The organism is Pseudomonas sp. PWP3-1b2 (assembly GCF_049896045.1).
Classification (GTDB): domain Bacteria; phylum Pseudomonadota; class Gammaproteobacteria; order Pseudomonadales; family Pseudomonadaceae; genus Aquipseudomonas; species Aquipseudomonas antarctica_B.
On sequence record NZ_JAFCTN010000022.1, the window covers coordinates 1 to 56117 of the forward strand.

Sequence of the window (56117 nt, forward strand, 5' to 3'; positions counted from 1 at the left end):
GTGTGCGGGTGTGGGTTCCTGCACCCACCCCCCCCCCCCCCACCCCCCCTCCCCGCCCCCCCCCCCCCGCTCCCACATTTGGACTGCGTTTATTCTGGTAGCGCGCGCAAAGAAAAGGCCCGGTTTTCGTGGAACCGGGCCTTTTCCATGTTGCTCGTTGAATCAGCTGCGTTCGAGGGCGAGGGCCACGCCTTGGCCGCCACCGATGCACAAGGTCGCCAAGCCTTTTTTGGCATCTCGCTTGATCATTTCATGCAGCAGGGTCACCAGCACGCGGCAGCCTGAAGCGCCGATCGGGTGGCCGATGGCAATGGCGCCGCCGTTGACGTTGACCTTCTCGGCGTCCCACTCAAGCTCTTTGCCCACTGCCAGGGCTTGCGCGGCGAAGGCTTCGTTGGCTTCGATCAGGTCCAGGTCGCCCAGGCTCCAACCGGCTTTGTCCAGGCAGCGACGGGTCGCCGAGACTGGGCCAATGCCCATGATCGCAGGGTCGACGCCCGCATTGGCATAGCTGGCGATGCGGGCGAGCACTGGCAGGCCAAGTGCCTTGGCCTTATCGGCGCTCATCAGCAGCACGGCAGCAGCGCCGTCATTGAGGCTGGAAGCATTGCCGGCGGTGACGCTGCCGTCTTTTTTGAACGCGGGTTTGAGCTTGGCCAATGATTCGGCGGTGGTGCCAGCGCGCGGCTGTTCGTCGACGCTGAAGGCCACCGGGTCGCCTTTGCGTTGGGGAATCAGGATCGGCGTGATCTCATCGGCAAAACGTCCGGCCTCGATAGCCGCCGCGGCTTTTTGCTGGGAGGCGGCGGCAAATGTGTCCTGGGCCTCGCGGCTGATGCCGTATTTGTCCACCAGGTTTTCGGCGGTGATGCCCATGTGATAGTCGTTGAACGCATCCCACAGGCCGTCGGTGATCATGCTGTCGATCATCTTGGCGTGGCCCATGCGCAAGCCGGTGCGCGCCGCAGGCAACACGTAGGGGGCCAGGCTCATGTTTTCCATGCCGCCGGCGATGATGACGTCGGCGTCACCGCAACGAATAGCTTGAGCGCCGAGGTGCAGCGCCTTGAGGCCCGAGCCGCAGACCTTGTTCAGGGTCATGGCGGGCACGGCGTGGGGCAGGCCGGCGAGAATCGACGCCTGGCGTGCCGGGTTTTGGCCACTGCCAGCGGTGAGCACCTGGCCGAGGATGACTTCATCGACTTGAGCCGGGTCCAGGCCGGTTTGCTCCAACAGGCGACGGATCACGGCCGCGCCCAGCTCCGGTGCCGGAATATTCGCCAGCGAACCCTGGAAGCTGCCCACGGCGGTGCGGGTGGCAGCAACAATCACGACGTCTTGCATGGAATCTGTCCTCACTGGAAGTGCATTTCTGGAACGTGGTCCGGGACGATCAGTTTACCGGCGGTCTTGCTCACAATCTCTTCAACGCTGACGCCAGGTGCGCGTTCCTTGAGGACAAAAGCGCCATTTTCAATTTCCAGGTACGCAAGGTCAGTCAATACGCGCTTGATGCAATGGGCGCCGGTCAGCGGCAGGCTGCATTGGCTGAGCAACTTGGACTCACCGTCCTTGGACGCGTGGGTCATGATCACGATGATGTTTTCCGCACCCGCCACCAGGTCCATGGCGCCGCCCATACCCTTCACCAGCTTGCCGGGAATCATCCATGAGGCGATGTTGCCTTGTACGTCCACTTCAAACGCGCCGAGTACCGTGAGGTCGACGTGGCCGCCGCGAATCATTGCGAAGGATTCGGCGGAAGAGAAGATCGAGGCGCCGATGCGGGCCGTTACGGTCTGCTTGCCGGCGTTGATCATGTCGGCATCAATGGTTTCTTCGGTAGGAAACGGGCCCATACCGAGCAGGCCGTTTTCCGACTGCAGCATCACTTCCATGCCTTCGGGGATGTAGTTGGCTACCAGGGTCGGAATGCCGATGCCAAGGTTGACGTAGAACCCGTCCTGCATTTCGCGGGCGACGCGTTGAGCCATTTGTTCGCGGGTAAGAGCCATGTTATGTGTCCTTATTATTCGAGCTGGAGGCGGGTTATTTGCGCACGGTGCGCTGTTCGATGCGCTTCTCGAACGTGCCGCAAATGACCCGGTCGACGTAGATCCCAGGGGTGTGGATATGCGCCGGGTCCAGCTCGCCCGGTTCAACGATTTCTTCGACTTCGACCACGGTGATCTTGCCGGCGGTGGCGGCCAGCGGGTTGAAGTTTTGGGCGGTGTGGCGATAGATGACGTTGCCAAAATGATCGGCTTTCCAGCCTTTGACGATGGCGAAGTCGCCGGTGATGGACTCTTCCATCAGGTAAGGGCGGCCATTGAATTCGCGGGTCTCCTTGCCCTCGGCAACTGGAGTGCCAACGCCGGTGGCGGTGAAGAAGGCCGGGATGCCGGCACCGCCTGCGCGCATTTTCTCTGCGAGCGTGCCTTGAGGGGTGAGCACCACTTCGATTTCGCCGCTGAGCAGTTGCTTCTCGAACAGGGCGTTTTCACCGACATAGGACGCGATCACTTTGCTGATTTGCTTTTCTTCCAGCAGCACGCCGAGGCCGAAACCGTCCACGCCGCAGTTGTTGGAAACCACGGTCAGGTCGCGGGTGCCTTTGCGCTTGATCTCGGCGATGAGGTTTTCCGGAATGCCACACAGGCCAAAACCACCGGAGAGTACGGTCATGCCGTCTTCCAGGCCTGCCAGCGCTTCTTCATAGGACGCCACGCGTTTATCGAAACCTGCCATATGCACCTCTTTTTTTTGTGTGTGGTCCAGCCAGTGACCTGAGTGTTGCGCTGACGGATTGATTTGTTAAGTTGTTTTTTAAGGTTGATTGATTTAAAAAACAGCATAGTCGATACGCCCTTCGGAGTTGCGCCATGACCGTCAAACAGATGCGGGCCTTTCTGGCCGTGGCCCAGAGCCTGAGTTTTGCCGCGGCTTGCGAGCGCTTGCACCTCTCTCAGTCGGCGTTGAGCTTGACCATTAAAGGCTTGGAGGAGGGGTTGGGCGGGCGCCTGTTCAGCCGCAACACGCGTAACGTCGCACTGACGCCCGAAGGGGAATCCCTGTTGCCACTCGCACGGCGATTGATCGCTGATTGGGATAACGCTGAAGACGAATTGCGTCAGCGATTTACCCTTCAACGCGGGCGGGTGACCGTGGCGGCGATGCCGTCGTTTGCGGGCAATTTGCTGCCGCCGATCCTCAAAATATTCCGCGCACGTTACCCGCAGGTGAACGTGACGGTGCATGACTTGATCAACGAGCAGGTTATGGAGATGGTCCGTGACCGCCAAGTGGAGCTGGGCGTTGCATTCGAGCCGTCCGATGGTTCCTCTCTGGCATTCACGCCTCTATATGTAGACCGGTTTATCGCCGTAGTGCCGGGTGATTCGCCTTTGGCACACCGCGCGCAAATCGACTGGAAGACCCTGTTGGAGCAACCGTTCATTACCTTGCAACGGCCGTCTACGGTGCGGGTGATGCTGGAGGAGCACTTGAGTGCCCTGCAGATGAAATTGCCGGTAGCGTTGGAAAGTCATCAATTGGCGACGGTGGGGAAGATGGTTGCCTGTGGCCTGGGTGTCAGCGCCGTACCCGCATTGTGCGCGCGGCAGATGGAGGAGGCGGGTGCCCATTGCATCACGCTGAGCGATCCGGTGATCGAGCGGCCGATTGGCGTGCTGACCAAACCGGGGCATGAACTGTCGGCAGCGGCGCAGGTGTTGTTTGATATTTTTCGCGATGAAGCGAGTAAGGGCCGGTTTCCGGCTTTGTTATAAGTTTAATCAGGATTGGATATTAAAAAGCCCGCTCGAATAAGCGAGCGGGCTTAAATGTTTAATGCTGTGTTATCAGCAGTATCTATCAATCACTTTTACGCGCGACTGGCCATTGAGGTGCTGCCACTCGTTATTAAGTGTGTGAAAGACCTGTTCGATAAAGTTGCGATCAGCCGCAGCCTTCTTGCCGACATAACCCTGGCCACGACGGTACACCTTCAGGCGCGCTGCCAGCTCACGGTTATTGCGGTCAAATTCGGCTTCCTCGGTATTGGGTGCCAGGCAGTCAAGTTGCACTTCGCCCGATTTGCCAATCCACAGGACATGGTCGTCGAGAGTGTCTTTCTGCGCTGCGAACATCTCAGCCAATTCATCGATAGTGGGTTGGTTGTTCAGATTCATGTGTAAGCCCCTTGACCAGTTGGCGATCTATCAGTTGATTCGTTAGTACTGCTAAGTTGTCTCCGGTTGTGAAAGCCGGGCGTCAGTAACGGTCTGCCGAGTACGGGCAGGGTCTTGAACCTGATGCATGTAGTCTTGTTGATGAGCGGCTACGTAATGATTTCATTAGCGAAGACAAGCAGCGATTGAGCCCCTTGTACCGAGCCTTGCGGGTCGGTCTGCTTCATCAATCTGCCTTGTGGGCAGTGCACATCCGGAAAAAACAGCTCGGCGGTCAGACGAGCTCTTTCAAAACGCTTGTTACCAACGCTCCCGATCCGGGAGACGTCTCGATAATGCAAGGTCAAAAAGATTACGTCAACGATTATGTAGTGATATTTTTTAAGCACTACATAAATCGTCGTGGGTGCGGGAGAATGCCGGAAAACGTGACTTGAGCGTCATTTTTTGGAGTGGACGGTCTGATTGTCGAGATCGCACATCCGACACAAAACACTTGTGGAAGCAGGCAAGCGAGCTTCCACAGTTTGATTTGCGTTGTTTGCGTTAATGCAATCTTTCGACGAGTAAGGGCAGCAATCGCTCGCACGATGCCTCGATCTTCACGCGCAACAGCTCATCCCCGCGCGTCTTGCCGAGGTTGATGGCGATCACCGGTTTGCCTTGCTCAACCATCGCTTTGCACAGGCGAAAAGCCGAATAGGCCATCAGTGAAGAGCCTACTACCAGCAATCCCTCGGCATGTTCTACCGCTGCCATTGCCTTGGCCGCCGTAGCTTGAGCGACGTTCTCGCCAAAGAACACCACATCCGGTTTCAGCCGTTGGCCGTTGCAATGCGGGCAGTGGGGGACCTGGAAGCGCTCTTCAAATGTCGGATCGAGCAGCGTATCGCCGTCGGGCGCCTGTACGGCATCGACACCCGCCAGGTAGGGGTTCTGATCCTCCATCACTCGCTGGATCAGGTCGCGCGTGCTGCGCTGCAGGCAATCCAGGCACAGCACCCGATGCAAGCTGCCATGCAACTCGATCACATCATGGCTGCCTGCCTGATCATGCAAAGTGTCGACGTTTTGCGTAATGAGTCCGGTGATGCGCCCACGTGCCTGCAGTGTCGCCAGCGCCAGATGGGCCGGGTTCGGTTGGGCAATACGCACCCTTGGCCAGCCCAGCATCGCCCGCGCCCAATAGCGGCGCCGTGCTTGCGGGGTGGCCAGAAACTCCTGGTACATCATCGGCGCCTTGCCCCGGCGCACGCCTTCGCTGTCGCGATAGTCGGGGATGCCCGACGATGTGCTGATCCCTGCACCGGTCAACACCAGGAAGCGCCGTTCGGCCATGGCCCGGTGCAGGGTGTCGAGGTGTTCCTCTTGATGTTCCAGCGTGTCGAGCATGGGTTCCCCTATTCGCCGCGAATGTATTGCTCCAGCTGTTTGATCAGGTTTGCCTGCTCGGCGATTGCTTCTTTCACCAGGTCGCCGATGGACAGCAGGCCCAGCAGTTGACCCTCTTCTACCACGGGCAAGTGACGCAGGTGACTGTCGGTCATGATGTTCATGCATTCATCGACACTTTTATGCGAATCGACGGTTATCACTGGAGAGCTCATCACTTCATCGACACGCGTGGTAACCGACGAAAGGCCTTTGAGTATCAGTTTTCTGGCGTAATCCCGTTCGCTGATGATCCCGACCACCGCGCCTTCCTTGACGACCGGCAAGGCCCCGACGTTTTTCTCCGACATCCGAACCAGCGCTTCAAACACGGTGTGGTCCCATTGGATGGTATGCACGTCCTGGTTTTTCTGGTCCTTGGATTTGAGCACTTGTGCAACGGTTTTCATGGCGGCCACTCCGGTGTTGTTGTTAGGAAGTCAGCGGGTCCCCTACAGAATCCTAGACGGCCTGCGCCGGAGCAAGGTCCAAAGCGGCGTTAAACCCGTCGAAAAACGTCATTCACCGGGTTTTTTCGATGTTTACCCCGCACTTGTCGGTTTTTTGCCACGCTTGGGGGCCGCTGCCGTCTTGCGTGGCGCGCTGTTGCGTTTCTTTTTCCACGGCGCGGCACCCCGACCTGCCGGGCTGGCGGGGCCGGTAATGGTCATGCGCATGCCGTTGCAGCGTGCCACTTGTTTGCTCATCCACGCCGCCTGTTTGGCGACAAATTCTTCCAGGCTCATTTCACCGCTTTGCACCATGTCCAGCGCCTGTTCCCAGATGGCGGTGGTGCCTGGGTCGGCGATGGCGCGAGGCACAGCATCGATCAAACTGAACGCTGCCGGGGTTGCCGACAATGCCTTGGCGTTTTTCACCAGATAACCACGGTCCAACAAACCCTGGATGATCCCGGCGCGGGTGGCTTCGGTGCCAATGCCGGTGGTGTCTTTGAGCTTTTGCTTGAGCAGAGGGTCTTCCACCAGCTTGGCCACATTTTTCATTGCCTTGATCAGGTCGCCTTCGGTGAAGGGCTTCGGCGGCTGGGTCCACAGGTCTTTGAGATTAACCCTGGCAACGGCGTAATCCTGGCCTTGCACCAACATCGGCAACGCTTGCGGCGCTGGCGCTTCACGCCCCTTGGCCGGTGCCAGTGCTTCGGGCAATGCGCGTTTCCAGCCCGCTTCGATCACCACTTTGCCTACCGCGCGCAGTGCTTGTCCTGCGCAATCGAAATCGGCCTGGGTGCGGTCGTACTCATGGTTGGGCAGGAACTGCGCCAGATAGCGCGCCCGAATCAGCGTATACACCGCGCGATGCTTGCCGGTGAGCTGGCTGACCTCCTTGCCGGCGCCAGTCGGAATGATGCCGTGGTGTGCGCTGACCTTGGCGTCGTTCCACGCTCGTGAGCGGCGCTGGGCATCGATATGGGGCATCAGCTCGTTCACCGCTGAGTCCGCTCGGCCCAGCGCGGCGAGGATTTTCGGCGCGTCGCTGTGTTGGCTCACGGGCAAGTAACCGCAGTCGCTGCGCGGGTAGGTGATGGCCTTGTGGGTTTCGTAGAGCGACTGGGCGATATCGAGCGTTTCCTGAGCGCCCAGGCCGAGCTTCTTCGAGCAGATCTCCTGCAAGGTGCCGAGGTCGAAGGGCAGGGGCGCCACTTCGCGCATGCGTTCAGTGCGCAGTTTTACCAGCCGAGCGGTGGCTGCGTTGCGCATCCCATCGGCTGCGTCGCGGGCGAGCTGCGGGTTGAGGCAGCGGCCCTGGTCATCACAGGCATCCTCGGCCGCGCGCCATTGGGCGGTGAAGGTCATGCGTTCGTGGCTCAGGTCTACATCAATCGCCCAGTAAGCCACAGGCACAAAGTCGGCGATGCTGCGATCGCGGTCTACCACCAATCGCAAGGTCGGGGTTTGCACCCGGCCCACCGGCAGTACGCCCTGGTACCCGGACTGTCGCCCGAGCAGGGTAAACAGGCGGCTCATGTTCATGCCGATCAGCCAATCCGCGCGGGAACGGCCGAGTGCGGAGTGGTACAGGTTGAAGGTTTCGGCACCGGGTTTGAGTGCGGCCAGGGCCTTGCGGATGGAGGCTTCATCCAGCGCCGAGAGCCACAGCCGCTGAATTGGCCCGCGATAACGGCAATGCTCGACCAACTCCCGGGCGATCATTTCGCCCTCGCGGTCGGCATCGGTGGCGATCACCAATTCCTGGGCTTCCCCCAGCAGGCGCTTGACCGCCTTGTATTGGCTGGCCGTTTTGGGCTTGACCTGCATCTTCCATTTTTCCGGGACGATCGGCAGGTCGGCCAGTACCCAGCGTTTGTATTTGGCGTCGTAGGCGTCTGGCGGGGCGGTTTCCAGCAGGTGGCCGATGCACCAGGTGACGGTGACCCCGTTTCCCACCCAGCAACCGTCGCCGCGTCGGCTGGCGCCGAGCACGGCCGCGATATCCTTGGCCTGGGAGGGTTTTTCACAGAGGTACAGCCGCATGCTCAGCCCATTCGTTACACAGTTGAATGCAGAGCAGGATGGGCAAAAGAAGGGATTTGATCAACCATTATCTGGATGGATATACAGCAATTTGTGTGAGCCCCCACCCAGGACAGGTGGGGGCAGCGCCGGTCAGTTGTTGTCGATATCCACCTGCCGGGTTTCTTTGAGGAAGAACAGCCCGACAATCAGGCTCACCCCGGTCACTACCACCGGGTACCACAAGCCATAGAAGATATCGCCGGTGTACACCACCAGGGCAAACGACACTGTCGGCAGGAACCCGCCAAACCAGCCGTTACCGATGTGGTAGGGCAGCGACATCGAGGTGTAGCGGATGCGCGTCGGGAACAACTCCACCATCAACGCCGCCAACGGGCCGTAGCACATCGCCGCGATGAGTATCAATGCCACGATCAGCACCACCACCATCACCTTGTTCACCTGAGCCACATCGGCCGAGGACGGGTAACCGGCCAGCGTCACGGCGCCGCGCAGCGCAGCTTCGTCGTAACCGTCGATCTGCACATCACCCACGCTCACCTGCACCGGGCTGCCCGCTGGGGCGGCAGCGCTGGTATACGGCAGGCCCTGCTTGACCAGGAAGGTCTTGACCTTGTCGCACGGGCTGTCAAATTTCGCCTTGCCCACCGGGTCGAACTGGAAGGTGCACGTGGCCGGGTCAGCCAGCACGGTAATGGGCGCCTGATGGGTGGCCTGGTCCATCGCCGGGTTGGTGTAGTGCGCCAGGCTTTTGAAGATCGGGAAGTACAACACAGTGGCCAGCAACAGGCCGAGCATCAGCACGGGTTTACGCCCGACCTTGTCCGACAGCCAGCCAAAAAATACGAAGAACGGGGCGCCAATGACCACGCTGATGATCAACAGCACGTTGGCCAGGGCCGGGTCCATTTTCAAAAATTGTGTGAGGAAGAACAGCACGTAAAACTGCGCCGCGTAGAAGGTTACCGCCTGGCCGCCGTTGATGCTGAACAGCGCGATCAGCACGATTTTGAGGTTTTCCCATTTGCCGAAGGAGTCGCGGATCGGCGCCTTGCTCGCCTTGCCTTCCTCTTTCATTTTCAGAAACGCCGGCGACTCGTGCAGGCTCATGCGGATCCAGGTGGAAATGCCCAGCAGCACGATGGAAAACAGGAACGGAATCCGCCAGCCCCACACTTCAAACTGGTCGCCGGTGAAGTAGCGGCAGGCCAACACCACCAACAGTGACAGCAGCAGGCCGAGGGTCGCGGTGGACTGAATCCAGCTGGTGTGAAAACCCCGCTTGCCCGCCGGTGCATGCTCGGCCACATAAGTGGCGGCGCCGCCGTACTCGCCGCCCAGCGCCAGGCCTTGCAGCATGCGCAGCACAATCAGGATGATCGGTGCGGCAATGCCGATGCTGGCGTAAGTGGGCAACAGGCCGACGCAGAAGGTTGCGACGCCCATCAGAATGATGGTCACCAGGAAGGTGTATTTGCGCCCGATCATGTCGCCCAGGCGGCCGAACACCAGCGCGCCGAATGGCCGCACCACAAAGCCGGCAGCAAAGGCCATCAAGGCGAAGATGAACGCCGTGGTGTCGTTGACCCCGGCAAAGAACTGTTTGCTGATCACCGCCGCCAGGGCGCCGTAGAGGAAAAAGTCATACCACTCGAACACCGTCCCGAGGGAGGAGGCGAAGATGACTTTCCTTGATTCGCTGCTGGTGCTCGCGTTAATCGCTGAGCCCAGGGGTTGAGCGTGTTCTGACATCGGGTATCCCTCACAGTGATTATTTATTGTTGTTCCACTGTCGGCGCCGGGTGTGGCGCCGCTATTCAGATTGCATGAACCACTTCTCTCTCGGGGGCAAGATTCCTTGTGTTCGGCGACAGGATCAAGTGCGCGGCTTTCTCGGCAATCATCAGTGTAGGTGAGCAGGTGTTACCGGACGTAATGCGCGGCATCACCGAGGCATCGGCTATGCGCAGGCCAGGTACGCCGCGCACACGCAGTTGCGCGTCGACCACGGCGTCCTTGTCGTCGCCCATGCGGCACGTGCCCACCGGATGGAAGATCGTGGTGCCGATGCGCGCAGCGGCTTCGTGCAGTTGCTCTTCGGTTTGCAGTGAATCACCGGGCAGGTATTCCACCGGTTTGAACGCGCTCAAGGCTGGCGCGGCAACAATGCGTCGCGTCAGGCGGATGGCGTCGGCGGCTACCCGCAGATCTTCCGGGTGGCTGAGGTAGTTTGGCCTTATCAGCGGCGCATCTGCGGGGTTGGCCGAGCGGATATCAACACGCCCACGGCTCTGTGGGCGCAGGTCGCAGACCGATGCGGTAAACGCCGGGAACGCGTGGAGCGGTTCGCCAAAGCGTTCCAGGGACAGCGGCTGCACGTGGTATTCAAGGTTGGCCGAGGTCTGTTCCGGGCTTGAACGGGCAAATGCGCCGAGCTGGCTGGGCGCCATCGATAACGGGCCACTGCGGTCATACAGGTAGCGCAGGCCCATGCCCATTTTACCGAGCATCGTCCCGGCAACCTGGTTCAGCGTGCGTGCGTTTTCCAGTTTGTAGATCAGCCGCAATTGCAGGTGATCCTGCAAGTTGCCGCCAACCCCAGGCAGTTCGTGCAGCACATTAATGCCCAAGGGTTTGAGCACGCTGGCCGGGCCGATTCCCGAGCGTTGCAGAATGCCTGGCGAACCCACGGAGCCTGCGCACAGCACGATTTCCTTGCGCGCCTTCCACGTCACTGGCTGGCCTTGCTGACGCCCGACCACCGCTGACGCACGGCCGTTGTCGAGCAGTACGCGGTCGACGTCGACTTCAGTCAGCACCGTGAGGTTGGGCCGCTGGCGGATCGGCTTGAGAAACGCTTTCGCCGCGTTCCAGCGCACGCCGGCCTTCTGATTGACCTGAAAGTAGCCGCAGCCTTCGTTATCGCCCTGGTTGAAGTCGCTGATCGGCGCGATACCACTTTGCGCCGCGGCGTCACGAAAGGCGTCCAGGATCGGCCAGTGCAGGCGCTGTTGTTCTACGCGCCATTCGCCGCCGTCGCTGTGAAACTCCGACTCACCGGCAAAATGGTTCTCGCTGTGTTTGAACAGCGGCAACACGTCTTTCCAGGCCCAACCTGCATTGCCTTCGGCCGCCCAGCCATCGTAATCCCGGGCCTGGCCGCGCATATAGATCATGCCGTTGATGGAGGAGCAACCGCCGAGCACCTTGCCGCGCGGGTAACTCAGCGCTCGGCCTTGCAGGCCTTCCTGGGCTTCGGTCTTGAAGCACCAGTCGGTGCGCGGGTTACCGATGCAGAACAGGTAACCGACGGGGATATGGATCCAGGGGTAGTTGTCGCGGCCACCGGCTTCGAGCAGCAGCACGCGATGGGCAGGGTTGGCGGACAGTCGATTGGCCAGCAGGCAGCCCGCGGGGCCGGCGCCTACTACCACGTAATCGTAATCAGCAGCTGCAATGGGCATCTGGGGTCTCGCTTGTTTTTCTTATTGGCCCCATCCTAGTTGTTAGTTTTCGTCTTAAAAATGTTAGTTTTTACCCAGCTGCTGTGCGTTTTTAAACAGCACCCTCCAGATATTGAAGTGTGTGAGGTTTTCTGTGGCGAGCGAGCTCAGGTGCCACCGTTATGGGGCAGGGCGTTGGAAAGAGTGATGTCTTAGGGAGGGAGGCGGCATGTTCGACTGGAATGACCTGCGGTATTTTCTGGAGTTGCAGCGCAGCGGCCGCTTGCTCACTGCCGCGCAGCGCCTGAAAACCACCCACGCCACCGTGGCGCGGCATATCGAGGCTATCGAGAAAAGCCTGGGTACCGCGCTGTTTGTGCAGCACGCCCAGGGCTATGAACTGACCCCAGCTGGCGAAGCCCTGCTTAAACACGCCGAAGCCATGGAAAACGTCGCCTTGCTGGCCGAGGACGAACTCACCCATTCTGCCGCGCCACTGGGCAAGATTCGCTTGGGTGTGGCCGAAGGTTTGGGGGTGATGTTCCTTGCCAGTCGCATGGGCGGGCTATTCGAGCGCTATCCGGGCCTGGAAGTAGAACTGCTGGCCGTGCCGCGCTTTGTGAGCATCCTCAACCGCGAAGCGGAAATCAGCATCCACCTGGAGCGCCCGAGCGTCGACCAACTCGTCACCCGCAAACTCACCGATTACCGCCTCGCGCTCTACGCCAGCCGCGCCTATTTGGACCGTAACCCGCCGATTGAAAAACGCGAAGACCTCGCTGCCCATGCCTGGATCGATTACGTGGATGACTTGCTGTTCAGCCAGGAGCTGAAATTCCTCAGCAGCTTTTGTCGTAACCCTCGGGTGGTGTTCCACAGCACCAGCGTGATTGCTCAGCACCAGGCCGCGCGTTCGGGGTTGGGCATCGCGGTGTTGCCGTGCTTTATGGCGGCGAGTGATGCGGACCTGGTGCCGTTGCTGCCGGGGGAGGGGATATCGCGCAGCTACTGGATCAGTTCGCGCAGGGAGTTGCACAAGTCGGTGCGGCTGCGGGTGTTGTGGGATTACGTGGTGGAGCTGTGCGCGCGCGAGCAAGGGTTGCTGCTCGGCGAGAAACCGAATTAAACGTGTAGACGCTGGTGTGCGTGCGATAACCATCGGTCTCTACAGGCCTTGGCTCAACACTCAAACCCCTTGTGAACAGGCCTGTTGTGGCGAGCGGGCTTGCCCCGCGTTGGGCTGCGTAGCAGCCCCAGTAGAGAAGAATGCGGTGTTTCTGGCACTCCATGGGGGCTGGTTTTGGGGCCGCTACGCAGCCCACCGCGGGGCAAGCCCGCTCGCCACAGGAGCGGGGGGGCGACAGGCTTTAGTTTGGGTGGATACTTCCAGCTGCAAGCCAGTGGTTGATCGGGGGCGATGGCTATCGTCAGTCCCGCAATTGGAATGCTGCACTGCCTAATCGCTCCCCGTTCACCATCACATGCACCCGATGCGTGCCGGGATAGTGCTTGCGCGTGGTCAGTTCGCGGATGTGTTGCTCGCGGCGAATGCTGTGGTGCTCACCTGCATCGAGGCTGTAGGTCTTGAGCTTGAAGACTTTGGCGGCGCTGTGCCCGGCGCTTTTGACGTAGTCGATGGCGTAGTCCACCACCAGTTTTTGCGCGGTGGCGGCGGTTGACTCGAGGGTGAAGGAGACGCTGATCCGCTCGCCCAGGTTGATCACCGCTGGCGTAACTTGCAGGTGATGAATCTTCACCTCGGCCCTGGCCCCGGCGCCCATGATCGTCAGCGCGCGGGTGTTGCCTTGCTTGATCAGGCTGCGCAGCGCATGCCGGGCGATCCAGGCGGTGTGCGGGTTATCCAGCGACCAGCCCTCGATCAGGCTCAGCACCCAGTCCGGGTCATCCTTGGTGATGTCATTGAGGTGGTTGGCCACCGACTTGCGCACGTACAGGCTGCTGTCGGCCTTGAGATTATCGAGGATCGTCGCGCACAGTTGCGGGTCGGCCTGCACTTGGGCGAGGCGAAATGACCACGGCAGCCGTGGCCGCGAGCCTTCGCTGGCGAGGCGGCGCACATGTTCGTTGGCATCCAGCGACCAGTCCTGCATCACTGCCAGGGTGCGTTTGAAGTCATGCAGCAGGAAATGGCGGATGGCGAATTCGGCGGAACCAAAGGTGGTGAAATGCTTGAGTGCAGCCATCGAGCGCTTGAAATCATCGCGGCCATAACTCGCCACGTAGTGCGGCAGGAACAGGCTGACAAATGCGCTGTTCAAACGCGGCGCGAGGGCGTAAAGCAGCGTGAGGGTGTTCGGGTAGTCCAGCGGCATTACCGCGTGCAGGCTCTCGCTGACCCGTGCCATGCGCTGCATCACCGACAACTCGGCCAGCCCGGCCTTGGCGTGTTTGAGAAAACCCTTGGCGTCGAATGCCGGGTACACCGCCGTCATTTCGGTGGCGATGTGTTGCAGGCGTTCGACGTTGAAGATTTCCTTGAGGGCCGGGGCGCTTTGGTCGGTCATCGGTGAGTCCAGGAGGCGTTAAAGAAACCAGCGATATTCCCGCGCATGGATCTCTTGCTGGAAGGCCAAGTGATCCTGCCGTTTGTTCTCGCAGTACACGTCGACAAATTCGCCGCCCAGCTTATCGCGTAATACCGGCTGGTGCCTCATGGCGCGCACGGCGTCGAGCATGTCCACGGGAAAGTCAGTGCCGCTGTTGCGGTCTTCATTCAACGGTGGGATCGGTTCGCGCTTGGCTTCAAGACCATGCTCCAGGCCGACGAGAATCGCCGCCAGCACCAGATACGGGTTGGCGTCGGCACTCGCCAGACGGTGTTCGATGCGCAGGTTGCGCGGGTCGGACTCAGGGATGCGCACGCAAGCATCACGGTCTTCAAAGCCCCAGCTGGCGCGGGTGGCGGCGTTGACGGTGCCGCCCAGACGGCGGAACGCATTGTGATTCGGCGAGAAAATCGGCATGCAGTGGGGCAGTAACTCCAGGCAACCGGCCACGGCGTGGCGCAAGGGTTGCTGCTGGTGCGCGGCGAGCAGGTTGTTGCCCGCGCCATCATACAGGCTGACATGCACGTGCATGCCGCTGCCGGGGTATTGCAGGTAGGGTTTGGCCATGAAGCTGGCGCGGTAACCATGCTTGAGCGCCACGCCGCGCGTGCTGCGGCAGAACAGGGCGGCCCAGTCAGCGGCGCGCAGGCCGTCGTCGAGGTGACCGAAATTGATCTCGAACTGGCCAGGGCCGATCTCGGCGGTGATCACCGTGATATCAATGCCCTGGTCTTTGGCGGTTTGCGCCATGTCGTCAAGCACGTCACCGAAGCGCGTCAGGCGCTCGATATGCAGGTTGGGCTGGTCGTCGGCATCCTCGCTCAGTGGGTCGCGGGCAAATTGCGGAAAGCCGTTGTCGAGTTTTTTGTCGAACAGGTAGAACTCCAGCTCGAACGCCACCACCGGGTGAATGCCCTTGTGCTGCAAGCGCTCCAGCACCTTGGCCAGCACTTCGCGCGGTTCGAATTCGATTGGCGCCTCGGTGCCGTCAGAGGTGATCAGCATCTGCCCCAAAGGTTGCGACTCCCAGCTCACCGGCTTCAACGTGCCCGGCACCAGACGGCGATTGGCATCCGGGTCGCCGTCGTTGAAGCAATAGTCGCCGATCTTGAACAGCCCGCCCTGAGCCCCCAACAGCACGGCGTTTTGCGGCAGCTTCAGAGGGCTGCCGGCGGCGACTTTTTCGAGCATTTCCACCGGGTAGCGCTTGCCGTAAAAATGCCCGGGAATGTCCAGGGCGATCAGGTCGACATATCGCACGTCGGGGTGGTTCTGGCGAAAGGTCCGTACTTCGGCCAGCAACGTGGAGGAATGGCTTTTCACGGGTGTTGCTCCTAGTTGTAAACCCACAGCACGCGGGCGGGCAGGTCGGTCAGGTTGGCGTAGCGGCAGTGGGCGAAACTGGCCAGGTGGAAGCTGTCGCCGGCGCAGAGCGTCACGGAGTCGGCTTCGCCTTCCACCCACAACGTCAATTCACCTTCGAGCACAAAACCGGCCTGTTCGGCGCGGTCGCTCATGGTTTGCTCGCCGCTGTTGGCGCCGGGTGCCAACAGGCTGTCAAGCATCGAGAAGGCGCCGTTCATGCTCGGCGAGACGAGAATGTCAGTGATGCCGTTGGCGTAATACACCGTGCGCCGTTCGTTGGGCCGCGTGACCCAACCCACCGCTTTGGGCTTGGGTAAGCTGTAGAAGTAGGTGGTGGGCACGTCGAGGGCGTGGCTGATGGCGGTGAGGTCGGCCACGGTGGGCCGTGACAGGCCGCGCTCGACCTGCGACACAAAGCCCACCGAACGTTCGATCTTCTGCGCGAGCTGGGCGAGGGTGAGCTTCTTGTGCTTGCGCAGGTCGTGGATCAGCACGGCCAGGGTCTGAAGTTCGTCTTGTTGATTCATGAAATTTATGTCGAATAATTTCATGAAAAATTACAGGATTTATTTCATGCGGGCAACAGCTCAGCGTCGACGGTTTCAAACGAGGGAGTTTCCAGCCCCTCCGGCATAGGGCAGTCGAGTGCGTCGGCCATCGCGCGCATTAGCTCGATTTCTTCGGGGGTGATGTGGCCGTCGGTTTCGATACAGACCGCGATGGCATCCATCAAGGTTTCTTTTTCTTCGCTTTTGAGTTGCCGCAAACGTGTAAGGCGCTTATCAAGGCTCTTGAGGGTGTCCTCTTCGTCGAGGTCGTCCATTGGCGCCGTGTAAAAGGGCAGCACATCGCAGGCGCGGTAGTAAGCCAGCTCCGCCTGCGAGTCGCTTCTGTGACCCATGGCGGCGAAAAGTCCGAGCAGAAGTGTGACGTCGCTCTCGCGTTGAGAGAGTGCGTATAGCCCCAGAAGCTGGCGCCTGCCAGGCACACGAGCATTGAGGATTTGCACCAGGGCCCAGCCCGTGAGAATGGTTTTGGCATCAACTGAGCAGAGGATCATTATGGTGTCGGTCAATACCTTGTACTGCGCCGGCGTCAGCTGTTTGAGCGCCGCAACGCAAAGGTCGATCAGAGGCAGGCGCAGGTAGCGATCCAGATTCGCCGTGGGGCCTTTCAATGCCTGCATGTGGTGGAGAATCTCCTGGTCAGGGCACCCCTGCAACTGACTCTCCTGATGTTCGCGTGACGGTGCGTCATCAGACAGCAGCAACCGGTAGATCAGCGCCCGGGCACTATCCGGGTGGCGTGCGGCCGCGATGACCACATCGCAGACGCTGTCGAGCGCGACCCTGGCCAGGTACAGGTCCCACGCGTTAGGTTCCTCACCGGTTTGGTGGGTTGCACTGACAGCCGCCCCAACGGCGCCCAGCACTTCCCACCGACGCAGGTTTTCATCGGCCTGTTCGTCATCGCCCATCAAGGATTCCAGCGGTGGAACATCGGGGTATTCGCCGTCCCAATCGGGGTCCAGGCGCCAAATACGTTTTTCGAGTGGCGGGTGAGGAGCGACCCAGCGCTTGCCGAGTTCTTCGAACGGGGCTGCAAAATACATCTGAAGGAAATCTTCCGACTCGCGGCACCCAATCACTGACCCGTATTCATACCCGCCAATTTTCTTCAGGGCGCTCGCTACGCTCAGCGGGTTACGGGTGAATTGCGCCGCCGCGGCGTCGGCCAGGTACTTGCGCTCGCGGATGACACGCGACATGGCCAGAAACACGAGGTAAGCCCAGCCGAGTCCGATGATGAGTGTATAGCCGCCCGCCAGGCCCAACAGGAGCGCCAGACAGGCTATGCCTGAGTAGACGCCTGTCATTTGTGCATCAACTCGCATGTCGTTGTTTTGAATCTGGCTGAACAGCTCAGCAATGACTGCGCGCATTTCTTCATAATTAAGGATGTAGAAGGCGCCAAGGGTCACGGCGATGACCGAATCCTGTGGCGTTCGCCCGGCAGCAAAGGCATTCACGCCATCAGTGTCCAGCAGATAAACCGCAGGTACCGGGTTGCCGGAGGCGATAGCCATTTCTTCGACGATATCCAGCACCCAGCGGTCATCCTCATCGGGTTGATCGCTGATCAGGACCGCGCCCAATTTCTCGGCTATTGCGCTGCCGCCGCCCTTGAGTTTGCGGATTTGATACCAATAACCTGCGGCAACGAAAGGCAGCATCACCCCACATACTGCCAGGGGGTCGTACCAATGAACTTCACCGAATATCAGTGACGAAACGTAGGTCCACAGTATCGCTGGGGTCAGCAGGATGCCGATCGTCAGCAGCATGCGATAAGTGGCGTTGCGTCGGGCGCGCGCCTGATGTTCAAAAAAGTTCATGTGGCCGTCCGTGGCTGGAATCAGGTGAATGAGACGGTAGGCGCCCGTTGGATCTGTTCGCTGTCGTCAAACTCCAGGAGGGCTGCGTCTGTGCCATGGCCGAAAGTTGGAGCCAACAGTAGGGTGGGGAATTTCTGTCGGAAGATGTTGTATTCCATCACCGAGTCGTTGAAGAACTGGCGTGCATAAGCGATGCGGTCTTCGGTGTGGGTCATCTCGTCACTCAGTTGCATCATCGTTTCCGATGCATACAGGTCCGGATACTCCTCAAGTGTCACGTTGAGGTTATCCATGGCGACGTTGAGCCGGCCTTCGTTTTTGCCCAATTGCGCCATCGAGGGCGCGCTGCCGGGCTCTGCCGCAGCGGCCTTGAGGCAGCTGGCAGCGATATTGCGCGCTTCGGTAACGGCGACCAGCGTGCCGCGCTCGTGGGTCATGTAAGCCTTGGCGGTTTCCACCAGGTTGGGGATCAGGTCGTGGCGCCGTTTAAGCTGCACTTCAATCTGGCTGAACGCGTTTTTGAAGCGGTTGCGCAAACTCACCAGCTGGTTATAGAGGCCAATGACATAGAGCGCCAGCACGACAAAAACGCCGAGGAAAATAAGCCAGAAAGCACTATCGAACACAGGATTTCCTTATCTGTTCGTAAAAGAACGCGATGATAACGGATCTGCGCCTGTTGAGGTTATTGGCGGCACAGCCTGTGCCTATTCGCGTTCGTAGCTGTCCACCTGCACGCCATCGGCATCAAACACATTGACGCGGTTTTCTTCGTTCGCATCCCAGATGCTGTACCTGGCGTCATTGCTGTTGGCCGGAATGTTATAGGTGGTGTACGAGCCGAGTTTTTTTACCACGGCGCTGTTGCGGTCAATCAGCACCAGGCCCTCGACGCCTTCCATCTGCGCCGAGGCGAGGTTTTTCTGGAAGGCGTTGAGGGTGGTGTATTTGAGCGGCACACGCAGCTTGCCTTCGGTGTCGACGGCGCCGTAGCGGTCGCCTTTTTTTACCACGGCCATGCCGTTGGAGAAGGGCTCGACTTCGTCGTAGGGCAGGTTGATGGGCAGGGTTTTGCCTTGGGGGTTGATCAGGCTGAATCTTTGGGTTTTACGGTCTTGTACCAGTTGCGGCTGGCCCTGGATGAACGCGCCAACGGCGGTTGAGCCTGGCGGGTTGAGCCTTTGCAGTTTCAGGGTGTAGACGTCTCTCTGCTGGTCTCTTCCCGAGGTGGTGTAGAGGTAGTCGCCGATTACTTCAATGCTGGAAAAACGCGGCGCCAGCAATTCCTTGCCGGCCAGGCTCCACACGCCGTAATCGGCTTCGCGCTCGTAGGTTTTCAGCCCCGGCCGGGCAACGAACAGGTCGCCCACCACCGCCACGTTGACGTATTTCATCGGCACCACGACCTGTTGCTTCTTCACGTCGTACACGCCGTAGGGGCCATTGGTTTCGCGTTCGACGATCATCAAGTCCGCATTGATCGGCTTTTCGATGATGTCGAACGGCAATTGTTTGAGCACATTCGCGCCAGGGGTAAAGGCGAAGTACTTGAAGTGCAGTTCACTCCAACCGTCTTTCTGGTCTGTGCTGCCGACCTGCATGTGGTACACGTCCGGCATCTGGGTGTACTCGATGCGCTCGAAGCGCGGCTGCACCACCCACTGACCCTTGTTGTCGATAAAGCCGCTTTTTTGCGTGGCGTTGTCGTAGGCGATGTAGCGAGCCTGGGCCGGTACGTTGTTGTGCATCTCAAGCGTCAGGGTCTGCGTTTGCGCGGGGTCGAGCAGGTAAATCACGATGCTCGCCGGGGTGTCTTCGAAGTGGTAAGTGGCGTGCACGTTGGTCAGGGCGCTGGCGGTGTTCGGCAGGCTTTTGGCGAAGTGTTCGAGGTGCTCCTGCAGCGCGGCACTGGTCTGGTAGCTGGAAAACTGCGCTTGCATGCGCAGCAGTTCGTCGTAGTAGCTGCGCAGGTTGGCTTTTTGCTCGGCGGTGGGCGAGGAATTGGAACTGCTGCCGCCGCTGTAGAGGGTTTTGCCGTCGGCGGTCAGGCCCTGGATCACGAAGGTTTTGTGGTTCGGCGTGGCCAACAGCAGGGAGGCGCGGCCGTCCGCCAGGGCGGTCAGTTGATAGGTATCGCCCTCTGCGCCGGAGGCTTTGGGGTGGGCCGGGTCCAGCACGATTTTCCTGAAGGCTGGGTAAGACTGATAAGTGAGGGCGACACTGACACGCTCCACCGGTTTATTGGTCTTGAGCTCGGCTTGGGTAGTGTCTTCGCTTTCAGCGTTTTCAACCCCCGCGGCGGCAAACGGTTGTTGCGTGCCATCGCGCCAATACACGGTCTGTACCGCATAGCGTTCTTCCTGGCGCTGGTCTGGCAGGGCGCCGCGCTTGAGCACTGCGCGGATCGGTTCCACGTCCAGCTTCAGCCCGGACTGGCGGTCAAAGAACACCTGATCAAACGCAGGTGTTTGCGTGTTGAGCGCTTCCAGCGCGGTGTTCAGTTCGGCGGCAGGGAAGGGCACGAATGGCTCGTCATAGCGCAGCTCTTTTTGTTCGGTGGCGGCCTTGTCGGTTTTTGACGCCGGGGAAATTTCCAGCCGCAGGCTTTCCATCATTGCAATCTGGTTGATGCTGTCACGGGCATCAAGCACCAGGTAGTTCAGGCGCTTTTTAGCTTCGGGCAATGTGAGTGTATGGAGGTCTGCAACATCGCCCTCATTCAACTGGTCTTCGCTGTACTCGGCCCCGCCCACCAGGTCTGTGACCATCTGCCGGTCGATCAGGTAATACGCTGCGCCGCCGATCACGGACGCAACCACGAGGCTGCTGGCGATAAGCTTGGTTCGGGTCAGGACCGTTTTCATTGTTGTCGGACTCGAGAATAGGCTGGCGCAAGGTTAGCAGGCTGAATGATTTCGCGCGCCTGCGGTCGGAACCTGGGTACGCGTCATTAATTAAGGAGCACCCATGAAATCCAGATCCCTCGCAGCTTGCCTGCTGGTTGCCGCCAGCCTCTCCACCGCCAGTTTTGTCGTGCAAGCCGGTGATACGCCTCAGGAAACCGTGAAGCCTTCAAACATCAACAGCCGCGACCTCAAGGAAGGTGACCGCGCCCCGGATATGCTGATGCGTAAGGAATCGGCTGTCAGTGACTGGAAAAAACACGGCCTCAAAGCGCCTGAAGACGACAGCCAATGGGCGCGGGTTGGCGACCGGTACGTGCTGCTCAAGACCACCAATGGCACCATTCTTGAGATCACGCCCGTCAAGAAGTGATGGGCTTTTTGCCCTGCACCAGCACCGTTGTCAGCAGCTTTGCTGACCACGGTGCTGGTGCAGGTGAGCCAGTGGCGGGTCACCGGCCAGGGTAGGTTCATGCTGGGGTTGGTTGGCGTTGCGCTGTCCACCCGCGTGCTGTGGTGGGTGCTGGAGATGGCCAGCCTACAACCTGTTTTACAGGCCAGGGGCGTTTTGCGTCAGGGCGGGATGTTCTGGCTTATGAGTTTGTCGCTAAAGGCAAATCATCCAGCGTGAGCTTGCCCACGTTGTTGCTCTGCAGCTCGTAGCGCAGCTCTTCGACCATTTTTTCTACATCTTGCGGGGTCTGCAGCCGGTTGGTGCTGATGCCGGTGACCACCAGGTCGACCCGGCCGGTCTCGGCGTCGAACACCTTAAGCGTGAGCGATGCATCCCGGCACAAGGTAAATTCGCAGGTCAGCGGCGACAGGCCTTCTTCGATGCAGTTGCGCAGTTGAGAGACGGTAAACATGCGGGTTCCTTCAGGGCATCAATTCGATGCCTTAAAGGTTAGTGATTGACCCGCGCCGCAATAAGGCGAATTCGCACTAGTCGCACTAGTGCATTTGCACTTTCAAGGCTTGTTTTTTACGCGCAACTCACCGGCAAACAGCCCGCGTTCACGGGCCCACACGATGGCGGCGCTGCGGCTGTGCACCCCCAGCTTGGAGTACACCGTGGCCACGTGGTTACGCACGGTGTTGGGCGCCAGTTTCAGGCGCGAAGCGATCTCCTTGTCGGCCAGGCCCTCGCAAATCAAGCCCAATACATCGCGTTCCCGGGCAGTGAGGTCGGTGAAGGACACGTTTGGCAGGTTAGCGCTGTTAACACTCTTGGCGTTGGCGAGCTTCTCGATCAGGGTTTGGCTGAACCACGAAGCGTCCTGCATGACCTCCTCAATGGCCGACACTAACTCCAGCTCCGAGCGTTTACGTTCGGTGATATTCATCATCACCATCAGGTAGCAGGGCACGCCCTCCAGGGTGACGGTGTCGGCAGACACCACGCAGTCGATCACTTCATTGCCTCTTTTGCGCACCTTGAGGTCCTGACCGTCGAGGTTGCCGGCTTTTTCCAGGCTGGCGAACATCTGCGCGCGCGCCTGGGCGCTGTCGATAAAGTCGATGTCTTCGATGGATTTGCCGATCAGCTCTTCGCTGGTATAGCCGGTGAGATTCATGAAGGCATCGTTGATGTCCACCACCTGGCGGTTGGCGGCACCGCACACCAGGGTCGGCACTGGCGTCAGGCGGAACGACTTGGCGAAGCGCTCCTCACTCTGACGCAGGGCGATCTCGGCCTTGCGCCGTGGCTCCAGATCCATGAACGAAAACAGCATGCAATCTTCGGCGTTCATGTCCAGCGGCTGGCCGGCAACGATCACCAGCTTGCTGCCGCCATCGGGCAGTTTCAGCTCGGCCTGCATCTGCGGAATGGTCCCGCCTTCGCCCAGGCGCTGGATGGCCAGGTCCTTGCGTTCGGCCTGTTCCAGTACGTCCAGTTCGTAGACGGATTTACCGATCACCTGATCGCGGTTATACCCGGTCATTTCAAGGAAGCCCTGGTTGACCTTGATGTAGCGCAGGTCGCTGAGGCGGCAGATGACGGCCGGCGCCGGGTTGGCGTTGAAGGTTTTTTCGAAGCGCTGCTCGGCGCTGGCCCATTCGGTAGCGTCGCTGAGGATCAGCACGAGTAATTCCGGCTCGCCGCGAGAATCCGTGATCACCAGGCTGCGCAGCCGGTGCACCCAGGTTCGGTCCTGGTCGCTTGCGGGCGTGACTTCCACAACCACATCGCTGAATTCTTCGCCCGCCGCTGCACGCGCAAGAGGGTAGCTGTCCAGCTGCACGGGGTGATTGTTGCGGTAACGCAGTGCAAAACGTTCGGCGTATTCCCGGGTATTCGCACCCAGTGCCATGACCGCCTCGACCCCATGCATGGTCAGCGCCGCTTCATTGGCCCACAAAATCGTCTGGTCGACCTCGGCCAGAATCACCCCGTCGGATAGCCCCGAGATGATCTGCTGCAACTGGCGGCGGTTGGTTTCTGTGGTGAGGACGGACTGGCTCATGATTTCTCCCGAATAAAAAGCGCATGAAAACATCGACATCCGCGCTTCAGGATAGTGCAGAGAATGTGATGAGCAGGGAGTGCGAATGCACCAGACGATCTGGTGCATTTGCGCCACGACTGAACAGATGTCGTTTCGCCACACTCACACCATCAAGGCACTTTGCCTTGCTCCTATAAACTTTTGAAGGACCTTTGTATGACCACTGTCTATGAAACTAATCGCTCGCTGTTTCGTGTGTCATGGAGCTCGGTATTGGCCGGTAGTGCAATTGCTCTGGTGACCTACCTGGTGCTGAGTGTGCTGGGCACTGCCATTGGTGCCAGCGCGGTCGACCCGATGAAGGCCGGCAACCCGCTCAGCGGTTTCGGCACAGGCGCCGGAATCTGGCTGTTTGTCTCCACGCTGGTATCGATTGCCCTGGGTGCGTTCGTGGCCGGGCGTACCGCGCCGGACCGTGGCGGCCTGCACGGCGTACTGACCTGGACGCTGACCACCTTGCTCACCACCTGGCTGCTGGCCGGGCTGGCCGCAAGCGTTGTGGGGACGGCTGGCAATGTGGTGGGCAAAGGCCTGTCGGCAGCCGGTAGCGGCATCGCAGCGGCAGCGCCAGGCATTGGCGACAGCGTCAAGCAGCAACTGAATGAGCAGGGCATCCAGCTGGATTGGAACAGCCTGCAGGGCGAACTCGATACCTTGCTCAAGCAAAGCGGCAAGCCTGAACTGGACCCGGCCAACGTCGAGCAGAAAACCGACCAGGCTGCAGCCGATGGCAAGCAAACGGCTACCGACGCAGCCACCAACCCTGCCCAGGCAAGCGACCAGTTGAAGCAGTGGTTTGAGCGCGTTAAAGCCTCCGGTGAACCGGCGCTGAATGCTGCCGATAAAGACGCGCTGGTCAACATCGTGGCTGCCCGCACTGGCAAGAGCAAAGAAGAAGCCACGCAGATCGTCGACAACTATGCCAAGGCTTACGAACAAGCCATGCAGAAGGTTGATGAGCTGAAACAGCAGGCCGAACAAAAAGCCCGTGAAGCCGCTGAAGTCGCTGCCAAACAGCTCTCCCGCGCGGCCTGGAGCACCTTGGCCATGTTGCTGCTGGGCGTAGCCTTGAGCTTCTTCGTCGGCCGCTTCGCGCTGACCAGCCGTCGCGTGCCTTTGGCGTAAACAGGATGGCAGCAGGGACGCTGCTTTTTACTGCCTTCAAGCCTGCTAGTGTCAGGGGTCGACCCTGCACTGGCAGTCTTGGCGATGTGGGCAGGGCGATCTTTCAGTGACACCGCAGTGAAGCCATCGCAGGCAAGCCAGCTCCCACAGTTGATCCGGTTTCTTCAGTTGAAGGGCGCCGCTTCTGACACTTCAAATTCCCTGATAAGCACTGGTTGTAGCGAACCCGATAACCTATCTGCCTGAATGAATGCGTAAAATAGCGGCCTTTTACGCGAATCACGCAAAGGTGCCCCTTGAGCGCAGGCAAAGCCGTCGGACTGTTAGTACTCACCTCCTTGCTGGCGGCGTGCGGCACCTCGCCGCCACGCACGCCGAATGACATCTGCGGCATCTTCCGTGAAAAGGACGACTGGTACGACGCCGCCAAGGTCACGCAAAAGCGTTGGGGCGTGCCGATTCAGGTGCCGTTCGCCATCATGTATCAGGAATCGGGCTTCCGTCAGAACGCCTTGACCCCGCGCAAGTACCTGCTGTGGATCATCCCTTGGGGCCGTGTGTCTACCGCCGCCGGCTACGCGCAGGCCAAGGATGAAGTGTGGAAGGACTACCAGAAAAGCACCGGCCGCACCGGCGCCAGCCGCCAGGACTTCGACGATGCCATCGATTTTGTTGGCTGGTACATGGACAAGACTTACACCATCAACGGCGTCTACAAATACGACGCTTACGGCCAATACCTGAACTACCACGAAGGCTGGGGCGGCTATCGCCAGCGCACCTATGCTGCCAAAGCCTGGCTGCCGCCGGTGGCGAGCAAGGTGCAGGCACGTTCGCAGATGTATGCGGCGCAATATGCCGGGTGCAAGGATGATTTGGGGCGAGGGTTCTGGAGCCGGTTCTGGCATTGGCTCTAGGGCATGTGGCCAGCAGGCTTATGTTGCTGAGCAGGCTTGTGTGGCGAGCGGGCTTGCCCCGCGTTGGGCTGCGCAGCAGCCCCAAAACCAGCCACAGAGGCCTGCCTGACACACCGCATTCCTCATTGATTGGGGCCGCTTCGCAGCCCAACGCGGGGCAAGCCCGCTCGCCACAGGGGTGGGTGGTGCGTGGGGAGCTATGCAGGTGGCTGCATGCACTCCAGCGACCGATCGACCATCACGCTGGCCATGTCCACCAGGTGCAATACCGAGATGACCAGGGTGCGCGGATCGCCTTCCAGTTGATGGCTTGCCGTCTGCGCCGCCACGGCGGCACAGCGCAGCACGCTGCTGGCGTGGGCCAGGGCGTCTTCGAAGCTTAAGTCTTGTGAAGTGGTGAAAAATGGAGGTTCTGAAGCGGGTGGTGCGGGGACAAGTTTGTCCATGATTTAACTCCTAACCAAAGTTGGAATGTCACCACCATCGCTACCAAACGACTTTTAGGGTGGTGACCGTACGCAGATTGGTAGACCGGTGATTAGGACCCGGTGCACCCGAAGGTGCCCTACGCACGGCCACCATAACGCAGGGCCGAAAAAAAGCGCCTTGCAGAAGGGGGCGCCTTGCGCCTAATCACTCGTGGTCTACCAAACCCCGAATCACTGAAGTGGCAGTGACCGACGCAGACTAGCCATGGAAAATGAGCGGCGCAAGCGGTTGGGATTCTCTCGGAAACGTCCTGCAAGTTAAAGGGAAATGTCGCCAGCCAGACTGTTCCTACACTTGCCAAACCCACCCGATTCTGGGAAAACCAGAGCCTTTGCGCATTCAACGAGAGCTGCCATGAGCACCGACGAACTCCAGGTTACCGATATCCGCGTGGGCGACGGCAAAGCCGTGGTCAAGGGCGCGCTGATCACCACGCAATACACCGGCACCCTGGAAGACGGCACGGTGTTCGATTCGTCCTGGGAACGTGGCAAACCCTTCCAGTGTGTGATCGGCACCGGGCGTGTGATCAAAGGGTGGGATCAAGGCCTCATGGGTATGCAGGTGGGCGGCGTGCGTACGCTGTATGTGCCAGCGCATTTGGCGTACGGCGAGCGTTCGATGGGCGCGCATATCAAACCCAACAGCCATTTGCGTTTTGAGATTGAGCTGCTGGAAGTACTCACTCGCGATGATTGAGATTTTTTGCGCAAGGAGGCTGCATGGACATGGTTCAAGCGATACGCGACAGCTGGGGCTGGGTCGGCATTGATCCCGTTGAAGTTGTCGGGTCTACAGCATTTGGCAATTTGATGATCAAGGATGCACAGGGGCGTTATTGGCGACTGTGCCCTGAGGGGCTTTCGTGCGAGGTGATTGCCCAAACGCGTGAAGCCTTGGATGAGCTGTCCAGGGACCAGACATTTTTGCAGGACTGGTACCTGCAACCGATGGTGGAGCAGGCTGAGGATGTGCTTGGGCCTTTGGAGCCTGGGCAGGTCTACCATTTGGTTATTTCACCCGTGCTGGGTGGCGAGTACGCCATCGGCAATGTGCGTCGGATTGATCATGTCGAGCAGGTCCGGTTCAGCGGCGACCTGGCGCTGGAGATAAAGGATTTGCCTGACGGCGCGCACGTGAAAATCAGGATTGTCGATTAGTCGTTCGAGCCCGTGTGGGAGCTGGCTTGCCTGCGATGGCGGTCAATCAGTGATAAAGATGTTGCCTGACACTCCGCCATCGCAGGCAAGCCAGCTCCCACAGTTAATCGCCAGTTTCTGAACCCACCCTGAAGAATCATCCCGGTAAATTTTCCTGCGGTTTACTCGCCTGTCATCGGCGCGTAAACTCCGCGCGTTTTCATCAATAGCGGAGACCCTCAGTGGGTACTTGTTCGAGTGACAGTTGTCGGCCGGTTCCAGTAATCGGCACCTACTTGGCAAGGTAACGCGCATTTTTCCGATGCCGTTGTCTCGCCTCAAAAAGCGAGAAGCGGCATCCCGGCAGCGGCCAGTCCTGGCACCTGCCCGAATCCCCTTTCTTCGACACTGATCAGGCACCTGGATTGATCCAGGCTGCTGCGAACGCGCCTGCCTTTTTGGCTGGGCGGGCCTGGCTGGCTGCGCGCTTAAAACCGGCGCGGTGCAGACGGTCGTACCTGCACGAAGGTTTCCTTGCTGGGTGCCAGGTTTACCGCCCTTGCGGTAAAGCGGGCTCGCGCAGTGTTCAACGGCGAAATGACTCCGCCGCTGCATCAGAGGAGATTTTTCATGCAAGCAATCGACAACATCAACCTCAACTCCCTCGTGGATACCGTAGTCAGCCTGACGGCGGCGTTTGTCCTGGGCGGCTTGATCGGTTTCGAGCGCCAGTACCGCCAGCGCACGGCGGGTTTGCGCACCAACGTGCTGGTGGCGGTGGGCGCGGCGATTTTTGTCGACATGGCCAACCGCCTCGGCGGCGCGGAGGGCGCGGTGCGGGTGGTCGCGTACGTGGTTTCGGGCATCGGTTTTTTGGGTGCCGGTGTGATCATGCGCGAAGAAGGCAATGTGCGGGGGCTCAACACCGCCGCCACCCTCTGGGCTTCGGCCGCAGTAGGCGCTTGCGCTGGTGCCGACCTGATCCTTGAGGCGTTGCTGGGCACGCTGTTTGTGCTGGCGGCCAATACCCTGCTGCGGCCGATCGTCAATAACATCAACCGCCAGCCGATGGATGTGGTGTCGGCCGAGGTGACCAACATTTTGTATGTCATCGCCCGGCGCAGCCAGCAACAGGCGGTCATGGTGTTGCTGGAAGCCGAACTGGCACGCTGCAACTACCCGGCCAGCGACGTCGACGTTCGGCCGTTTGGCAGCGAAGAGGTGGAAATCGAAGCCACGCTGGCGGCAACCTCGGTGGACGGCGACGAACTGGACGCGCTGGTGGCGCGTATCTCCACCTCCAGCCTGGTGGTGCAGGCATTCTGGAGCCCGAGCACCACTGATTAGGCTATGCGCTTAATGCGAGTTGAGACGCTGGATTGGTTATACATCGTGAGGAAAAGTCTTACATCAAGTCGGGATTATCCCTTCGGGCGAAACGTCGTTTCGTTGCTAATGTTGCGCGCTTCCAGCTAGCCGGCGGTACCGGTTTGGCTGTACGTGCGACATGTTTTCAATCGAAGGGACCCCGCACAGCCTGACTATTGGCGTGAGTGAGGGCAGTACCGCTGGTCGGCACTGTCATTTCTTACAGGTACCTGTGCTCGGTGTGATGTGTAAGGGTATTGATCCTCTCAGGTGGGTTTTATGAATAAAGCGTTAATAGTCGACGACCATCCGTTTATCCGCGCCACGGTAAAACATCTACTCAAACTAGAAGGTTTTACTGAAATAGCGGAAGCGGGAAATGGTGCAGATGCCGTGCAGATGGCGAGATTGGGGCGTCCGGATCTTATCCTTCTCGACTTGTCACTCCCCAAGCTCGACGGGCTGGAAGTGATAAGCCGCGTCAAGGCGCTGGGCTTGCCGTGCAAGATTTTGGTCCTGACGTCATACCGTGCGGATTTCTTTTCCGCACGCTGCATGCGCGCTGGCGCCATGGGGTTTGTGGCCAAGACTGGCGAGTTGGACGAGCTGCAAAAGGCGATCAAGGCCGTGATGTCCAACTACAGTTGTTTTCCCAGTTTGCCGACCAGCTCCGTGCGCCGTGACGACCTGGAGGCCACGGAAAAAATGCTGGTGGAATCGCTTTCAGACCGCGAACTGGCGGTATTGATCATGCTTGCCCTGGGTTTGGGCAATAACGAAATCGCCACCAATATGCTGCTGAGCCACAAAACCGTCAGCACCTACAGGACGCGACTCAAGGAGAAATTGAACATCGATTCTGTGGTGCACATGGCGGCGTTCGCCAAGCGTAACGGCCTGATTTAACGCCCAATGAACCTTGTCTCGGTTCGACGGCTCATCATCACCCTGCTGATAAGCCTGTCGCCCTCGACGACACTGGCGGTTGATGAGCCGCAGACGCTGATGTTGCTGGGGCACTCCCGGTTTAACGGCCAAACCGTCGAGCTCAGGGACGCTGACTGGAACTGGTTGCGCGAGCGGCGCACGTTAACGATGGGGGCGTCCTCTCCCGATTACGGGCCGTTCGAGCTGAGCAACAACAAAGACGAAATTGAAGGCATCACCGCCGATTTCGCGCGGTTGCTCGCCGAGGCCCTGAACGTCACCATCGAGGTTCGGCGTTACGATACCCGTGACGAGGTGATCGAGGCGCTCAAGAGCGGTGCGATCGACTTCCTCGGCTCTGCCAACGGTTTTGAAGCCGGTGATACAGACCTGGTGCTGTCGCGATCCTACGCCAATGATCAACCGGTGCTGGTCACCCGAGCCGGCGACAGCCAGTCCCTGACGGAGGATTTGGCCGGTAAGCGCGTGGCGATGCTTTATCACTATATGCAGCCCGACGTGGTTAAAGCCTTCTACCCCAAGGCGCAGATTCAGTTGTTTCCGTCGATATTCGAAGCCATTGGCGCCGTTGCGTTTCGCAAGGCCGATGTGTACCTCGGAGACGCCATCACCGCCAACTACCAGATCAGCCGCAACCACCTCAACAACGTGAGCATGTCGGACTTCTCCGCGCTGGAGTCGAACGCCTTTGCCTTTGCCGTTTCTCGTGAAAACACCCGGTTGCTGCGCATCATCAATACCGCGCTCAGAGCGATCCCGGCGGATCAGCAGATGGAAGTATTGCGCCGGTGGAGCGGTGGCAATCTGGGGCTGCTGGGTGCCGAACGGCTGCACTTGAGCACCAGTGAGCAGCGCTGGCTGGAAAAGCACTCGCGGGTCAGGGTGGTCGCGTCCGACCAGATGCTGCCGCTGGCATCCTTTACTGCACAAGGGCAACAGGAGGGCTTGAGCGCCGATGTGTTGTCCCGGATCAGCTTGCGTACCGGGTTAAAGTTCGATGTGGTGGCGGGCGGATCAATGCTTGAGCAGATCGACGCGGTCAGCGCAGGCCGGGCGGACATGATGGCGGTAGTGACGCCCAGCATCGAGGGCTCTGACCAGGTGCGTTTTACCCGGCCCTACCTGACCACTCCGCTTGTGCTGATTACCCGCAATGGCGACGCCGTGACCACGACCCTGGAAGACATGGTCGGCAAGCGTCTCGCGCTGACCCATGGTAATGCGCTGCGTGAGGTCATCAACCGCGATTACCCCGGCATCCACTTTGTAGAGGCCAGGAACCCCACACATGCCATGGCGCTGGTGGCCAGCGGCGACGCGGAGGGCGCCATCAATTCCCTGGTCAACGCGCGCTACCTGATCGCGCTTCAGTACCGCGACGCCTTGCGGGTGAGCAGTACGGTCGGCTCTGAACCCGCGCGTATGACGTTTGGCGTCAACCGGGGCCAGCTGGAGCTGTATTCAATTCTGGACAAGGCGCTGCTGAGTATTCCGCCTCAGGAAATGGAAGAGTTGATCAGCCCATGGCGCACGGACGTGGTCACCGAAGACCATTGGCTGCGCCATCGCACGGCGATTATTCAAGGGTTCGGCCTGGTGGCACTGTTGCTGCTGATGACCCTGGGCTGGGCGATTTACCTGCGCGGGCTGATACGCAAACGTTCCCAGGCCGAACGCGCGTTGAGCGACCAGATGCGCTTTATGCGTGTCTTGATTGATGACACGCCCCACCCGATTTATGTGCGCGACCGCCAGGGCAGGTTAATGGCGTGCAACAGCGCTTACCTGGCCGTGTTTGGCTTCAGGCTGGAAGAGGTGATCGGTAAGACGGTGGTTGAAACCGATACCGGTAACACCCCCCAGGCGCGGTCTTTTCACGAGGACTACCTGCGGCTGATGGACCTCGGGGAGCCGCTGATCCATGACCGGATACTCAAGATACCCGGCGGCACGGTGTTGACTATTTACCATTGGATGCTGCCGTACCGAGACGGCGATGAGCAGGTGGTGGGCCTTATTGGCGGCTGGGTGGACGTCAGCGAGCGGCAGCAGCTATTGGGCCAGTTGCAGGAAGCCAAGGACGAAGCCGACGCTGCCAACCGCGCCAAGACCACGTTTCTGGCGACCATGAGCCACGAGATCCGCACGCCGATAAACGCGGTCAACGGAATGCTCGAACTGGTCCTCGAAAATTCCAGCCTGAGTCTCTCCGATCGCGATGCGCTGGAGGTGGCGTCGGTTGCCTCGCGCAGCATGCTTGAGTTGATCGGCGACATTCTGGATATCGCCCGGATCGAGTCCGGCCATCTGTCGCTCACCCTGCAACCTGCCAACCTGCATGAATTGCTGACGTCAGTGGCGCGGGTATTCGAAGGGCTGGCGCGGGAAAAAGGCCTGGCGTTGCAGGTGGAGCTTGCCCCAACCATCGATTACCCGGTGCTGATCGACCCCTTGAGGTTCAAGCAGGTGGTGTCCAACCTGCTGAGCAATGCCATCAAGTTTACCTCCCAGGGCCACGTGTTACTGGTTGGGCGCAGTTCGCCGTCCTCCGACGCCAGCCATTTGAACCTGGAATTATCCGTGGAAGACAGCGGCAGGGGCATCAGCGCCCAAGACCAGAAACGCCTGTTCAACCTGTTTATCCAGGGCAGCAATAACGAGCAATCGGCGCGCAGCGGTTCGGGGTTGGGGTTGGTGATCAGCCGAAACCTGTGTGAAATGATGGGCGGCACGTTGCAGTTGAGCAGCGTGCTCGGTAAAGGGACGCGGGTCGATGTAGGGTTGGCATTGGCCAGGACCGACGCGCTGCCGGTTGAGGCGTCAGCCGCTGCCGCGCCTGCTCCGCAGACCCGTGCGTTAGTCGCTCTGGTGGTGGATGATTACCCGGCCAACCGCATGCTGTTGGCGCGTCAACTGAACCATCTGGGGCATCAAGTCACCACGGCCGAAGACGGTGCCAAAGGTTTTGAACAGTGGAAAACCGGCCATCCTGATGTGGTGATTACTGATCTGAATATGCCCTTCATGGATGGCCACGCTTTGGCGCGTCGCATCCGTGAGCTGGAGCGCGTACAAGGCCTGATTCCGTGCCTGCTGCTGGGGTTTACCGCGAATGCACAACCCGAGGAAGCCGAGCGCTGTCGACAATCGGGCATGGATGGTTGCCTGTTCAAACCCGCTGGGCTTGACGATTTGCGGTCGGCACTGGCCTCGCTTACCGCCAGCCCATCGCCTGCTGAAATGGCGCCGGCGTTTGATTTGAGTGCGCTGATGACGCTGACGGACGACGATCATGCCGCGCTCACGGCGCTTTTGCTGACGCTGCTCGAAAGCCTGGTAGCGGACCGCGCGCTGCTGTCATCGCAGGCTTTCAAGGGCCAGTTTCACGCGCTTCACGACCTTGCACACCGAGTCAAGGGCGGTGCGCGAATGGTCAAAGCCAACGCATTAATCGCCAGTTGCGAGGCACTGGAGGGGGTATGCGAGCGGCAGGATTCCACCGCGTTGCCCTCGGCAGTCGAGGCAGTTGGCAAAGCGCTTGAAGCGTTACACGCCGGGCTGAGTGCTTTTTGCAATCAGCGTTGATGGCGTTTAAGGCTATTGGACGGGTTTGGGATATTTCCTACGTAAAGCGGGAAAAAGACTGATTTTGTCTTCGGGATATGTCTGGAGAATGGGCCTCGCTCACCGACGAGCACAGCCTGCCCAGGGGTTTGCCATGCCGAACAAAGCACTGACCATCCTGATTGCCGATGACCAGCACCTGCAACGACGGCACATCGAAACACTACTGAATCGATTGGGGTATCACCGGCTTGTCCCGGTGCAAACCTTCGAAGAAGTGCAGATTCTCACCGCCATCCCGGCCGAGCCATTTGACCTGCTGATCATCAATTCGGGGTTGGCGCCCGACAGCGGTGAGTCGCTGCCTCAGGTGCGCCACATGTTTGTCTACGACCCTCTGGAACCGGGCGCACCTGCCGACACAGCGTCGGCGGTGCGGGTACGGCTGCCCGGTGTGCCGGACAGCGTCAACCTCGAACACTTTATGGCCATGATCGACCCACCCGAACCCACCAGAGGCCTGCGGGTAGTGCCGTGGCTGCGGGCGTTATCCCGCATGCCGGCGGCCGGGGTTTAGTCCCAATTCGGGGCAATGCCCTTGGGGCTGGTCAAGCGATGGCCGCGCTCCAGGCCTGCGATTTTTGCCATGTCGTCAGCGCTCAAGGTCAGTTGCTGGGCCTTGAGGTTGCTTTCCAGGTTGGCGCGTTTGGTGGACGACGGGATCACTGCATAGCCCAGCTGCATGGCCCAGGCCAGGGTGACTTGCGCCGCGGTGGCTTGATGGCGTTCGGCGATCTGCTGGATCACCGGGTCTTTGAGTACTTCGCCGTAGGCCAGGGTCATGTACGAGGTGATCTGGATGCCATTGGCCGTGGCGAAATCCGCTACTTTCTGGTTGCGCAGGTAGGGGTGCAGTTCCACCTGGTTGGTGGCGATATTCTCGGCGCCCACGGCGGCAATGGCCTGCTTCATCAGGTCGATCGTAAAGTTGGAAATGCCGATCTGGCGCGTCAGGCCCTGGCGCTTGGCTTCCAGCAGTTGACCCATGAATTCTGCCACGGGCACTTGGTCTTCCGGCGATGGCCAGTGGATCAGGGTCAGGTCCAGGTAGTCGGTCTGCAGTTTGCGCAGGCTCTCTTTGAGGCTTGGAATCAACTGGCCTTCGGCAAAGTTGGAGACCCAGATCTTGCTGGTGATAAACAGCTCGTCGCGGGGGACGCCGCTGTCGGCGATGGCCTGGCCGACGTCGGCTTCGTTCTCATAAATTTGTGCGGTGTCGATGACGCGGTAGCCCAGCTCCAGGCCGGTGCTCACGGAGTCGATCACCACCTGGCCTTTTAGGCGGAAGGTACCAAGGCCAAAGGCCGGGACGTTTTGGATGGGGGTGGACATCAGTAACTCCTGAAGGGTGTGTGAACAATGGAGTCGAGTATCCGCCCGTCGTTCCTTCGGAAAAACCGTCGAACCCGAAAAGGACTTTTTACCAAAAGTCACGAGTGTGGTTGCGTTAAAAAAAGCCACGGCGCCTCATGCGCAGGCGCGTGACGCTTTCATGGAGCGCGCGGGGCGATGTGGATAGACGTGGCCCTGTCGCGCTTTAGTGTTTTTGCGGGACTGGAAAGTACGCCACGTGTTGAAGTCGAAGCGCGTGGCAGAGACGATGTTTTCCTGGATCAGCAGAATGGGCTGCGGCACGTTTGTATCGGAGTAACTGGTCGTAAATGTGACCTCAAGGGTGTCCTTGTCCCGGTAGCCGCTGAGGATGGGGAGCAGGGAAAACGCGTGATCAATTCCCTCGGATTCAGTCGGTGCGCCGACGAACACCACAATACCGACATATACCTTGCGGTCACTCAGGCTGAACATACATGCAACTCGCTGCTCTATCGACTCCCGCAGTAAAATCCTGAGGGGGTTACCTTCAAGAACATCCAGCGATAGCAGATAGTGGAACTGCTCGTCCGACTCCAATGTCAGCAACTGCTTTTTCAAGCTCATGTAGAGGTTTGCCCAGCACACCGGGAGTAGCATGGCGGTGAGTCCCACCTGTATTAGAAACACCCACAGTGCGCAGTTTTTCTCATTGGCAATGTCGAGTTGTACCAACAGCGAGCCCAGATAGGTGCTGTAGTCAGTCGCGATTGCGTGCCCTGCGAGCTGGATATTCTGCTTTGACAGTGCAAGTGTCACAGCACTCAAAATCGTCGCGACGATCAGGCAAACCATGCCCAGTCTCGCAACCTGCAGGTAGAGCAGTTGCCCCTGAAACCGATGCAGCCGATTGGAGAAATATGGGTGCTTGATGCAGACCATGTAGCCACTCACCAGTAACGGCACGATGATCAGCAAGCCCATGAGTCGTCGACCTCTACGTTACGGGCCTGACGTGTCGCCTCCTGGTAATTCTCTGACTCCGCGACCTCCACGGCGTCGACGCCTATACCGCAGTCATAGATCTTCCAGGTTTTATAGGACTTGACGGCTTTCACCCGCTCCCAATCATTCTGAGTCGGCTTCCCAAACAGCAAATGCAGTACTTTCATGGCGACCACTTCGAAAAGAACCAGCCATTTTTATAGCAAGCCGTTCCTCCTCTCACCACTAATGGCCGCCGCGCCTCTATCGCCAGTTCCCGTAGGAAACGTCTCCATTTGCGCCAGCGGCCTACAACGTCGGTGGGTAGTCGCCCCAGGAGCCTCGACCGGCTCTGGAAAGCCTTGCGGCGAATGCCGGAACGACAGTCGCCGGGGTATCGCGACTGATGTAGAGTCGTGCAGCCGACTCAACCGCAGGAAATCGCCCCATGACCCAGGAATCCCGTTTTTCGCGGATGGACCCGCAATTGCGCAAGGCCAACCTGGTCCAGGCGACCCTGACGTGCCTCAAGCGGGATGGCTTTCAGGGCGCGTCGATCCGCAAGATCAGCGCTGAGGCCGGAGTGTCGGTGGGGCTGATCAGCCACCACTATTCAGGCAAGGATGAGCTGGTGGCTGAGGCCTATCGCTCGATCACAGGCCAGGTCATGAGCCTGCTGCGCGAGACGATGGCAAATGCGCCGCCCGAGCCGCGGGAGCGGCTGTCGGCGTTGTTCCGTGGTTCGTTCTCTGCCGAATTGCTCGACCCGCAGTTGCTGGATGCCTGGCTGGTGTTCTGGGGCGCGGTCAAGACGGCGCCGGCGATTAATCAGGCCCACGAACACTCTTACGGCGAGTACCGCACCATCATGCGTTCGGCGCTGACCGACATGGCCAGGGAGGAGGGCTGGGAGCATTTTGATGCCGACCTCGCCGCCATTGGCTTGAGCGCCTTGCTTGACGGGCTGTGGCTGGAGTCGGGGCTCAACCCGGGCACGTTTACCCCGCAGCAGGGCATTCAAATCTGCGAAGCCTGGGTCGACGGGCTGCCAAACGGCGGTCGCCAGCGTTACCACCTCAAGCCCTGAGGGTTCTATACAAACGATTTTTCCCCTGCCGAAACTATTTGCAGTTTGCCGATTGCCACCTTACTGAACACTCGTTTAGTATCTCGCAATGTCGCACCCCTCAGGCCAACTAAAATAATTCGAGGACGCCATGACCACCGATTCGCCCGTGCTCACCCAAGTGCAAGCAGGCGTTGCCTGGATCACCCTCAACCGGGGGCCGCAACGCAACGCGCTGGACATCCCGACCCTCAAGCACCTGCATAGCTTGCTCGATGCTTTCAACGCCGACGCTGCCGTGCGCGTGGTGGTGTTGACCGCCAGCGGGCGCACCTTCTGTGCCGGTGCCGACCTGGCTGAGTGGGCCGACGCCGAGGCCCGTGGCGCCCTGGAAACCTACGGCTGGACCGAAACCGCCCATGCGCTGATGACCCGCCTGCACACGCTCGACAAACCCACCATTGCTGCGATCAACGGCACCGCTGTCGGCGCCGGGATGGACCTGACGCTGTGCTGCGACTTGCGCATCGCCGCGCAATCGGCCCGTTTCAAGGCAGGTTACACCGGCATGGCGTACTCGCCGGATGCCGGTGCCAGCTGGCACTTGCCGCGCTTGATCGGCACCGAACAGGCCAAGCGCCTGCTGTTCCTTGATGAACTGTGGAGCGCCGACCGCGCCGTCGCCGCCGGGCTGGTGGGTGAGGTGGTCGCCGACGACCACCTGCACGCCCACACCGCCGAGTTGGCCGCCCGCCTGGCCAACGGCCCTACATTCGCCTTCACCCAAACCAAAATCCTGATTCGTGAAGGCGCGGCCCGCAGCCTTCCCGAACAACTGCAAGCGGAACTCGCCGCCGGCCTGTTGTGCGGCCGCAGCGCAGATGGCGCCGAGGCTTTGCGCGCATCCACGGAAAAACGCCCCCCGATCTTCTCCGGCCAATAAAAACAACGCGCAGGTGGCACCATGAATTTCCAACTCAGCCAAGAACAAGACATGTTGGTGGACGCGGTTCGCAGTTTTGTTGCCAGGGAGTTGTTGCCTCACGAGGACGCCGTGGACCGTGCCGATGAAGTCTCGCCGGAACTGGCTGCGCAGATCCGTGACAAGGCGATCGCCGCCGGTTTCTATGCCTTCAACATGCCGGAAGACGTGGGCGGTGGCGGCCTGGATTACCTGTCCCAGGCGCTGATTGAGCGTGAATTGTCAAAGGTCTCTTGGGCGCTGCATGTGTTTGTTGCGCGCCCGTCGAAGATCCTGATGGCCTGCACCGGCGCGCAGATTGAGGACTACCTGTTGCCCTGCGTCCGTGGCGAGAAAATCGACTGTTTTGCCCTGACCGAGCCGGGTGCCGGTTCCGACGCCAACGCGATCAAAACCCGTGCCGTGCGCAGCAGCGATGACTTCGTGATCAACGGCAGCAAGCACTTTATCAGCCACGCCGGCAGCGCCGATTTCGCCATCGTGTTTGCCGTCACCGACACCTACGAACATAACGGCCGCCAGCGCAATGCGGTGACGTCGTTCCTGGTCGATCGCGGCACCCCCGGCATGACCATTCGCCGTGGTCCCAAGTGCGTGAGCAACCGCGGCTATCACACCTACGAAATGTTCTTCGACGATTGCCGCGTGCCCGCGTCCAAGGTGCTGGGCGAAGTCGGCAAAGGCTGGGAAGTGGCGAATGCCTGGCTCACCGCCGGCCGCGTAATGGTCGCCGCCAATTGCGTCGGCCAAGCCCAGCGCGCGCTGGAGGTGTCGCTGCAATGGGCGGCGGACCGCAAGCAGTTCGGCCAGCCCATCGGCACCTATCAAGGCGTGAGTTTCAAGCTCGCCGACATGGCCACGCAAATCTGCGCCGCCGAACTGTTGACCTTGCACACCGCCTGGAAGATGGACCAGGGCAGCATGACCGACGGCGAGGCGGGCATGGCCAAGCTGTTTGCCAGTGAAACCCTGGGCAAAGTCGCCGACGAAGCCGTGCAGATTTTCGGTGGCATGGGCTTGATGGACGAAGGGCCGGTGGCGCGAATCTGGCGTAACGCACGGATCGAACGGATCTGGGAAGGCACCTCGGAAATCCAGCGCCATATCATCGCCCGTGAACTGTTGCGGCCGCTGTTGCGCTGATCGCGCGGAGAACGCTTATGTCCCAGGCTATTCGCGACAATCTCAAGCGCCTGCTGGCGCCCCGGCACCTGGCTTTTGTCGGCGGCCGAAGCATGGCCCGTGCGCTCAAACGCTGCGCTGAAGGGGGCTTTGACGGCCAAATGTGGCTGGTCAACCCTCAGCATGACAGCCTCGACGGCATCCCCTGTGTGCGCCGCGTGGCTGATTTACCCTGCGGCCCGGATGCAGTTTTCATCGCCACCAACCGTGAGCTGACAGTGACGTGCGTCGCCGAGCTTGCCGCCATCGGCACGGGCGGCGCGATTTGCTACGCCTCGGGCTTTGCCGAAACCGGCGCCAGCGGTGCCGCGTTGCAACAGCAATTGCTGGCGGCAGCGGGCGATATGGCCTTGCTCGGCCCCAATTGCTACGGCCTGCTCGACTACGTGCACCGCTCGGCGTTGTGGCCGGTGGCCCATGGCGGCAAGCCGGTAGAGAAGGGCGTGGCGGTGCTCACACAAAGTGGCAATTTTGCCTACAACCTGTCGATGAGCGACCGCTCGTTGCCGGTGGCCTACATGGCCTCGGTCGGCAACCAGGCGCAGCTGGGCGTGGCCGAGTTGATGGACGTGTTGCTTGATGAGCCGCGCGTCACCGCCATCGGCCTGCACCTGGAAGGCTTGAAGAATGTGCCGGGGTTTGCCCGCGCGGCGCACAAGGCGCTGGAGAAGGGCATCCCGATTATCGCGTTGAAAACCGGCGTCTCGCAGATCGGCGCGCAACTCGCGCTTAGCCATACCAGTTCGTTGTCTGGCTCCGATGCCCTGTACGACAGCCTGTTTGCACGGCTGGGCGTGATCCGTGTCAGCGGGCCAGTGAGTTTTGTCGAAACCCTCAAGGCGGCCGCGTGCGGCACTCTACCCAAAGGCAACAGCCTTATCGCACTGGCGTGTTCGGGCGGTGATGCCGGGTTGATCGCCGACTACGCCGAACGCAACCACCTGGCCCTGCCCATGCTCGCCGAAGACCAGCGCGGTGAACTGGCCACCGTGCTGCCGGGTTATGCCAACCTGGTCAACCCGCTGGACTTCACCACCGCCATCTGGGGCGACCGCGAGGCGCTCCAGAGCATGCTTGATACGGCCCTGCGTTCCGACGCCGATGCCGCCATGCTTGTGCTGGATTACCCGGCGCAGTTCACCGGCGAGCGCAAGGAGTGCGACCTGCTGCTTGAGCTGTTTTGCGATGCGCTCAGCCGCCATGGCAAGACCGGTTTTGTGACCTCAGCCTTTCCCGAATTGTTGCCGGTGCACGCCCGTGAGCGTCTGCATGCCCACGGCATTGCCGCGCTGCAAGGCGTGGAGGACGCACTCGCCGCCTGGGGCCGGATTGCCGATTATCAAAATAACCGACGCGAGTTGCTGGAGCGGGGCGAGTCGAGGCTTGAACCGCTCTGCCCGCAGCCCCTTGAAGGGCAAGGCCTGGCCCTGGATGAATGGGCGTCCAAACAAGCCCTGCGCGCGTTCGGCCTCAATACGCCGGCCGCTGTGTTGAGCACGCCGGGCCGGGCCATCGTGGATGCCAAGGTGTTGGGCTACCCGTTGGTACTCAAGGCGGTCAGCACCGATTTACCGCACAAAACCGAAGCGGGCGCCGTGGCGTTGAACCTCAAGGACGATTTTGCCCTGATCGCCGCGCTTGAGCACATGCGCCGGCGAATCGCCGCGTATGCGCCAGGGGTTGTCTTCGACCAATTGCTGCTGGAGTCCATGGCCGCGCCGCCACTTGCCGAGTTGATCGTGGGCATCAAGCGCGAGAATGATTTCGGCCTGGCGCTGGTCATCGGCGCCGGCGGCATCTTTGTTGAACTGCTCAAGGACAGCCGCTGCCTGTTGCTGCCGACCACCGACGCTGCCATCCGCCACGCCTTGTTCAGCCTGCGCAGCGCGGCCTTGCTGCAAGGCTTTCGCGGGCGTGAGGTGGCCGATATGGACGCGCTGGTCGCCGCCATTCGCGCGGTGGCCGACTACGCCTGCGCCCATGCCGGGCAGTTGCTGGAACTGGATGTGAACCCGTTACTGGTCACTGCACACGGCGCCACGGCGGTCGATGCAATGATTCGTCTAGGAGAAAACCATGCACGATAAAACCCTGACCGGCGGCCAGGCCCTGGTGCGCTTGCTGGCCAACTATGGCGTGGACACGGTGTTCGGTATTCCCGGCGTGCACACTCTGGAGCTGTATCGCGGCTTGCCCGGCAGCGGCATTCGCCATGTGCTGACGCGCCACGAGCAGGGCGCCGGTTTTATGGCCGACGGCTATGCGCGGGTCAGCGGCAAGCCGGGCGTGTGTTTTGTAATCACCGGGCCTGGCGTGACCAATGCCGCGACTGCCATTGGCCAGGCGTATGCCGATTCCATTCCGATGCTGGTGATCTCCAGCCTCAACAGCACCGCCAGTCTCGGCAAGGGCTGGGGCAGCCTGCATGAGACCCGGGACCAGCGCGCGATCACGGCGCCGATTACCGCGTTTTCGGCGGTGGCATTGCGTGCCGAGGATTTGCCTGAACTGATCGCCCGCGCCTATGCGGTGTTCGACAGCGAGCGGCCCCGCCCGGTGCATATCTCGGTGCCGCTGGACGTGCTGGCCGCGCCGATCACAAGCGACTGGAGCAACGACGTGGTGCGCCGTCCGGGGCGCGGCTTGCCGTCAGCCGAGGCGTTGGAGCAGGCCGCCGCCAAACTCTGCGCCGCCAAACGCCCGATGATCATTGCCGGTGGCGGTGCGCTGGACGCGGGCGAAGCGTTGCAGCACCTGAGCACGCGGCTGGCCGCGCCGTTTTTTACCAGCGTGGCAGGCAAGGGTTTGCTGCCAATAGATGATCCGTTGAACGCAGGTTCGACGCTGTGCGTCGGGCCCGGCTGGCAACTGATCAGCCAGGCCGACGTGGTGTTGGCCGTCGGCACGGAAATGGCCGACACCGACTACTGGCGCGAGCGCCTGCCGATCACCGGTGAGCTGCTGCGGGTGGATATCGACCCGCGCAAATTCAATGATTTTTACCCCTGTGCCGTGGCGCTGCGCGGTGATGCGAACCCGACGCTATTGGCCTTGCTGGAGCGCCTGCCGACGACACCGCGCAGCCCCGACGCGGCGATCAAAAACGTCGCGCAATTGCGTCAGGCCGTTGAGCTGGGGCACGGCCCGTTGCAGTCCCTCCACCATGCCATTCTCCAGCGCATTGAGGCCGAACTGCCCGCCAACGCCTTCATCAGCAGCGACATGACCCAATTGGCTTACACCGGCAACTACGCCTACCAGAGCCGCGCGCCGCGCAGTTGGCTGCACCCCACGGGCTTCGGCACGTTGGGCTACGGCTTGCCGGCCGGTATCGGCGCCAAGCTCGGCGCCCCGCAACGGCCGGGGCTGGTGCTGGTGGGCGATGGCGGTTTTCTTTACACCGCTCAGGAGCTGGCGACGGCTGTCGAAGAACTCGACAGCCCGCTGGTGGTTCTGCTGTGGAACAACGATGCCCTGGGGCAAATTCGCGACGACATGCTCAGCCTGGACATCGAACCCATCGGCGTACTGCCGCGCAACCCGGATTTCGCGCTGTTTGCCCAGGCGTTCGGCTGCACGGTAAACCAGCCAAAAAACCTCGATGAATTACAGACAGACCTGCGCAACGGTTTCAGACGCAACGGCGTGACCTTGATCGAGCTGAAACACGCCTGTGCCTGTTGACCTGTAAGGCTTACCGAATTGTTTTTGAGGGAACTGCCATGAAGGTTTTGATTGTTCACGCCCATCCTGAACCCCAGTCGTTTACCGCCGCCTTGCGCGACCAGGCGGTTGCCACGCTGAAGGGCCAGGGCCACGACGTACAGGTGAGTGATTTGTATGCCATGCAGTGGAATCCGGTGGCGTCGGCGGCGGACTTTTCAACGCGAGAGAATCCTGACTATCTGGTGTATGCGCTGGAGCAGCGGCTGGGCGTGAAAAAGCAGTCGATCGCGGCGGATATTCAGGGCGAGCTGGACAAGTTGCTCTGGGCCGATTTGCTGATCCTCAACTTCCCGATTTTCTGGTTCTCGGCACCGGCGATGCTCAAGGGCTGGATCGACCGGGTGCTGGTGTCGGGCGTGTGTTACGGCGGTAAGCGGTTTTACGATCAGGGGGGGCTGGCGGGCAAGCGGGCGCTGGTCACGGTGACCCTTGGCGGGCGCGAACATATGTTCGGCGAGGGCGCAATTCATGGGCCGCTGGAAGATATGCTGCGACCGATTTTGCGCGGGACGTTGGCGTATATAGGGTTCGAGGTGTTGGCGCCGTTTGTGGCCTGGCACGTGCCGTACATCAGCGCTGAGGCGCGGCAGGATTTTCTGGTGGCGTATGAGCAGCGGCTGCAAGGGCTGGCAGATGAACAGCCCTTGGTGTTTCCGAAACTTGAGCAGTTTGATGAGGCGCTGTATCCCTTACCTTAAATTCAACGACGTTCAACTGTGGGAGCTGGCTTGCCTGCGATAGCTGTAGCGGATATACCGCAATCGCAGGCGAGCCAGCTCCCACATGTTGATCTTCACATGCCTGATGGCTCAGCGTTGCTCGCGCAACCGCTGCGCCGCGCTGCGCAACAGCTGCTCGGTGCCGTCCCAGCCCAGGCAACCATCCGTCACCGAAACACCGTATTTCATCGATGCGCTCAGCGGCTGGCAACCTTCGAACAAGTGGCTTTCGAGCATCATGCCGATCAGCGACGTATCGCCCTGCAAGCGCTGCTCCAGCACCTCATTGAACACCGCCGGCTGGCGCAGCGGGTCTTTGCCGCTGTTGGCGTGGCTGCAATCGACCATGATCCGCGCCGCTACTTTGGATTTGGCCAAATCTTGCTTCACCAGCGCCACGCTCTGCGCGTCGTAGTTCGGCCCACGGTGACCGCCGCGCAGCACCAGATGGGTGTCGGGGTTGCCGGGCGTCTGGATGATCGCCGGATGGCCCTGGCTGTCGACGCCGAAGTGGCGGTGCGGGTGCGACGCCGAGCGCATCGCGTCGCAGGCAATGGCGACGCCGCCGTCAGTGCCGTTCTTGAAGCCCACGGGCATGCCCAGGCCGCTGGCCATTTCACGGTGGATTTGCGATTCGGTGGTGCGCGCGCCAATCGCGACCCAACTGAGCAGGTCATCGAAGTAGCCGGCGGCCATGGGTTGCAGCAGCTCGGTGGCGACCGGCAGGCCCAGGCGCAGCATTTCACGCATCAGTTGGCGGGACAGGGTCAGGCCTGCGGCCATGTCATCGCTGCCATCCAGGTGCGGGTCGTAGGCCAGGCCTTTCCAGCCGATGGTGGTGCGCGGTTTTTCGACGTAGGCGCGGATCACCAGCAGCATCTGGTCGCTGACTTCAAGCGCCAGCTTCTTCAGGTTGCGCGCGTATTCCATGGCCGATTCCGGGTCGTGGATCGAGCACGGGCCGACAATCACCAGCAAGCGTGAGTCTTCGCCATTAAGGATGGCGCGCACGGCGTTGCGATGGGCGTGAATCTGTTCATTGAGGAACGGGCTGAGGGGTAGCTGGTGCTTGAGCTCAAGGGAGCTGGGCAGGCGCTGGGTCAGGGCCTCATTGGCGCTGTTCAGGTTCGAAACGGGCAGAGCGGCGGTGGCAGCGTTCATATTCAAGTCTTCCTGGCAGAGCGGCGGGTTATTCCCGCGGCTCGGCCCTACTGGGGTGTTCGACAATTGGCCGTATCGGCTACGTGTGTTGGCTTGCCACCAATAGGTGACCGATCGGAGGCGGCAGGCTGTCCCGAACGGAGCTTGCTAAATCGCCAGGCGGTGGAGGTGTCGTAACGGTAATAAGTGGCGTAGTTCATGGCGTAATTCCTTTAGGTGTTCTTGAGCAATCAAAAGTGATGGAGGCCTGAAAAAACAAAACCCCCGGTCGGGGAGCCGACCGGGGGTTAGATTTCTCTGGCAGGCGACCCCTTGAGTAGTGGGCGCCGATTTCAGGTATCAGGCGCGCCAGTGGCTAAACCAATACCCAAAATAAAACTGTGCACGTGCGCTCGAACCGTTCACGCGGGTAGCCGACACCGAGCGCGGGGCGCTGGCAGTAGGGCAAACCTGAGTGTGGGTGAGTTGCAACATGGTGTGTCTCCAAATGATGGGGGGAGCTTACTAGAGGCACGCAGCAGGATTCAATCAGTAATTTCTATGGCTTGGGGCTCCTCATGTCTATTGGCCGAGATATGCTGGTAACACACTGACGATGAATTGCCTGGACGCGACAATGACTGCCTTGACCCTTGCAGCTGCTCAATCCATTTCCATCGCCGGCGATGTGCCGGCCAACATTGAACGGCACCTGGCGTTTATGCAGACGGCGGCTGAGCATGGCGTGCAACTGCTGGTGTTTCCGGAATTGTCGTTGACCGGCTATGAGCCTTCGTTGGCGGCTGGCCTGGCAATTGCGCCGCAAGACTCAGTGCTGGCGCCGCTGCGTGAAATGGCCCAGGCGTTGCGCTTGACGGCGGTGGTAGGGATGCCGATTCGGCTGACGCCAGGCTCAGGCGTGTTGATTAGTGCGCTGGTGCTGGGGGCGGATGGCTCGCTGGCGGTTTACACCAAGACACATCTTCACCCTGGCGAGGAGGTGGCCTTTATTGCGGGGCAGGGTGGTGCGCTACTTGAATCGGGCGAAGACCGTATTGCTCTGGCAGTGTGCGCCGACTTTTCCCACGCCAGCCACCCCCGTCAGGCGGCTGAGGCGGGCGCGACTGTGTACGCCGCCGGGGTGCTGATCAGTGAAGGCGGCTACGCGACGGACAGCGCATTGCTTCAGGGTTATGCGGCCGAACATGGCCTGCTGGTGCTGATGGCCAACCATGGTGGCCCGTCCGGTGGTTGGGCCTGTGCGGGCCGAAGTGCTATCTGGGCGACCGATGGCTCTTTGTTGGCCGCTGCTCCAGGCATTGGTGAAGCGTTGGTGATCGCCCGTCGCCAGGGCGAGCAATGGGCTGGCCAAAGGGTAGCCCTCTAAGATGGCCTTTCAACTGCGCGTGGCGACGGAACGGGACCGGCTGTTCGCGCGAGCGCTCACCCATGAGGCCATGGTCGGGTATTACCGGCAATACGGCCTTGTATGGTCCGACAATGGTTTTGACACTGCCTGGGCTGGGCGCGAAAACCTGTTGATTTGCAATGATGACGCGGTCATGGGCTTTATCAGCCTGAGTCGCGACAGCCGGGCTCTTTACATCCGGGAGCTGCACCTGCTTGAAACATGTCGCAAACAAGGCGCAGGAGGCTGGGTGCTCGAACAGATGGCACTGAAGGCCCAGGCGCAGGGCCTTTTACGCTTGACAGTGTTCAAGACCAACCCGGCGAGACGGCTGTATGAGCGTCACGGTTTGAGCATCGTTGGCGAAGAGGATTGCTTCTGGCGCATGGAGCGGGAGTGTCGGGCGGGCTAAAGGCCAAACTCCGGCGGTGCCTCGCAAAGCTGACCTTTTGCTCAGCATAAACGGCGGTTTTGCTGCCCGCGCAGGCTTGTAGTACGCGCAATCTCACTATATATGACGCTTGCAGCTAGGTCTGTGGCGTGGTTTTTTGCTAAGGTGTTCAGCAACCTATAAGACCATATCGCGAGGTGTCTGCTTGATTAGGGTGCTAGTAGTCGATGATCATGATCTCGTTCGTACAGGCATTACACGAATGCTGGCTGACATCGATGGCCTGCAAGTAGTCGGCCAGGCTGAATCAGGGGAGGAATCCCTGATAAAGGCACGGGAATTGAAGCCCGATGTGGTGCTGATGGACGTCAAGATGCCCGGGATCGGCGGTCTTGGTGCCACTACCAAATTGTTGCGCAGCCATCCGGACATCAAAGTCGTGGTGGTTACTGTGTGCGAGGAAGATCCATTTCCCACGCGCCTGCTTCAAGCGGGTGCCGCCGGTTACCTGACCAAGGGCGCAGGCCTTGCCGAGATGGTGCAAGCCATTCGCCTGGTGTTTGCCGGCCAGCGTTACATCAGCCCGCAGATCGCCCAGCAGTTGGCGATCAAATCGTTCCAGCCCACCAGCGATTCGCCGTTCGACGCACTGTCGGAGCGGGAAATCCAGATCGCCCTGATGATCGTCGGCTGCCAGAAGGTTCAGTCGATTTCCGACAAGCTGTGCCTGTCGCCCAAGACCGTTAACACCTACCGTTATCGCATTTTCGAGAAGCTCGCCATCAGCAGTGATGTTGAATTGACCCTGCTCGCAGTGCGTCACGGCATGGTGGACGCCAGCGCCTGACATGACCACACCGTTTGATGCTAGTGCCTTCCTCTCCACCTGCAGTGGCCGCCCCGGCGTGTACCGCATGTTCGACAGCGAGGCGCGCCTGCTGTATGTCGGCAAGGCCAAGAACCTGAAGAACCGGCTGGCGAGCTACTTTCGCAAGACCGGGCAGGCGCCTAAAACCGCCGCCCTGGTCGCGCGTATCGCTCAGGTCGAAACCACCATCACCGCCAATGAAACCGAGGCGCTGCTGCTCGAGCAGACGCTGATCAAGGAATGGCGGCCGCCCTACAACATTCTGCTGCGTGACGATAAATCCTATCCCTACGTGTATTTATCCGACAGCACCTTTCCGCGCCTGAGCATTCACCGTGGCGCGAAGAAAGCCAAGGGCAAGTATTTCGGGCCTTATCCCAGCGCCGGAGCTATCCGCGAAAGCCTGAGCCTGCTGCAAAAGACCTTTTTTGTGCGCCAGTGCGAAGACAGCTTTTACAAGAACCGCACGCGGCCGTGCCTGCAATACCAGATCAAACGTTGTAAGGCACCCTGTGTGGGCCTGGTTGAGCCGGCGGAATACGCCGAGGATGTACGCCATTCGGTGATGTTCCTCGAAGGACGCAGCAATGCGCTGACCGATGAGCTCTCCGGCGCCATGGAGCAAGCTGCCAGCACCCTGGATTTTGAACGGGCCGCCGAATTGCGCGACCAGATCTCCCTGCTGCGCCGCGTTCAGGACCAGCAGAGCATGGAAGGCGGCACCGGTGACGTCGATGTGATCGCCGCGTTCGTCAACCCGGGCGGCGCCTGTGTGCACTTGATCAGCGTGCGTGGCGGGCGGGTGCTGGGCAGCAAGAATTTCTTCCCGCAGACGGGTATCGACGAGGAGGTGGCCGAGGTCATGGCCGCGTTCCTTGGCCAATACTATGTCAGCAGCCCCGAACGCGACCTGCCATCGGAGCTGATCGTCAACGTGGTGCACGAAGACTTCCCGACGCTGATCGAAGCGATCCACGAACTGCGCGGCCGCGAGCTGGACATCAGCCACCGCGTGCGCGGCACGCGCGCTCGCTGGCAGCAACTGGCGGTGACCAACGCCGAACAGGCCCTGAGTGCTCGCCTGGCCAACAGGCAGCACGTTGCCGCACGCTTTGAAGCGCTGGCTGAAGTTCTGAACCTGGACGAGCCGCCCCAGCGCCTTGAGTGCTACGACATCAGCCACTCCAGCGGCGAGGCCACGGTGGCGTCCTGCGTGGTGTTCGGGCCGGAAGGGCCGATCAAGTCCGATTACCGGCGCTACAACATCGAAGGCGTGACCGCAGGCGACGACTACGCTGCCATGCACCAGGCGCTGACGCGGCGCTTCAGCAGGTTGAAGGAAGGCGAGGGCAAGTTGCCGGATATTCTCTTGGTGGACGGCGGCAAGGGCCAGCTATCCATGGCCCGTGACGTGCTTAATGAACTGGCCGTGCCTGACCTGATCCTGCTCGGTGTAGCCAAGGGCGCCACGCGTAAGGCCGGTTTCGAGACGTTGTACTTGAATGATGCCGCCCATGAGTTCACCTTGAAGGGCGACTCACCTGCGTTGCATTTGATTCAACAGATCCGCGACGAGGCTCACCGTTTTGCCATCACCGGCCACCGCGCCCGTCGCGGCAAAACCCGGCGAACCTCAACCCTGGAAGGGGTAGCAGGCGTAGGGCCGACCCGACGTCGTGACTTGCTTAAACATTTTGGTGGCTTGCAGGAGCTGTCCCGTGCCAGCATTGACGAAATAGCCAAATCCCCCGGTATCAGTAAAAAGCTCGCAGAGTTGATTTATGCCAGTCTGCACAGCGAGTAGAATGCCTTCTCACCTCGTAGCCAGTTGTGCCGATGAATATCCCTAATCTGATCACCGTTCTACGCGTCCTGCTCATTCCGATTTTCATTTTGCTGTTCTATTTGCCCTACGAATGGAGCTACGCGGCCTCAAGTTCGGTGTTCGCCTTTGCGGCCGCAACCGACTGGCTCGACGGCTACCTGGCGCGCCGCCTGGAGCAAAGCACGCCGTTTGGCGCGTTCCTCGACCCTGTGGCCGACAAACTCATGGTGGCCGTGGCGTTGGTTCTGTTGGTGCAAGAGCACGGCAACCTTTGGCTGACGCTGCCGGCAGCGGTGATCATAGGCCGTGAAATCGTAGTCTCAGCCCTGCGCGAGTGGATGGCCGAAATCGGCGCCCGTGCCCACGTGGCCGTGTCGAACATGGGCAAATGGAAAACCGCCGCGCAAATGCTCGCGCTGGTCATCCTGCTGGCCAACCCGTCGGACTTCTCCTTTTGGGTGCTGACCGGTTACGCCTTGCTCTTGATCGCCGCCGGCTTGACCTTGTGGTCCATGCTCCAGTATCTGCGCGCCGCCTGGCCGCATCTGCGCACCACCGTTGAAAAGAAATAAAACTTTTTTGAATCAAGGGGTTGACGGGTTCTGATAATTCTATAGAATGCGCATCACCAAGACGCGGGAATAGCTCAGTTGGTAGAGCACGACCTTGCCAAGGTCGGGGTCGCGAGTTCGAGTCTCGTTTCCCGCTCCAAATATTGACCCACAGAAGTCCACAGGGCTTTGGGGGCACCCAAAAAGACGCTTAGGCGTCTTTTTGCGTTTCTGCGAAAAACTACTGAAACCTTGAGGCATCCAGCACAAACCCGTGCGGGTGTTAGCGTGCTTGCTCAGGTGAGAGTGCCTGCTGCAGAAAGTGCACGAACGCCATCGTCCGCGCCGAGCGGCGACGCTCCTGGTTCAATACCGCGTTCACCGGCAATGCTATCGCGCGATAGTCGTCCAATACCGTGGTTACGCTGCGGTTCTCGATATCGCGAGCAAACAGCCAGTCCGGCGACAGTGACATGCCAACGCCGGAGAGTACGAGTTCGCGAACGCCCTCACTGCTGTTGCTGGTGATATTACCCTTGATCGCTACATCGAGCTTTTGCGTATCGCGGGTGAAATTCCAGATGTCGTAGTTATCCAGCAGCGTAAAGCCGATACAGTTATGGGCCTGGAGCTGTTCTGGCGAAGTCGGCGTACCGTGACGTTCCAGGTAAGCAGTCGCGGCATACACGCGGCGCTCGGTGATACCCAGCGGGATCGCCACCAACCCCTCATTCTTGACCCGGCCGATACGTATAGCCACGTCGATATCCTCTTTGACCACGTCCTCCATTTGATCGCTTAGCCTGAGGTCGATCTGCACGTTGGGGTGGCGCTGCAGAAAAACACCGAGCAATGGCGCAATGCGCAGGCGCCCATAGCTGACCGGCGCGGTTATTCGCAAGCGTCCGGCGACTTGTTCCTGGCCTGTGGCGAAACTCAGCGTAGCGGCTTCGAGGCTGGCGATGATCGCCTGGCAGTCGGCATAAAACCGTTCGCCTTGGTCGGTCAGCACCAGAAGCCGGGTGCTGCGGGTCAGCAGCGCGCCACCCAAATACTGCTCCAGTGCGACTATCTGCTTGCTCACCGCCGGTTGCCCGATGTTCAGCTCACGAGCGACCGCTGAAAACGACCCGCGCTGCACGACACGCACAAAAGTGCGCATGCTTTCGAACATATCCATGGGCTATTACGCCTCTCTTGGGAATAAATCATATGCCAGTTTAGTTTCTTATCGGAATTCGTAAAGTGCTGCACTCTGCAAGCACCACCTCTACAAAGGCTCTCTCCCATGAAGTCGCTCATGCTTGCCGCTGTCGCCGACGCTGCACAAACCTCGCTTACCGTGCGTGAAATTGCCCGCCCTGCACCTGCACGAGGGCAGGTTTTGGTGCGCGTCCACGCTGCCGGCGTCAACCCGTTGGACATAAAGATTTCAACCGGCGCGGCGGCGCACGCCAGGCAGCCATTGCCGGCGGTGCTGGGCCTGGATCTTGCGGGCACAGTGGTTGAGTTGGGGGCCGCGGTTGATGGCTTCGCGATTGGAGACGACGTGTTCGGTATGGCGGGCGGCATTGGCGGAGCCCAGGGCGCCATGGCTGAGTACATCGCGGTCGATGCCAGACTGATCGCGACCAAGCCTGAACGCCTCGGCATGCGCGAGGCGGCCGCGTTGCCGCTGGTGGTTATTACCGCGTGGGAAGGCTTGGTGGACCGCGCCAATGTGCGCGCCGGGCAGCGGGTCCTGGTGCACGGCGGTGCAGGCGGAGTAGGGCAGGTGGCCGTGCAACTGGCCAAGGCCCGAGGGGCCGATGTTTACGCAACAGGCTCGGCGGGCAGCCTGGCATTTATTCGGTCGCTGGGCGCAACCGCCATCGACTACAACGCCGAAGACGTGGACAGCTACGTGCAGCGTTACACCGACGGCGAAGGCTTCGACATCATCTATGACACCGTTGGCGGCAGCACACTGGACGGGGCCTTCAGGTCGGTGAAGGCCTACACCGGGCATGTCCTCAGCTGCCTGGGTTGGGGGCAGCACAGTCTGGCGCCGTTGTCCTTCAAGGGCGCCTCGTACTCCGGGATCTTTACCTTGCTGCCGCTGTTGTCCGGTAACGGCCGGGAGCACCACGGAGAGATCATGCGCGAGGCAAGCTTACTGGCTGACGCAGGAAAACTGAGCATCCGGTTGAACGAGCGCCGCTTTGGTTTGCACGAGGTGAACGAAGCGTTCCTGGATGTTGCGCAGGGCGCCAGCAAGGGCAAGACCGTGATCGATGTTGTTACCAGCCCACAACGCTCCGGCGACGACGCCTGAACGCAGCGTCTTTCGACTTGAATCAAGGACTGCCATGAATTCCGAACGATCCCGCCCGTTGTACCCACGCACCCCATCGTCGTTGAGCGCCTTCTGCCTGGCGCTGTGCACCGTGCTGTTGTTTGGTCCGCTACCCGCTGCGGTTGCAGGCGAAGATGTGTCCTCGCAGAAAATCATCGACCTCGCCAACATCACTGAAGTGAGCCCGGGCGTACACGTGATCGAGGACCGACAGCACCTGTTCCTGGTGCCGAATATCACGATTATCGTCGGCCAGACTGCGGCCCTCGTGGTGGACACAGGCCTGGGCACCGCCAGCGCTGAACAGGTTCTAAAAGCCGCCCGCGAGCTGGCCGGCAACAAAAAACTCTACCTGACTATTACCCACTTTCACCCCGAGCACGGCTTCGGTGCGCAGGTCTTCCAGGGTCAAGCCACCATCATTTACAACCGCGTACAACGCGACGAGCTGCTAAAGAAAGGCCCCGAATTTCGGGACCTGTTTGCCGACAAACTGGACGTAGCTAAGGCGATGAAAGACGTACGCCTGGTGACGCCCGACGTGGTGTACGACAACGAAGCCGAAATCGACTTGGGTGGGCGCGTCGTGAAACTCAATTACTACGGGCCCGCGCATACGCTTGGCGATCAAGTTATCTCGGTGCCCGCACAAGGCGTTGTGATAGTGGGTGACCTGCTTGAAACCAAATCCTTTCCCATCATGCCGTGGTTCCCGGACCTGGGCGACACCGATGTCGACCCGCTGAACTGGCGAGAGGTCTTCCGTAAGGTGTTGGCCAGCCAACCCACGATTGTGATTCCAGGGCATGGCCGCATCGGCACGGCGGCCAGCCTCGAAACAGCGGCGGCTCATTTGGACGGAGTTCGTGAAGCAGTGGCACAGCGCTGCGCGGCGGGTCAAGACCTCTCCAGTGCGCAAAAGGAGCTCACCCCGATTCTGGAGGCACAGCATCCCGATTGGGCGCTCAAAGACTGGATCGCGATGGAGATCCAGGCTTACTACGAACGACTTTGTAAGCGTTAACACCGTCGCCGCGCCAAGCGTGACTAAGGGTGTGGGAGTCGGGCAGCTGTGGCGAATGGAGTAAATGATCCGCTGTGACGACGCGCCACCTTCAGCTTCCACGAACGAGTGGTTGAGCTTGATGCCCCACTGCTAAATTGATGATAGTGGTACAGAAGAACATTTCCGGAGCTCGTATCGAGCCCAAGCATTCAACTGTTTCCAATATACGGATGGCCTGTCTCATGTCGTTTTCTCTGGAGCCTGTTTTGAACGGTAATACTGTGTCGTTGCAACCGTTGCACGTCAGCGACGCTCCTCGCCTGCTCGAAGCGGCCAGCGATGGCCGTTTGTGGGAAATGCAGCTCACTGTAATCCCGGGCCCTGATACCGTTGAGCAGTACATCGCCACGGCGTTGGCAGGCCGCGCGGCAGGTACCGTGATGCCGTTTTTGGTGGTGCGCAACAGTGACGGCCTGGTGCTGGGCAGTACGCGGTTCTGGAAAGTGGACCGCAGCAACCGCAAGCTCGAAATTGGCCACACGTGGTTGCGCCAATCGGCGCAGCGTTCGGGCGCCAATACCGAAGCAAAATTTCTGCTCCTGCGCCATGCTTTCGAGGTGATGGCGTGCGTGAGGGTGCAATTCACCACAGACGAATTGAACGCAAATTCCCGTGCCGCCATTTTGCGTATTGGCGCGACACAGGAAGGCATCGTGCGTCACGAACGGATCATGCCCGATGGGCGCAAGCGCAATTCGGTGCGGTTCAGCATTATCGACAGCGAATGGCCACACGTAAGTGCTCGGTTAGTGGAGAAAATGATGCGCTAAGGCGTTCCGTTTCTTCCCCATGAGCGAAACCCGCCCTATAGCGATGACGCACCCTTATTTAGCCTGTACGGCCTGCAGATTGGGGGCGTCATCGCCTGAATTCGCCGCTGGGCTGCCCCCAGAACGACTCGGCTTAAACGAACTGCAATACGTCGGTCACGTCTTTACGCGGCTTTTGTGGCCAGTTGGCCGAGCCCGGGTAGCCAACAGTGATCAACATCACCGGCACTTCCTCATTCGACAAGCCGAATTCCTTGGCCACTGCGGCCTGATCGAACCCGATCATCGGCGTCGAAACCAGGCCCTGACCCTTGGCGGCCAACATCAGTGTCATCGCGGCGAGCGAGCCCGAGCGAATGGCTTCGTCGCGTTGCAATTGAGGGTTTTCCTTGTACATGCCTTGAGCCGCACCCACCCACATATCGTAGATCGACTGGTCAATAATTCCGGCATCCAGGGTCGGCTTCAACGCAGCAGGCAGGGTCACATGCGGGTTCAGGGTGCCGCAGACAATAAACGTCACGGCGGCATCCATGACCTTTTGCTGGCCGAATGCCAATGGCAACAAGCGCGCCTTGGCTTCGGTGCTGCGCACGGCCAGGAACCTCCAGTTTTGCAGGTTGAAGGCGGAGGGGGCATGAGTGGCCAGGTTGATCAGCTCGGCGATCTGGGCGTCCGTCAATGAACGTTCAGTGTCGTAGCTGTTGGCGGAAATGCGGGACTTAATAACTTCTGCGATAGCGGACATGGTGATCTCTGTGTGGGATAAGGATGCGCAGGGCACGGCCGTCACTCTTGAGCCTGCGCCTTGCTTGAACTTAGCGGCTGAAGCCGTCGAACGGTGTCATGTAGACGGCGCCGAACGGGTCGAGGCGCTTGCGGATTTCAGCGTCGGGCGTGCCGTAGACCACCAGGCTCTTGATGGTGCACAACTCAAGGAAACGCTGGCCGAATGGCGCGAACGTGGTGTCTACGTGGCTTACCACGGCATCGACGTTATAACGCTCAAGGATATGCACGGTGCTGTTGTCTTCATTCACGCTGTATTCGTAAATCAATGTGCCCGGCTCGGCGCGAGTGGCGGCAACGATGGTGGCGATCAGTGCCTTGAATTCAGCGAACTCTGCGGGTTTGACCTCAAGCGAGAACAGGCACGAAATAGTGGGATGCATGGTGGTTGTCTCCGGCAGATAGACGACAACCTGCACGCCAGCATCGCTGGATTAGCCGGTGCATGGGGCGCAGGTCAGCAGCGTCAGGATTTTTCGGGTGCTGCCCCGAACAGCTTGCCGGCGCCGGCCCAATCCGATGCGGCGACGTCTTCGAAAATCACGTAGATGTAATTGGCATCGGTACCGGTGTGTTTAACGATGCTGTCGGTAATATCGGCTGCAACGGCGGCTTTCTGCGCGTGTTCTTTACCTTCGAACCAGCTCACACGTACGACGGGCATGATGAACTCCTTCTAGAGCATTGATCGGGGAGAGGTGCGCAATGTGCACCGCTGTCTGAGTGGAATTTATCGTACTGTTGAATCGTATGGCGATAAACGGCCTGCAGCTATAATCTGGGTAGACTAAAACTCTACAATAGTGGGCGCTGCATGGTACCTATCGATTCCTTTCAGGGCGTTATCACCTTTGTTGTGGCAGCGCGCTCATCCAGTTTTACCCAGGCAGCCGAGCGCCTGGGACTGTCGAAATCCGCCGTGGGCAAGGCCATTGCGCGCCTGGAAGAGCGTTTGGGCACGCAGTTATTCCATCGCACAACGCGAAGGATTTCCCTCACCGCCGATGGCGAGGCCTACTTCGCAGCGTGCTCCACGGCCCTGGAGGAAATCGGCACCGCTGAAAGCGGGCTGGGCCCCGGTGGTGGTGAGCCATCTGGCCGTTTGCGGGTTGATGTTCCGGTGGCATTCGGGCGTCGAGTCGTCGCGCCACTGTTGTTTGAGATCGCCAACAAATACCCGGCGCTGCAATTGAGCCTGACGTTTTCCGATCACCTGGTGGACCCGTTCGAAGAGGGTATCGATTTGTTGGTACGGTTCGGCGAACTGCAGGACACCAGCGGCCTGGTCGCACGGCGCTTGACCCGTCAACGCTGGGCCGTCTGCGCTTCCCCTGACTACCTTGCGCGTTTCGGTACCCCGCACACCCTTGAAGAACTGAGCCAGCATTGTTGCATCGTCGGCCATCGACGCGGGCAACCCCTTGCATGGCGAGTGATGCAGGCGGGTCAGACGGTTCGTTACGCTCCCCCTTCCACTCATCAAATCGGTGATGGCGAAGCCATGATGCTTGCTGCGGTGGCGGGTGCCGGCTTGTGCCAAATGCCGCGCAGCTTGTTCCAGGATGATATTGCAGCGGGCAGGCTGGTCGAGGTGCTGCAAGCCTATGAACCTGAAGCGGTTGATGTGCATGCGGTCTGGCCCAAGGTATCGCACCTGCGCCCCAAGGTTCGTTACGTGGTCGACGAGTTGGTCAAGTTGTGTGCGCACTTGCGGTAAAGACTGCGCGCGCATTCAGTCGCTGAATAGATCAAACATCAGTGTCAGTGTTCTGGCCATTCAGGCGGTTTTGGAACAGTGGAAGAAGGTCTTCGATTAACAAAATAAAGTTGTGGATTGAAAAATTTATATTGATTTTTTTTAGGTTGGCCTCGGCATAGCATAAATCCACCTTAAAAAATCGCTGGGCAACGAGCGCTCTGTCCGGCACCACAAACCAATAAAAATTGTTATCGGAGTCCTGATGAGCCTTTCTCCTTTCCACCTCGCCATCCCTGTGTATGACCTGGCCGCCACGCGCACCTTTTACGGTGAAGTGTTTGGCCTTGCCGAGGGCCGATCCAGCACCCAGTGGGTGGATTTCGATTTCTACGGCCACCA

Annotated in this window: 53 protein-coding genes and 1 tRNA gene (1 of these 54 running past the window's edge); 28 read left to right on the top strand and 26 right to left on the bottom strand. The window is 60.0% G+C overall.

The genetic code is table 11. The features are described from left to right. Window positions 1-162 precede the first annotated feature (162 nt). The 3 genes from ACP7A2_RS15720 to ACP7A2_RS15730 are packed head-to-tail and all read right to left on the bottom strand — an operon-like array spanning window position 163 to window position 2748. The gene (locus ACP7A2_RS15720; protein WP_426134945.1) at window positions 163-1344 is read right to left on the bottom strand and encodes an acetyl-CoA C-acetyltransferase; all 1182 of its coding nucleotides are present in this window, start codon (window positions 1342-1344) and stop codon (window positions 163-165) included. An 11-nt stretch (window positions 1345-1355) separates the two neighbouring features. After that, complete coding sequence (locus ACP7A2_RS15725) at window positions 1356-2015, bottom strand: CoA transferase subunit B (RefSeq protein WP_010211320.1); 660 nt, start codon at window positions 2013-2015, stop codon at window positions 1356-1358. A gap of 34 nt (window positions 2016-2049) precedes the next feature. Then, window positions 2050-2748 (bottom strand): CoA transferase subunit A, encoded by a 699-nt coding sequence (locus ACP7A2_RS15730; RefSeq protein WP_017135012.1) that lies wholly within the window; start codon window positions 2746-2748, stop codon window positions 2050-2052. Window positions 2749-2882: 134 nt separating this feature from the next. Here ACP7A2_RS15730 and ACP7A2_RS15735 point away from each other — a divergent pair, with 134 nt between their 5' ends. After that, window positions 2883-3788 carry a LysR substrate-binding domain-containing protein gene (locus ACP7A2_RS15735; protein ID WP_426134946.1) on the top strand — a complete coding sequence of 302 codons (906 nt, stop codon included), beginning with the start codon at window positions 2883-2885 and terminating at the stop codon, window positions 3786-3788. A 72-nt stretch (window positions 3789-3860) separates the two neighbouring features. Here ACP7A2_RS15735 and ACP7A2_RS15740 read toward each other — a convergent pair whose 3' ends face one another. The 6 genes from ACP7A2_RS15740 to ACP7A2_RS15765 form a co-directional block, all read right to left on the bottom strand. Then, window positions 3861-4190, bottom strand: a complete 330-nt coding sequence (locus ACP7A2_RS15740) for a hypothetical protein (protein ID WP_078741804.1) — start codon at window positions 4188-4190, stop codon at window positions 3861-3863. A 546-nt stretch (window positions 4191-4736) separates the two neighbouring features. Then, window positions 4737-5582 carry an NAD-dependent protein deacetylase gene (locus ACP7A2_RS15745; protein ID WP_426134947.1) on the bottom strand — a complete coding sequence of 282 codons (846 nt, stop codon included), beginning with the start codon at window positions 5580-5582 and terminating at the stop codon, window positions 4737-4739. Window positions 5583-5590: 8 nt separating this feature from the next. Beyond that, a complete protein-coding gene (locus tag ACP7A2_RS15750) occupies window positions 5591-6031 on the bottom strand; it encodes a CBS domain-containing protein (RefSeq protein WP_426134948.1) in 441 nt (146 codons plus the stop codon). A gap of 132 nt (window positions 6032-6163) precedes the next feature. Beyond that, window positions 6164-8113 carry a DNA topoisomerase III gene (locus ACP7A2_RS15755; protein ID WP_426134949.1) on the bottom strand — a complete coding sequence of 650 codons (1950 nt, stop codon included), beginning with the start codon at window positions 8111-8113 and terminating at the stop codon, window positions 6164-6166. 132 nt (window positions 8114-8245) lie between these two features. Then, window positions 8246-9868: an MFS transporter gene (locus ACP7A2_RS15760; RefSeq protein WP_426134950.1), complete on the bottom strand. Its 1623-nt coding sequence runs from the start codon at window positions 9866-9868 to the stop codon at window positions 8246-8248. Window positions 9869-9933: 65 nt separating this feature from the next. Then, a complete protein-coding gene (locus ACP7A2_RS15765; RefSeq protein ID WP_426134951.1) occupies window positions 9934-11580 on the bottom strand; it encodes a GMC family oxidoreductase in 1647 nt (548 codons plus the stop codon). A gap of 208 nt (window positions 11581-11788) precedes the next feature. On the opposite strand from ACP7A2_RS15765, the gene ACP7A2_RS15770 reads away from it, so the two are divergent. Further along, complete coding sequence (locus tag ACP7A2_RS15770) at window positions 11789-12685, top strand: LysR family transcriptional regulator (RefSeq protein ID WP_426134952.1); 897 nt, start codon at window positions 11789-11791, stop codon at window positions 12683-12685. Between the two features lie 301 nt (window positions 12686-12986). Here ACP7A2_RS15770 and ACP7A2_RS15775 read toward each other — a convergent pair whose 3' ends face one another. The 6 genes from ACP7A2_RS15775 to ACP7A2_RS15800 all read right to left on the bottom strand — a co-directional run bounded on the left by ACP7A2_RS15775 (window position 12987) and on the right by ACP7A2_RS15800 (window position 20750). Continuing rightward, window positions 12987-14084, bottom strand: a complete 1098-nt coding sequence (locus ACP7A2_RS15775) for a DNA alkylation repair protein (protein WP_426134953.1) — start codon at window positions 14082-14084, stop codon at window positions 12987-12989. A gap of 18 nt (window positions 14085-14102) precedes the next feature. Continuing rightward, window positions 14103-15449: a glutamine synthetase family protein gene (locus ACP7A2_RS15780; protein WP_426134954.1), complete on the bottom strand. Its 1347-nt coding sequence runs from the start codon at window positions 15447-15449 to the stop codon at window positions 14103-14105. A gap of 11 nt (window positions 15450-15460) precedes the next feature. Then, window positions 15461-16018, bottom strand: a complete 558-nt coding sequence (locus tag ACP7A2_RS15785) for a helix-turn-helix domain-containing protein (RefSeq protein ID WP_426134955.1) — start codon at window positions 16016-16018, stop codon at window positions 15461-15463. Between the two features lie 44 nt (window positions 16019-16062). After that, window positions 16063-17886 (bottom strand): M48 family metalloprotease, encoded by a 1824-nt coding sequence (locus ACP7A2_RS15790; protein WP_426134956.1) that lies wholly within the window; start codon window positions 17884-17886, stop codon window positions 16063-16065. Window positions 17887-17906: 20 nt separating this feature from the next. Next, on the bottom strand, window positions 17907-18512 hold the full coding sequence (locus ACP7A2_RS15795) for a LemA family protein (protein ID WP_348055373.1): 606 nt from the start codon (window positions 18510-18512) through the stop codon (window positions 17907-17909). A gap of 81 nt (window positions 18513-18593) precedes the next feature. Then, window positions 18594-20750 (bottom strand): WG repeat-containing protein, encoded by a 2157-nt coding sequence (locus ACP7A2_RS15800; RefSeq protein ID WP_426134957.1) that lies wholly within the window; start codon window positions 20748-20750, stop codon window positions 18594-18596. Window positions 20751-20853: 103 nt separating this feature from the next. On the opposite strand from ACP7A2_RS15800, the gene ACP7A2_RS15805 reads away from it, so the two are divergent. Beyond that, window positions 20854-21162: an RcnB family protein gene (locus tag ACP7A2_RS15805; protein ID WP_426134958.1), complete on the top strand. Its 309-nt coding sequence runs from the start codon at window positions 20854-20856 to the stop codon at window positions 21160-21162. A gap of 220 nt (window positions 21163-21382) precedes the next feature. Here ACP7A2_RS15805 and ACP7A2_RS15810 read toward each other — a convergent pair whose 3' ends face one another. Both ACP7A2_RS15810 and ACP7A2_RS15815 read right to left on the bottom strand, forming a co-directional pair. Next, window positions 21383-21655 carry a DUF1652 domain-containing protein gene (locus tag ACP7A2_RS15810; RefSeq protein ID WP_426134959.1) on the bottom strand — a complete coding sequence of 91 codons (273 nt, stop codon included), beginning with the start codon at window positions 21653-21655 and terminating at the stop codon, window positions 21383-21385. Between the two features lie 102 nt (window positions 21656-21757). Continuing rightward, complete coding sequence (locus ACP7A2_RS15815; RefSeq protein WP_426134960.1) at window positions 21758-23254, bottom strand: PAS domain S-box protein; 1497 nt, start codon at window positions 23252-23254, stop codon at window positions 21758-21760. Between the two features lie 198 nt (window positions 23255-23452). Here ACP7A2_RS15815 and ACP7A2_RS15820 point away from each other — a divergent pair, with 198 nt between their 5' ends. Both ACP7A2_RS15820 and ACP7A2_RS15825 read left to right on the top strand, forming a co-directional pair. Continuing rightward, window positions 23453-24421 carry a hypothetical protein gene (locus tag ACP7A2_RS15820; RefSeq protein ID WP_426134961.1) on the top strand — a complete coding sequence of 323 codons (969 nt, stop codon included), beginning with the start codon at window positions 23453-23455 and terminating at the stop codon, window positions 24419-24421. A gap of 296 nt (window positions 24422-24717) precedes the next feature. Beyond that, a complete protein-coding gene (locus tag ACP7A2_RS15825) occupies window positions 24718-25338 on the top strand; it encodes a transglycosylase SLT domain-containing protein (protein ID WP_426134962.1) in 621 nt (206 codons plus the stop codon). A gap of 197 nt (window positions 25339-25535) precedes the next feature. On the opposite strand, the gene ACP7A2_RS15830 is transcribed toward ACP7A2_RS15825, so the two are convergent. Continuing rightward, window positions 25536-25784 (bottom strand): DUF6124 family protein, encoded by a 249-nt coding sequence (locus tag ACP7A2_RS15830; RefSeq protein ID WP_426134963.1) that lies wholly within the window; start codon window positions 25782-25784, stop codon window positions 25536-25538. Between the two features lie 397 nt (window positions 25785-26181). On the opposite strand from ACP7A2_RS15830, the gene ACP7A2_RS15835 reads away from it, so the two are divergent. From ACP7A2_RS15835 to ACP7A2_RS15860, 6 genes are all read left to right on the top strand, one after another. Continuing rightward, the gene (locus ACP7A2_RS15835; protein ID WP_426134964.1) at window positions 26182-26526 is read left to right on the top strand and encodes an FKBP-type peptidyl-prolyl cis-trans isomerase; all 345 of its coding nucleotides are present in this window, start codon (window positions 26182-26184) and stop codon (window positions 26524-26526) included. A gap of 23 nt (window positions 26527-26549) precedes the next feature. Continuing rightward, a complete protein-coding gene (locus ACP7A2_RS15840) occupies window positions 26550-26987 on the top strand; it encodes a T6SS immunity protein Tdi1 domain-containing protein (RefSeq protein ID WP_426134965.1) in 438 nt (145 codons plus the stop codon). Window positions 26988-27596: 609 nt separating this feature from the next. Further along, complete coding sequence (locus ACP7A2_RS15845) at window positions 27597-28313, top strand: MgtC/SapB family protein (RefSeq protein WP_426134966.1); 717 nt, start codon at window positions 27597-27599, stop codon at window positions 28311-28313. Between the two features lie 300 nt (window positions 28314-28613). Further along, complete coding sequence (locus tag ACP7A2_RS15850; protein ID WP_426134967.1) at window positions 28614-29240, top strand: response regulator; 627 nt, start codon at window positions 28614-28616, stop codon at window positions 29238-29240. 6 nt (window positions 29241-29246) lie between these two features. Then, window positions 29247-32867 (top strand): transporter substrate-binding domain-containing protein, encoded by a 3621-nt coding sequence (locus ACP7A2_RS15855; protein ID WP_426134968.1) that lies wholly within the window; start codon window positions 29247-29249, stop codon window positions 32865-32867. 133 nt (window positions 32868-33000) lie between these two features. After that, window positions 33001-33423 carry a chemotaxis protein CheY gene (locus ACP7A2_RS15860; protein ID WP_426134969.1) on the top strand — a complete coding sequence of 141 codons (423 nt, stop codon included), beginning with the start codon at window positions 33001-33003 and terminating at the stop codon, window positions 33421-33423. On the opposite strand, the gene dkgB is transcribed toward ACP7A2_RS15860, so the two are convergent. From dkgB to ACP7A2_RS15875, 3 genes are all read right to left on the bottom strand, one after another. Beyond that, window positions 33420-34238: a 2,5-didehydrogluconate reductase DkgB gene (gene dkgB / locus ACP7A2_RS15865; protein ID WP_426134970.1), complete on the bottom strand. Its 819-nt coding sequence runs from the start codon at window positions 34236-34238 to the stop codon at window positions 33420-33422. The two genes, ACP7A2_RS15860 and dkgB, sit on opposite strands and share 4 nt — an antisense overlap. Window positions 34239-34373: 135 nt before the next feature. Next, window positions 34374-35201: a hypothetical protein gene (locus ACP7A2_RS15870; protein ID WP_426134971.1), complete on the bottom strand. Its 828-nt coding sequence runs from the start codon at window positions 35199-35201 to the stop codon at window positions 34374-34376. Then, a complete protein-coding gene (locus ACP7A2_RS15875) occupies window positions 35189-35389 on the bottom strand; it encodes a hypothetical protein (protein WP_426134972.1) in 201 nt (66 codons plus the stop codon). Before ACP7A2_RS15875 ends, ACP7A2_RS15870 begins: the two co-directional genes overlap by 13 nt. Before the next feature lie 260 nt (window positions 35390-35649). On the opposite strand from ACP7A2_RS15875, the gene ACP7A2_RS15880 reads away from it, so the two are divergent. The 6 genes from ACP7A2_RS15880 to ACP7A2_RS15905 all read left to right on the top strand — a co-directional run bounded on the left by ACP7A2_RS15880 (window position 35650) and on the right by ACP7A2_RS15905 (window position 42855). After that, window positions 35650-36288 (top strand): TetR family transcriptional regulator C-terminal domain-containing protein, encoded by a 639-nt coding sequence (locus ACP7A2_RS15880; protein ID WP_426134973.1) that lies wholly within the window; start codon window positions 35650-35652, stop codon window positions 36286-36288. A gap of 130 nt (window positions 36289-36418) precedes the next feature. Next, window positions 36419-37210 (top strand): enoyl-CoA hydratase/isomerase family protein, encoded by a 792-nt coding sequence (locus tag ACP7A2_RS15885; RefSeq protein WP_426134974.1) that lies wholly within the window; start codon window positions 36419-36421, stop codon window positions 37208-37210. Between the two features lie 21 nt (window positions 37211-37231). After that, window positions 37232-38392, top strand: coding sequence for an acyl-CoA dehydrogenase family protein (locus ACP7A2_RS15890; protein WP_426134975.1), 1161 nt, complete (start codon window positions 37232-37234; stop codon window positions 38390-38392). Between the two features lie 17 nt (window positions 38393-38409). Further along, window positions 38410-40518 carry an acetate--CoA ligase family protein gene (locus ACP7A2_RS15895; RefSeq protein WP_426134976.1) on the top strand — a complete coding sequence of 703 codons (2109 nt, stop codon included), beginning with the start codon at window positions 38410-38412 and terminating at the stop codon, window positions 40516-40518. Then, window positions 40508-42115, top strand: coding sequence for a 5-guanidino-2-oxopentanoate decarboxylase (locus tag ACP7A2_RS15900; protein ID WP_426134977.1), 1608 nt, complete (start codon window positions 40508-40510; stop codon window positions 42113-42115). Before ACP7A2_RS15895 ends, ACP7A2_RS15900 begins: the two co-directional genes overlap by 11 nt. A 38-nt stretch (window positions 42116-42153) precedes the next feature. Further along, complete coding sequence (locus ACP7A2_RS15905) at window positions 42154-42855, top strand: NAD(P)H-dependent oxidoreductase (protein WP_426134978.1); 702 nt, start codon at window positions 42154-42156, stop codon at window positions 42853-42855. Window positions 42856-42966: 111 nt separating this feature from the next. Here the strand turns inward: ACP7A2_RS15905 and ACP7A2_RS15910 are convergent, their stop codons facing one another. Next, window positions 42967-44037 (bottom strand): 3-deoxy-7-phosphoheptulonate synthase, encoded by a 1071-nt coding sequence (locus ACP7A2_RS15910; protein WP_426134979.1) that lies wholly within the window; start codon window positions 44035-44037, stop codon window positions 42967-42969. A gap of 616 nt (window positions 44038-44653) precedes the next feature. Here ACP7A2_RS15910 and ACP7A2_RS15915 point away from each other — a divergent pair. From ACP7A2_RS15915 to ACP7A2_RS15940, 6 genes are all read left to right on the top strand, one after another. Continuing rightward, window positions 44654-45403: a carbon-nitrogen hydrolase family protein gene (locus ACP7A2_RS15915; protein ID WP_426134980.1), complete on the top strand. Its 750-nt coding sequence runs from the start codon at window positions 44654-44656 to the stop codon at window positions 45401-45403. Window position 45404: 1 nt separating this feature from the next. Continuing rightward, window positions 45405-45836, top strand: a complete 432-nt coding sequence (locus ACP7A2_RS15920; RefSeq protein WP_426134981.1) for a GNAT family N-acetyltransferase — start codon at window positions 45405-45407, stop codon at window positions 45834-45836. A 184-nt stretch (window positions 45837-46020) separates the two neighbouring features. After that, entirely contained in the window at window positions 46021-46662 is a 642-nt protein-coding gene (gene gacA, locus ACP7A2_RS15925) for a response regulator transcription factor GacA (RefSeq protein WP_017530522.1), read from the top strand. Between the two features lies 1 nt (window position 46663). Beyond that, window positions 46664-48487, top strand: coding sequence for an excinuclease ABC subunit UvrC (gene uvrC / locus ACP7A2_RS15930; protein ID WP_426134982.1), 1824 nt, complete (start codon window positions 46664-46666; stop codon window positions 48485-48487). Window positions 48488-48519: 32 nt separating this feature from the next. Then, the gene (gene pgsA / locus ACP7A2_RS15935) at window positions 48520-49080 is read left to right on the top strand and encodes a CDP-diacylglycerol--glycerol-3-phosphate 3-phosphatidyltransferase (protein WP_003232771.1); all 561 of its coding nucleotides are present in this window, start codon (window positions 48520-48522) and stop codon (window positions 49078-49080) included. A 63-nt stretch (window positions 49081-49143) separates the two neighbouring features. Next, a tRNA-Gly gene (locus ACP7A2_RS15940) sits at window positions 49144-49219 on the top strand. A gap of 123 nt (window positions 49220-49342) precedes the next feature. Here the strand turns inward: ACP7A2_RS15940 and ACP7A2_RS15945 are convergent. Continuing rightward, window positions 49343-50239, bottom strand: coding sequence for a LysR family transcriptional regulator (locus ACP7A2_RS15945; RefSeq protein ID WP_426134983.1), 897 nt, complete (start codon window positions 50237-50239; stop codon window positions 49343-49345). 108 nt (window positions 50240-50347) lie between these two features. Between ACP7A2_RS15945 and ACP7A2_RS15950 the strand changes: the two genes are divergently transcribed. The 3 genes from ACP7A2_RS15950 (at window position 50348) to ACP7A2_RS15960 (ending at window position 53230) form a co-directional block, all read left to right on the top strand. Then, a complete protein-coding gene (locus ACP7A2_RS15950) occupies window positions 50348-51373 on the top strand; it encodes an alcohol dehydrogenase catalytic domain-containing protein (protein WP_426134984.1) in 1026 nt (341 codons plus the stop codon). A 34-nt stretch (window positions 51374-51407) separates the two neighbouring features. Further along, window positions 51408-52418, top strand: a complete 1011-nt coding sequence (locus tag ACP7A2_RS15955) for an MBL fold metallo-hydrolase (protein WP_426134985.1) — start codon at window positions 51408-51410, stop codon at window positions 52416-52418. Between the two features lie 224 nt (window positions 52419-52642). Beyond that, window positions 52643-53230 carry a GNAT family N-acetyltransferase gene (locus ACP7A2_RS15960; RefSeq protein WP_426134986.1) on the top strand — a complete coding sequence of 196 codons (588 nt, stop codon included), beginning with the start codon at window positions 52643-52645 and terminating at the stop codon, window positions 53228-53230. A gap of 133 nt (window positions 53231-53363) precedes the next feature. Here the strand turns inward: ACP7A2_RS15960 and ACP7A2_RS15965 are convergent, their stop codons facing one another. From ACP7A2_RS15965 to ACP7A2_RS15975, 3 genes are all read right to left on the bottom strand, one after another. Beyond that, complete coding sequence (locus ACP7A2_RS15965) at window positions 53364-53978, bottom strand: nitroreductase family protein (protein ID WP_426134987.1); 615 nt, start codon at window positions 53976-53978, stop codon at window positions 53364-53366. A 70-nt stretch (window positions 53979-54048) separates the two neighbouring features. Next, window positions 54049-54402 carry a putative quinol monooxygenase gene (locus tag ACP7A2_RS15970; RefSeq protein WP_426134988.1) on the bottom strand — a complete coding sequence of 118 codons (354 nt, stop codon included), beginning with the start codon at window positions 54400-54402 and terminating at the stop codon, window positions 54049-54051. Between the two features lie 83 nt (window positions 54403-54485). Then, window positions 54486-54683, bottom strand: a complete 198-nt coding sequence (locus tag ACP7A2_RS15975; protein ID WP_426134989.1) for a tautomerase family protein — start codon at window positions 54681-54683, stop codon at window positions 54486-54488. 150 nt (window positions 54684-54833) lie between these two features. On the opposite strand from ACP7A2_RS15975, the gene ACP7A2_RS15980 reads away from it, so the two are divergent. Both ACP7A2_RS15980 and ACP7A2_RS15985 read left to right on the top strand, forming a co-directional pair. Continuing rightward, entirely contained in the window at window positions 54834-55736 is a 903-nt protein-coding gene (locus ACP7A2_RS15980) for a LysR family transcriptional regulator (protein WP_426134990.1), read from the top strand. A gap of 244 nt (window positions 55737-55980) precedes the next feature. After that, window positions 55981-56117, top strand: the 5' portion of a protein-coding gene (locus tag ACP7A2_RS15985; protein WP_426134991.1) for a VOC family protein. Its footprint extends 289 nt past the window's final position; the window shows 137 of its 426 coding nt (coding positions 1-137); it begins with the start codon at window positions 55981-55983; its stop codon lies beyond the right edge, outside the window.

Coding starts and splice junctions, on each gene's coding strand:
- ACP7A2_RS15890 (WP_426134975.1), top strand. CDS start 37,232: ATGAATTTCCAACTCAGCCAAGAACAAGACATGTTGGTGGACGCGGTT.
- ACP7A2_RS15950 (WP_426134984.1), top strand. CDS start 50,348: ATGAAGTCGCTCATGCTTGCCGCTGTCGCCGACGCTGCACAAACCTCG.
- ACP7A2_RS15920 (WP_426134981.1), top strand. CDS start 45,405: ATGGCCTTTCAACTGCGCGTGGCGACGGAACGGGACCGGCTGTTCGCG.
- ACP7A2_RS15970 (WP_426134988.1), bottom strand. CDS start 54,402: ATGCATCCCACTATTTCGTGCCTGTTCTCGCTTGAGGTCAAACCCGCA.
- ACP7A2_RS15850 (WP_426134967.1), top strand. CDS start 28,614: ATGAATAAAGCGTTAATAGTCGACGACCATCCGTTTATCCGCGCCACG.
- ACP7A2_RS15770 (WP_426134952.1), top strand. CDS start 11,789: ATGTTCGACTGGAATGACCTGCGGTATTTTCTGGAGTTGCAGCGCAGC.
- ACP7A2_RS15870 (WP_426134971.1), bottom strand. CDS start 35,201: ATGGGCTTGCTGATCATCGTGCCGTTACTGGTGAGTGGCTACATGGTC.
- ACP7A2_RS15945 (WP_426134983.1), bottom strand. CDS start 50,239: ATGGATATGTTCGAAAGCATGCGCACTTTTGTGCGTGTCGTGCAGCGC.
- dkgB (WP_426134970.1), bottom strand. CDS start 34,238: ATGTCCACCCCCATCCAAAACGTCCCGGCCTTTGGCCTTGGTACCTTC.
- ACP7A2_RS15955 (WP_426134985.1), top strand. CDS start 51,408: ATGAATTCCGAACGATCCCGCCCGTTGTACCCACGCACCCCATCGTCG.
- ACP7A2_RS15900 (WP_426134977.1), top strand. CDS start 40,508: ATGCACGATAAAACCCTGACCGGCGGCCAGGCCCTGGTGCGCTTGCTG.
- ACP7A2_RS15745 (WP_426134947.1), bottom strand. CDS start 5,582: ATGCTCGACACGCTGGAACATCAAGAGGAACACCTCGACACCCTGCAC.
- ACP7A2_RS15895 (WP_426134976.1), top strand. CDS start 38,410: ATGTCCCAGGCTATTCGCGACAATCTCAAGCGCCTGCTGGCGCCCCGG.
- ACP7A2_RS15800 (WP_426134957.1), bottom strand. CDS start 20,750: ATGAAAACGGTCCTGACCCGAACCAAGCTTATCGCCAGCAGCCTCGTG.
- pgsA (WP_003232771.1), top strand. CDS start 48,520: ATGAATATCCCTAATCTGATCACCGTTCTACGCGTCCTGCTCATTCCG.
- ACP7A2_RS15910 (WP_426134979.1), bottom strand. CDS start 44,037: ATGAACGCTGCCACCGCCGCTCTGCCCGTTTCGAACCTGAACAGCGCC.
- ACP7A2_RS15815 (WP_426134960.1), bottom strand. CDS start 23,254: ATGAGCCAGTCCGTCCTCACCACAGAAACCAACCGCCGCCAGTTGCAG.
- ACP7A2_RS15960 (WP_426134986.1), top strand. CDS start 52,643: ATGTCGTTTTCTCTGGAGCCTGTTTTGAACGGTAATACTGTGTCGTTG.
- ACP7A2_RS15835 (WP_426134964.1), top strand. CDS start 26,182: ATGAGCACCGACGAACTCCAGGTTACCGATATCCGCGTGGGCGACGGC.
- ACP7A2_RS15740 (WP_078741804.1), bottom strand. CDS start 4,190: ATGAATCTGAACAACCAACCCACTATCGATGAATTGGCTGAGATGTTC.
- ACP7A2_RS15855 (WP_426134968.1), top strand. CDS start 29,247: ATGAACCTTGTCTCGGTTCGACGGCTCATCATCACCCTGCTGATAAGC.
- ACP7A2_RS15880 (WP_426134973.1), top strand. CDS start 35,650: ATGACCCAGGAATCCCGTTTTTCGCGGATGGACCCGCAATTGCGCAAG.
- ACP7A2_RS15980 (WP_426134990.1), top strand. CDS start 54,834: ATGGTACCTATCGATTCCTTTCAGGGCGTTATCACCTTTGTTGTGGCA.
- ACP7A2_RS15845 (WP_426134966.1), top strand. CDS start 27,597: ATGCAAGCAATCGACAACATCAACCTCAACTCCCTCGTGGATACCGTA.
- ACP7A2_RS15790 (WP_426134956.1), bottom strand. CDS start 17,886: ATGAACTTTTTTGAACATCAGGCGCGCGCCCGACGCAACGCCACTTAT.
- ACP7A2_RS15725 (WP_010211320.1), bottom strand. CDS start 2,015: ATGGCTCTTACCCGCGAACAAATGGCTCAACGCGTCGCCCGCGAAATG.
- ACP7A2_RS15905 (WP_426134978.1), top strand. CDS start 42,154: ATGAAGGTTTTGATTGTTCACGCCCATCCTGAACCCCAGTCGTTTACC.
- ACP7A2_RS15755 (WP_426134949.1), bottom strand. CDS start 8,113: ATGCGGCTGTACCTCTGTGAAAAACCCTCCCAGGCCAAGGATATCGCG.
- ACP7A2_RS15860 (WP_426134969.1), top strand. CDS start 33,001: ATGCCGAACAAAGCACTGACCATCCTGATTGCCGATGACCAGCACCTG.
- ACP7A2_RS15830 (WP_426134963.1), bottom strand. CDS start 25,784: ATGGACAAACTTGTCCCCGCACCACCCGCTTCAGAACCTCCATTTTTC.
- ACP7A2_RS15975 (WP_426134989.1), bottom strand. CDS start 54,683: ATGCCCGTCGTACGTGTGAGCTGGTTCGAAGGTAAAGAACACGCGCAG.
- ACP7A2_RS15805 (WP_426134958.1), top strand. CDS start 20,854: ATGAAATCCAGATCCCTCGCAGCTTGCCTGCTGGTTGCCGCCAGCCTC.
- ACP7A2_RS15730 (WP_017135012.1), bottom strand. CDS start 2,748: ATGGCAGGTTTCGATAAACGCGTGGCGTCCTATGAAGAAGCGCTGGCA.
- ACP7A2_RS15915 (WP_426134980.1), top strand. CDS start 44,654: ATGACTGCCTTGACCCTTGCAGCTGCTCAATCCATTTCCATCGCCGGC.
- ACP7A2_RS15735 (WP_426134946.1), top strand. CDS start 2,883: ATGACCGTCAAACAGATGCGGGCCTTTCTGGCCGTGGCCCAGAGCCTG.
- ACP7A2_RS15760 (WP_426134950.1), bottom strand. CDS start 9,868: ATGTCAGAACACGCTCAACCCCTGGGCTCAGCGATTAACGCGAGCACC.
- ACP7A2_RS15765 (WP_426134951.1), bottom strand. CDS start 11,580: ATGCCCATTGCAGCTGCTGATTACGATTACGTGGTAGTAGGCGCCGGC.
- uvrC (WP_426134982.1), top strand. CDS start 46,664: ATGACCACACCGTTTGATGCTAGTGCCTTCCTCTCCACCTGCAGTGGC.
- ACP7A2_RS15720 (WP_426134945.1), bottom strand. CDS start 1,344: ATGCAAGACGTCGTGATTGTTGCTGCCACCCGCACCGCCGTGGGCAGC.
- ACP7A2_RS15750 (WP_426134948.1), bottom strand. CDS start 6,031: ATGAAAACCGTTGCACAAGTGCTCAAATCCAAGGACCAGAAAAACCAG.
- ACP7A2_RS15785 (WP_426134955.1), bottom strand. CDS start 16,018: ATGAATCAACAAGACGAACTTCAGACCCTGGCCGTGCTGATCCACGAC.
- ACP7A2_RS15775 (WP_426134953.1), bottom strand. CDS start 14,084: ATGACCGACCAAAGCGCCCCGGCCCTCAAGGAAATCTTCAACGTCGAA.
- ACP7A2_RS15840 (WP_426134965.1), top strand. CDS start 26,550: ATGGACATGGTTCAAGCGATACGCGACAGCTGGGGCTGGGTCGGCATT.
- ACP7A2_RS15965 (WP_426134987.1), bottom strand. CDS start 53,978: ATGTCCGCTATCGCAGAAGTTATTAAGTCCCGCATTTCCGCCAACAGC.
- ACP7A2_RS15875 (WP_426134972.1), bottom strand. CDS start 35,389: ATGAAAGTACTGCATTTGCTGTTTGGGAAGCCGACTCAGAATGATTGG.
- ACP7A2_RS15885 (WP_426134974.1), top strand. CDS start 36,419: ATGACCACCGATTCGCCCGTGCTCACCCAAGTGCAAGCAGGCGTTGCC.
- ACP7A2_RS15810 (WP_426134959.1), bottom strand. CDS start 21,655: ATGTTTACCGTCTCTCAACTGCGCAACTGCATCGAAGAAGGCCTGTCG.
- ACP7A2_RS15820 (WP_426134961.1), top strand. CDS start 23,453: ATGACCACTGTCTATGAAACTAATCGCTCGCTGTTTCGTGTGTCATGG.